We start from the raw sequence: 54,932 nt of genomic DNA, 5'->3' as shown, positions 1-54,932 counted from the left end.
CCCGACGCTGATCATCCGGTCGTCGGCCCTGCAGGCCCTGGCGATGCAGCGGCAGCGGACGACCAGCCGCTGACGCTGGACCGGCGCCTTTACCGTTCGGGTCCCGGGCGGCACACTCCCGGCATGGAGATTGTGCTGGCCGACGCCGCGCCGGAGCCGGGGTTCCTCGCCGGGACCGCGGTCGTCGTCGCCCTCGTGTGCATCGCGGTCATCGCCGCCGTCGTCGTGCTGGTCGTCTGGCTGCTGCGCCGGACGAAGAACAGCAAGTACTAGAGCAGCAGCAGCCCCGTGAGCACCGAGCAGGCGTTCGCCCCGACGCTGACGACGAGCAGCAGCAGCCGGTCGCGCCGGATGGCGACGGCCAGCACCGCGGCCTCGACCAGGGCCACCGCCGCCTCGGCCGCCCAGAACCGGACGGCTGACGGCCGCGGCGCGAGGAACCACCACAGCACCGGGTGGGTCAGCAGGTTGACGACCAGGCCGAGCGCGGCCGCCCGGCGCCACCCGGCGAGCCGCGTGCCGGCCAGCGCCACCGTGTACAGCGGCACCTCGACCGCCAGGGTCAGCAGCAGCGCGGTGAGCACCGCATGAAGGCTAGCCTCCTGTTCGTGGCGGCGGCGGGCGCCGCGCTCGCCGTCGCGCTGCGGGCCCCGCTGGCGACCGTGGTCCTCGGGCTGATCGCGTTCGGCGTGCTGCACAACGTGCTGGAGCTGCGCTACGTCACCGGCCGGTTCGCGCCGGTGCTCAACGGCCGGTTCCTGGCCGTGCTCCTCGGGCTGATCAGCGCGATCGTGCTGTGCCGGATCGCCGCGATGTTCATCGGGCAGCCGGCCCGCTACGCCGAGATCCTGGTCGGGTACGCCGTGCTGGCCGCGGGCTGCGCCTACGCGCTGCGCGGCTGGCGGCTGGGTGTCGCCGGCGCGGTGCTGACGCTCGCCACCGCGGTGTCGCTGGCCTGGCCGGGGTACCACTTCGTCGTGCTCGCCCACCTGCACAACGTGGTGCCGCTGTTCTTCCTGTGGGAGTGGGCTTCCTCGATGGGCCCGTCCGCCCGCCGATGGTTCCGCTGGACCCAGGTGGCGTGGGTGCTGGTCGTTCCCTTGCTGATCATGCTGGGCTTCGCCGATCCCCTGCTCGGCGACGTGCGGGAGACCACCGTCGCCGCGTTCGCCGGCTCGCCTGAGCGCATCATGGCGGTCAGCTCGCCACCGGAGGCCGGTCTGGCGGTCGGTGCGCGGTTCCTGGTGGTTTTCGCCTTCTTGCAGACTATGCACTACTTCGTCTGGGTGTGGTTCCTGCCGAGGCACGCGCCGGACGCCGCCCGGGCCTTCGAGGCCCGGGCGCCGTGGCTGCGCGGCTGGCGGGCCTGGGCGCTGGGCGGGCTGCTCGGCGGCGCACTGTCCGTGCTGTTCGTGATCGACTACGCCTCGGGTCGGGCGCTGTACAGCGCGTTCGCGTCGTACCACGCATATCTGGAGTTTCCGGTACTCCTGGCGATGCTCGTCGCAGTCGGTTCACAGCCGGTTTTCAGGAAAACCGCACCCAGAGGTCAGCAACCGGCGGCAGTCTCGACATGACAAGGGAACTCTGACGCTATCTGGAGCGAATCATGACGCGGCTGCTTGTGGTCGACGACGAGCCCGACATCGTCGAGCTGCTCTCCGCGAGCCTGAAGTACCACGGCTACGACGTCGCGAGCGCGACGAGCGGCCGGCAGGCGATGGAGGAGGCGCGCCGCTTCCGACCGGACATGATCCTGCTCGACGTCATGATGCCCGAGCTCGACGGGTTCGAGGTGCTCCGCAAGCTGCGCGGCGAGGGCACCCGCGTCCCGGTGCTGTTCCTGACCGCGCGCGACGCGACCGAGGACAAGATCAAGGGCCTCACGCTCGGCGGCGACGACTACGTCACCAAGCCGTTCAGCCTGTCCGAGATCCTCGCCCGCATCCAGGCCGTGCTGCGCCGGGCCGCCGACCCCGCCGGCGGCGCGCAGACGCAGTCGGCGCGGCTGTCCTTCGCCGACATCGAGCTGGACGAGGACACGCACGAGGTGTTCAAGGCGGGACAGGAGGTCCAGCTGTCCCCGACCGAGTTCAAGCTCCTGCGGTACTTCATGACCAACCCGGGTCGCGTGCTCTCCAAGGCCCAGATCCTGGACCACGTCTGGCAGTACGACTTCGGCGGCGACGCGGGCGTCGTCGAGTCCTACGTCTCCTACCTGCGCAAGAAGATCGACACCACCGAGCCGCGCCTCCTGCAGACGCTGCGCGGGGTGGGCTACTCCCTGCGCATGCCCCGGACATGAAAGCCCTGCCCCTACGCATCAAGCTCGTCGGGCTGATGCTCGTCCTGCTCGCCCTCGCGCTGGTGATGACCAGCGCGGTCGGCGTCTACAACACCCAGCACTACCTCAGCGACCGCCTCGACGAGCAGCTCAAGAACAACGCCGACCGGGCCGCCGAGCTCTGCAACGATCCCGTGCGGCAGTACATGCGCGGCCCCAAGCTGCCGCAGGGCTACTACGTCGGCTGCGTCGACCTCTCGACCGGCGCCATCACGCCGCGCGACTTCCAGCAGGGCTACAGCGCCACGTCCGGCCCGAAGGTGCCGGACAACGTCGTCGACCTCATCGGTGGGACGACGATCTCCACGTACTACACGACGGTGCCGTCCTCCAAGGCCGGCGGTCCCGATTGGCGACTCCTGGTCACCGTCGTTCCGCCGCAGGGCCCGAACCACGACCCGACCGTCGTGGTCGTCGGGTTCAGCCTCGACGAGGTGGACAAAACGGTCAACCAGCAGGTCTGGGTCAGCGCCACCGTCGGGGCCGGCGTCCTGCTCCTGCTCGCCGTGGTCGCATACCTGCTGGTCCGCTCCAGCCTCCGCCCGCTGGTCGAGGTCGAGGAGACCGCGGAGGCGATCGCGGCCGGCGACCTGACCCGCCGGGTGCCGTACGCCGACCCGCGCACCGAGGTCGGCGGCCTGTCCACGGCCCTGAACACGATGCTCGGCCAGATCGAGACGGCCTTCGACGAGCGCCGCGCCTCGGAGGAGGCCGCGCTGGCCTCGGAGGAGCGCATGCGCCGCTTCGTCGCCGACGCGTCGCACGAGCTGCGCACGCCACTCACGTCGATCCGCGGCTTCGCCGAGCTCCACCGCCAGTCGGGCCACGCGGACGAGACGATCGGCCGGATCGAGCACCACGCCACCCGCATGGGACTGCTCGTCGACGACCTGCTGCTGCTGGCCCGCATGGACCAGCAACGCCCCCTGGAGAAGAAACCGGTCGACCTGCTGTCCCTGGCCACGGACGCGATGATCGACGCCCGCGTGACGGCCTCCGACCACCGCCTGCGCCTGCGCACCGCGAGCAGCGACGACGACGACGCGGACGTGGAGCCGGCGGTCGTCCTGGGCGACGAGGCCCGCCTGCGGCAGGTGTTGCAAAACCTGCTGTCGAACGCCCTGAACCACACGCCCCTCGGCACGGAGGTCACGGTCTTCGTGGGCACCGACGGAAGGAACGCGGTGCTGGAGGTCTCGGACAACGGCCCGGGCATGACGCCGGAGGACGCGTCCCGCGTCTTCGAACGCTTCTACCGCACCGACCCGTCCCGCACCCGCGCGCTGGGCGGCTCGGGCCTGGGCCTGTCGATCGTGGCCGCCCTGGTGCACGCGCACGGCGGCGAGGTCACCCTCCGAACGGCCCCGGGCGAGGGCGCCACCTTCCGGGTGACCCTCCCGCTGGCGAAGCTGTGACCTGGGGCAGGCGCTCGACCGGCTCCGTTTGCTCGCCCCCTGACCTGCCCTCACGCTCCTTGCTCGCCGCTCTGATCTGCCCTGACGCTTCTTGCTCGCCGCTCTGACCTGCTGATTCGTTGCTCGACCCTTGACCTGCGGCGGCGCCCTTCGACCACCGTGCCCCCACCGGGATCACCCTCGCTCGGCCTCGGCGCCCGGCGCGCCCACGTCCACTTCACCGCCTGACGTGTTGAAGTTAAGGAATGGCGTGCGGCGTGCACGGCAGTTGGGTATGGAGTGCGCGTGTTCGATGGCTTCCAGCAAGGCCGGGTCGACCTGTGGGAGATCACGCTGTGCTTCCAGCGGGCCGGCCACGGCCCCGCGGTACTCCTCCTGCAAGACCACACCCGCACCCAAGCCACCTGGCACCACGTCGCCCCCCTCCTCGCCGCCGACTTCGCGGTCGTCTGCCCCGACCCGCCCACCCCGGACCGCACCGACCACGAGGCAGCCCTCGACTGCGTGGCCCTGATGAAGTCCCTGGGCCACGACGAGTTCTCGGTAGCCGGCCAAGGCACCGGCGCCCACGTCGCTCTCCGGCTGGCCCTCAACCACCCCACGCTGGTCGAACGGCTGGCCCTCCTCGACACCGACCCACCCACGCCCGACGTACCACCCACGCAAGCAACGGCGCCTATACCCGCCCCACCAACTGAGGCAACGGCGCCCGTACCCGCCGCCCGACCGACTCCAGCAACGGCACCCATACCCGGCGCCGCACCAACTCCAGCGACGGCGCCCGTCCCAACTGCGCTACCCACGACAGCCACGCGGCCCACCGTCGCCACGGCGCCCCACCCGACACCGCCACCGCCCACCACGACGGCCCCGCCGATCCCGGCCGGGCCGCGCGCCCCTGGCATGCCGGTCGGGCGGCGGTTCTTCCGGCCGACGCTCGTCCTCTGGAGCACCGCGGGCGGGCGGATGGATCCCGCGGCGGGCTGGCGGGTCTGGTGTGAGGATCTCCGATCTGTCGGTATCGACGGCGGCCACCGCCTTGCGGAGGAGGCGCCCGACGAGGTGGCGGCCGCGCTCGGGGAGTTTCTCGGTCAGGGCACCAACCCCGTCTCGTAGGCGACGATCACGAGCTGGGCACGATCGCGGGCGTCCAGCTTGGCCAGGAGCCGGCCCACGTGGGTCTTCACGGTGGCCAGGCTGAGGTGCAGGTGGTCGGCGATCTCGCCGTTGGACAGGCCGCGGCCGACCAGCGTCAGCACCTCCCGCTCCCGTTCGGTCACGCCGTCGAGGCGGCGGGTCACCGGCCGGGACGGCTGCCCCCGGTGCGCGAACTCCGCGATCAAGCGCCCGGTCACCGACGGCGCCAGCAGGCCGTCGCCGCCCGCGACGACGCGGATACCGTTGAGCAGCTCGGCCGGCGGGGTGTCCTTCAGCAGGAAGCCGCTGGCCCCGGCGCGCAACGCCCCGAAGACGTACTCGTCCAGATCGAACGTCGTCAAGATCAAAACATGCGTGCCGGCCATCGCGGAATCGGCGCAGATCTGCCGGGTGGCCTCGATCCCGTCCATGCCGGGCATCCGCACATCCATCAGGACGACGTCGGGACGGTGCTCGGCGGCCAGCGCGACCGCCTCGGCGCCGGTGCCGGCCTCGCCGACCGTGACGCAGTCGCCGCTCAGATCCACCAGCACCCGGAAACTGCCCCGCAGCAGCGCCTGATCGTCGGCGATGAGCACACGGATCACCGTCCACCGCCGTACGGAAGCCTGGCAAACACCGCGAACCCGCCCCCGGGTCGAGGACCGGCCCGGAACTCACCGCCGTGCAGGGCGGCCCGCTCCCGCATGCCGATCAGGCCGTGGCCTGCGAGGCTGACCGTGGGCGGACGGGTGCCCTCGTCGGTGACCTCGATTCGGACGTCGTCCGGCCCCACGAGGACGTCGACCCGGCACACGGTCGGCGCCGCATGCTTGACCACGTTGGTGACCGCCTCCTGCACAATCCGGTACACCGCCAGCGCCACGTCGGCGGGCACGTCACCGGGCGTCTTGCCCGACACCTCGCTCTGCGCCTTGCCCAATGCCTCGCCCGGAAGCTTGCCCGATACCCCGCCCGGCGCCTTGCCCAATGCCCCAGCCGACGCCTTGCCCGATACCCCGCCCGGCGCCTCTCCCGGCAGCTTGCCCAATGCCTCGCCTGGCGCCTTGCCCAACGCCTCGGCCGGCGGCCGGCCCGGCGCCTCGCCCGGCGGCTTGCCCAACGCCTCGGCCGGCGGCTTGCCCGGTCTCTTGCCGGACGTCTTGCCCGATGACTTGCCCGGTCCGCCGTCGCGGCGCACGTCGAGGTGGACGTCGACGCCGCCGACCGCGGCCCGCTCGGCGAGGTCCGCCAGATCGTCGAGGCCGTGCGTCTGGCTGCCGACGGCCCCGGGGCCGTCCTCGCGCAGCACGTCAAGCACCCGCCGGACCTCGGCCATCGCCGTCCGCCCGGTCTGCTCGATCGCCTGCAGCGCGCGCCGAGCCTCTTGCGGGCTCACGTCGGCGACGTGGTTGCCGACCGACGCCTGCACCACGATGAGCGTCATCGTGTGGGCGATGACGTCGTGCAGCTCGCGGGCCACCCGCAGCCGCTCGTCGGTCGCGGCCTGCCGGACCGCCTGCTGCCCGGCCCGCTCGTTCTGCTGCCGCGCGACCCGCACGATGTAGCCGATCCCGTAGGACGGCCCGATGATGAGCACCGCATAGCCGACCGAGCTGGCCATCGACCATAGCCACTGTCCCCCGCCCAGCTCCGTGGCCGGCCACAGCACGTCACCGCCGGCCAGGGACACCAGCACCAGGGCGATGCAGCCCGCGGCGACCGGCCACGACTGGCGGCCCGGCACGTCGGCACCGAGCGTATACAGAACCATGATCACGGCATAGGCCGGCGCCACCGCGGCGAACGACGGGATGATCCCCGTGGCGAGCGCCGCTGCGGCAGCCACGCTGACAGCTCCGGCCATGGCCCGCGGCGACCATCGCCGAAACGCCACGGGCACGCCGACGGCCATCGCGACCAGCACCGACAGCCAGATCGGCTCCAGCGGGTTGCCGGCCTCCGGCTCGGCCCGGGCCGCATAGAGGCAGAGCAGCACCGCGACCGCCGCCAGCAGGGCGTCGAGCGCGTATCGCTCGGCCGGCCGGGGCTTGCGAAGCAGCAGTGCATGGACCACGCGTCGACGGTAGCCGCCGGGACAGGCCGGCGCGTCGGCTCCTGATCCGTCAGACCCAGGTATGACTTCGGCCGCCGCAGGCCTGCGTCGTCAGACCCTGGGTGGATCGGAAAGTGTCCATGCCGGTCCGACGCGGACCGACCCCCGATCGCGGGACAGTGGCCGCCATGACGACACAGACGGTGGTGCTGCGGGACGTCCGGGCCGTGTTCGGCACCGGCACCCGGCAGGTGACCGCGCTCGACGGCGTCTCCGTGACGTTCGAGCGCGGGCGGTTCGCCGCGGTGATGGGGCCGTCCGGCTCCGGCAAGTCGACGCTGCTGCATTGCGCCGCCGGTCTCGACCGCCCGGCCGGCGGGACGGTGACCATCGACGGCACCCGGCTCGACGGGCTCAGCGAGGACGCCCTGACCAGGCTTCGGCGCGACCGGATCGGCTTCGTGTTCCAGGCGTTCAACCTGGTGTCCGCGCTCACCGCCGAGCAGAACGTCGCGCTCCCGATGCGGCTCGCCGGGCGCCGCCCACCGGCGACCGAGGTGACCGCGGCGCTGGACGCGGTCGGCCTGACCGGTCGGGCCGGGCACCGTCCGAGCGAGCTGTCGGGCGGTGAGCAGCAGCGCGTGGCCCTCGCCCGGGCGCTCATCAGCCGGCCGGCGGTCGTCTTCGCCGACGAGCCGACCGGGGCACTCGACAGCGTGACCTCGAAGCAGGTGCTGCAGTTGCTCCGGGCCCTCGTGGACGAGCACGGCCTGACGGTCGTGATGGTCACCCACGATCAAGAGGCGGCCGGATACGCCGACCGGATCGTGACCCTCGCCGACGGACGGGTCGTCTCATGCTGAGGCGGATCACCGGCGCCTTCGTCGCCGTCGCGATCGGCGTGGCCCTCGTGGCGGCCGCGACGCTGCTGCTGGCATCCGGCCGGGCCAAGGTGCCGGACCGGTTCGCCGCGGCCCCGGTCGTCGTGGCCGGGCCGGAGGCCAGCACCCCTGGCATGCCGTTCCCGCCGGCCCGGCCCTGGTCCTCCGCCGACGCCCAGACGCTCGGCGCCCGGCTGGCCAGCCTGCCCGGGGTCGCGGAGGCCGTGCCCGACCGCACCTTCTACGCGCAGGTGTCCGGCCACGAGCGGGACCGGCCCGAGGGCCACGGATGGTCGAGCGCCCGCCTCGGCGGGCTGGAGCTCACCGCGGGCGCCCCGCCGGCCCGGCCCGGTGAGGTCGTCGTCGGCGAGCAGGTGGGCGCCGCACCCGGCACGGCGGTCACGCTGCTGACGGCGGCCGGACCGCAGCGGTACCTCGTGACGGGCGTCGTCGCCGCACCGCTGATCTTCGTCGCGGACGACGTCGCCGCCGGTCTGGCGCCGGGCGTCAGCACGATCGGGCTCCGGCTCGAGCCCGGCGCCGACGCGGGCCGGGTCGCCGCCGACGCGCGGGACGTCGTGGGCACCGGCGGCCGAGTGCTCACCGGCGACGGGCGCGGCGCGCTGGAGCCGCGGGCGGACGCCCGATTGCGGTGGATCGGCATGCAAGCGCTCACCGGGACCGCCGCGCTCGGCGGGTTCGTGACGGTGTTCGTCGTGGCCTCGACGTTCGCGTTCACGGTCGCGCAGCGCCGTCGCGAGCTCGGCCTGCTGCGGGCGATCGGCGCGACGCCCGGACAGGTCCGGCGGATGGTGCTGGGCGAGGCGCTCGCCGTCGGGGCGGCCGGGTCCGTCGCCGGGCTGCTGGTGGGGGCCGTGCTCGCGCCCGGCGTGGGCCGGATTCTTGTCTGGGCGCGGTTGGAGCCGACGACGTTCGAGGTCCGGTTCACGGTCTGGCCGGTGCTGGTCTCGCTCGCTGTCGGGCCGGTGGTGGCGGTGCTCGGCGCCTGGTCGGCGGCCCGGCGGGCGGCCCGGGTGGGGCCGCTGGAGGCGCTGCGCGAGGCCGCCGTCGAGCAGCGGCCGATGGGGTGGGCCCGCTGGGTGCTCGGCGCTGTCCTGCTCGCGGTGGGGGTGGCGCTGGCCATTGGCACCGCCGCGTCGGATGACGCACAGGACGGCGCGACATTCGCGCTGTACAGCGCAATGGCCCTGGTCACCGGGGTGACGGCGCTGGCGCCGGCTGCGGTGCCGCCGATCGTGCGGCTGTGCCGGCTGCCGGTGCGCACCAAGGGCGGCGCCGTCGGGCTGCTGGTGCGGGAGAGCGCGCTGACGGCGGCTCGGCGGACCGCCTCCACGGCGGCGCCCGTGCTGCTCACCGTCGCGTTCGCGGTGCTGGTGTCGGGCATGGTGCACACGTCCACGGAGGCGTACGCGGCGGGTCGCGCGGCCGACGCCGATGCCGGTTGGACGCTGGTTCCGCAGGACGGCGTGCCCGGCCTGAGCGAGGCGGTCGTCGCCGCTGTGCCCGGTCGGGCGTTGTTGCCGACGACGGGGTACGTCGATGTGGGGAACAAGACCGAGGCGCGCTCGGTGGTTGGCGTCGCCAGGCCGGATCTGACCGGCGACGGCGTGGTGGTGCCGGCCGGGTCGGGGCGCCGGGTCGGTGAGGCGTTAGCGGTCGTCTTCGCCGATGGCGAGCGGGTGACGTTGCGGGTCACGGCGCTGGAGCCGGACGGTTCGTTGCCGGCCGAGCTGGTGGTGTCGCGGGATACGGTGCGCAGGCATGATCCGTCGGCGCTGACGCCCGCGATCCAGCTCGGCGAGCGGATCGAGCTGCCCGCCGATTCGGGGGCACGGGTCGTCGACGTGCGGACGTGGGCGGCCGAGGCGGACGCCGAGGAGGACCGGCTGGTCTGGGTGTTCACGATGCTGCTGATCGCGGTGTCGGCTGGGTACGGGGCGATCGCGGTGGCGAACACGCTGCTCATGGCGGCGGCCGGGCGGGCACCCGACCTGCGGGTGCTGCGGCTGACGGGAGCGACCCGGCGCCAGGTGACGCGGTTCGTGCTGGCTGAGTCGTCGCTGATGGTGCTGATCGGGGCGGTGCTGGGCGGCGCGGTCGCGTTCGGTGCGCTGCTGAGCATCCGGGCGGGGTTGAGCGAGCAGGTCGGCGCCCCGGTCGACCTGGTCGTGCCGTGGCCGGTGGTCGGTGGTGTGGTCGGCCTGTGCCTGCTGCTCGCGGTGCTGGCCGGGGTGGCAACCAGCCGCCGGGCCTGGGTCGACACGAGCCGTCAGGCGGAGTGAGAGTCGACCACTCAGTGTCCGCTCGCCGCGGTCCACAGTGGCTCGGGCTGGGGGTCCCAGGGTGCTGGGGGCCCCGGCGCGGGCGGTGGCGCCGCCTGGCGACCGCCGCCTGGCAACCCGCGGCCGTGGGGTCCAGCGGCGGAAGCCCGGCGTGGTACAGCCGAGCGCCCGGGCTTCTGTCCGACGTGGACGGTGCCCGGGCGCTCGACCCTCTGTGGGAGTCAGGCCTTCTTGATGGCGTCGCCGTCGACCTTGATGGCCACCGCGGCCAGGGACCTGGTGGCCGGGCCGCGCGCCACCGAGCCGTCGGCGACCTTGAACTTGCTGCCGTGGCAGGGGCAGTTGATGGTGCCGCCGGAGACGTCTCCCACCACGCAGCCGGCGTGGGTGCAGATGGCGGTGAAGCACTTGAAGGTGCCGGCCGTTGGTTGGGTTACGACGATCTTCTGGTCCTCGAAGACCTTGCCGCCGCCCACCGGGATGTCGCCCGTCTTGGCGAAACCGGCGCCGCCACCGCCGCCCGCCGTCGAGCCACCGCCCGCGCCGTCGGCGCCGCCGCCAGTGCCAGCGCCGCCTGCGGAGCCGTCGCCGGCCGCGGCGCCGTTGGTGCCTGTGTCGCCGTAGGCGGCGCAGGCCGTCAGGGCCGCCGTTACGCCGGCCGCGCCGGCGCTCGCCAGGAGGGTTCGGCGGGTCGTCTGGTTGGTCATTGCAGGAGTCCCTTTCAGAACTTGACGCCGAAGGTGGTGAAGAACCACAGCGCGGAGGTGACGAACAGGCCCGACAAGGCCGTGAAGACCAGGCCGCCGAGGAAGGGCAGGGCCCAGTTCGGGACGCCCTTCTTGGCCAGGAGGAGCATCTTCGTGGCGAACGTGCCGTAGAAGAAGCAGCCCAGCAGCGAGTGGGCGAGGACGCGGGTGTCGTACTCGGCGAAGCCCAGCGCGTAGAGGCAGTGCAGCGCCACCGGGATCGACGTGATGAAGGCCACGCGGCCGGACCAGCGGTGGACCGCGCCCAGCCAGGAGGCGCCGCCGAAGAGCTTGATTTTGCCGTACATCACCAGGGCGGTGAACAGCTGCACCAGCGCCAGGAAGCCGGCCAGGGTCGCCAGCCAGACCTTGACCGTCTGCGGGCTGGAGAAGCCGGCCACGTTCACCGCGATGCCCGTCGGCTCGTGCAGCTTGCCGTACACGCCCAGGGCGGCGGCCACCAGGCAGCCGACCAGCACGGGGACGATGAGCGTCGCGGCGGACTTCGGGGACGGCGGCGGCACGACCGGGGCGGGCGCAGGCGCCGGCCAGGACTCCGTCACGGGAATCGGCCGCTCCATGGGGGTAGACATCGCAGGCGCTCCCTTACGCGGCCGGGGTCGAGGATTCGATGGTGATCACGGTGCCGTCGACGGTGACGGTCCTGGCGTTGATGTCGAACGCGGGCGCGGGCTTCGCGGTGCCGCCGGTGCTGTCCACGCCTACCTGAGTGCCGTCGGGGAGGACGACCCAGCTCGCGTCGAGCCGGCTGCGCAGGGCCGTGGCCGAGCGGTAGAGGCCCGACGGCGGAGCGGCCGGCTTGATCGCGAACTCCCACGTCTTGCCGCCGGCGGTGACGCTGCCCGAGGCCACGCCGTTGCCGTAGCTGCCCTTGAGGCTGCCCTTCGGGCCCTTCAGGTCGATCTGCCCGTTCGCCATCGTGCCTTCCAGCCAGGCCTCGGCGGACTTGCCGTCGCAGACGTAGGCGATCGCCTTGCCCTTGTTGACCACGATCGCGAGCGACGCGACGCCGGACTTCACCGAGCCCGCGTACGTCTGCGTGCCCTGCTGGCCGGCCGGCCCGCTCCCGTCGCCGACGACCGCCGGCGACGACGGCGCGGACGGCGAAGCGGAAGACAAAGCGGAAGGCGAGTCGGAAGCCGCCCCGGAAGCCGCCGCAGAAGCCGCGGTGTTGTTGCGCGCGACGTCATTGCTGAGGTCGACATTGAGCGTGTAGATGACGCCGGCCATGACCAGTCCGACGCCGAGCGTGATGATCGGTCCCTTGAGCTTCATCGAGTACTCCCACAGATCGGGTCCAGAGCCGATAGGCCGCGACCCAAACCAGCTAGAACGTGCTGTCGGTGAATATGAGACCGAGGTTGGCGTAGCGTGTCTGCGTCCAAAGACGCACAACGCAACTGCTGCAATGTCGCCAACGTGACCAGTGAAGGGTGGGTGCGTCGATGCCACGCGTCGCCGTCTGGGCCGTGCACCTCGCGCTGCCGATCGCCGGACTCTGGCTCCTGCTGACCACCCCCGGCGCCGACGTCATCTGGCAGCACCATCAGACGCACTTCTGGCTGGTCGTCACGGTGGCGGCGGTCAACGTCGCGATCGGCGCGGCGATGAGCGTCGCCGCGCAGCACCGGTCGGACGGACGGCTGTTCCTGGTCTCGCTGGTGTTCCTGTCCGCGGCCGGGTTCCTGTTCGCGCACGCGCTGGCGACGCCGGGCGTGCTCATCGGCCACCCGAACGCCGGTTTCGACTCGGCGATGGCGGTCGGCCTGATCTTCGGCTCCATGCTCGCCGTGCTGTCGTCGTTGCGACTGCCGACCGGCATCACGCGCTGGCAGCTGACGCTGCGCGCGGCGCTGGGTCTGGTCCTGTTCGCGTGGATGATCGTGTCGGTGCTCGACCTGCCGCCGCTGAACCGGCAGACGCAGGTCCGTGACGTCGAGGGCGCGCTGGTGTGGGCGTCGTGGGTGGCCGTCGCGCTGTACGCGATCGCCGCGATTCGCTTCTACTCGCAGTACCGCCGGAGCCCCAGCGCCGTCCTGATCTCCATCGTGACCGCGTTCGTGCTGCTCGCGGAGTCGATGGTCAACGTGACGCTGGCGGACAAGTGGCGGCTCTCCTGGTGGGAGTGGCACATCGTCCTGACGCTCGCGTTCCTGTTCGTCGGATATTCGGCATATATCCAGTACCGCCGCGAAGGCACCACTGCGGGGCTCTTCGACGGCATCGCGGTCGCGGAGACCAAGCGGCGCATCCGCGCGCAGTACGCGGAGGCGCTGGAGGAGCTGGTCGACGCGCTGCAGGGCTCCGAGCGCGGCGCGCCGCCCGAGCAGCTCGCGGCCCGGATGGCCGAGCGCTTCGGGCTGACCGAGATGCAGGCAGCGGTGCTCGACCGGGCGGCCGCCGCGCTGCTGGCCGAGCGGGAGCTGTCCGAGCAGCTCAACGCCCTGGTGACGGTCGGCGAGCAGGCGCGGGTGGGGCAGGGCGAGGCCGAGTTCCTGCGGGCCGCGACCGGCGCCGTCCGCGACTCGTTCGGCCCGGTCGAGGTGGGGCTGGTGTCGAACAACCGGCTCGACCTGCAGGGCGACGACGTGCTGCCGCTGACGGTCAAGGGGCAGGTCGCCGGCGCGGTGCGGATCCCGGCCGGTGGCCGGCCCGAGCTGCGGGCGACCCTCGCCAACCAGCTGTCGATCGGTCTCGAGAACGCGCGACTGTACGGCGAGCTCTCCACCCTGTTCCGCCAGTACATGTCGCCGGACGTGGCGGCGGCGCTGCTCGCCGACCCGGACCAGGCGGCCCTGGGCGGGCAGCTCGTCGACGTCACCGCCCTGTTCGCGGACCTGCGCGGCTTCACCACGTTCTCCGAGGCGGTGGAGCCGGGCGACATCGTGGAGATGCTCAACCGGTACCACGGGGTCGCCGTTCCCTGCATCCTCGACAACGGCGGCACGATCGTGCAGTTCGTCGGCGACGCGCTGCTCGCGCTGTTCAACGCGCCCGCCCGCCAGGCCGACCACGAGGCGCGGGCGGTCCGGGCCGCGCTGCAGATGCAGGCGGCGGTCCGCGGGATCGCCGAGGGCCGGCCGGACTGGCCGCGGTTCCGGGTCGGCGCCAACACCGGCCCGGCGCTGGTCGGCAACATCGGCAGCGAGCTGCTGCGCGGCTTCAACGCGATGGGCGACGCGGTCAACGTCGCCGCCCGCCTGCAGACGATCGCCGAGCCGGGCCAGGTGGTGATCGGCGGCGCCACCTTCGACGCGCTGCCGGCGGCCGACCAGGCCCGCGCGGCGTTCCTCGGCGACCTCGAAGTGAAAGGTCGCCGACAGACAGTCCGGGCGTATGTGGTCCATAGTGGGCCGTGATCGGTTCGGAGCGAGGCGGGGAGGCCGATCACCATGGGCACGGTCTGCTCGTCCGGCCGGAGCGAAGCGGAGTGCGGATGACCGAGTTCTTCGATCTCCTGCATGCCGATGAGCAGGCCGCGCTGGAGGCCGCCGGCCACCGCCGGCAGTGGAAGCGCGGCGCGGTCATCTACCGCGAGGGCAGCCGGTCCGAGTCGGTGATCGTGCTGCGGTCCGGCCGGGCCAAGGTCTCCTCCGACACCGCCTCCGGCACCGAGGTCCTGCTCGCCGTGCGCGGCCCAGGTGCCCTGCTCGGGGAGCTGTCGGCGATCGACGGCGGTCCCCGCTCGGCGACCGTGACCGCGCTCGAACCCGTCACCGCGCTGTCGGTGCCGTCGCCGGACTTCGAGCGGTACCTCCTGGGCCACGCCCGCGTGTCGTTCCTGCTCATGAAGGAGCTGACCCGGCGGCTGCGGGACGCCGACCGCAAGCGCATCGAGTTCGGCGCGTTCGACACCACGGGCCGGGTGGCGGCCCGGCTGGTCGAGCTGGCCGAGCGGTTCGGCGAGCAGACCCCGGAGGGCCTGCGGATCAGCCTGCCGCTGTCGCAGGACGAGCTGGCCGGCTGGACCGGGTCGTCGCGCGAGGCGGTGACCAAGGCCCTGCGCACGCTGCGCGAGGAGGGCTGGATCCAGACCGGACGCCTGCACGTCATCGTCCACGATCTCTCCGCCTTGAGAGACCGCGCTCAATAGCTAGGGTCACCCTTGCTTTGACCCTGCAACCCCGTTGTGGATCTTTACCAGAAACACAGAGCCCATAGTCTCTCGCGACAGGTGCATCGAGGCATCGACAGCTGCCTCGGTGCTTACATGCCCCACCAGGGAGGTACCTGTGCGTAAGTTGACCGTGGGACTGCTGAGTCTCACGCTTGCGTCGGGGATGGGGGTGTTCGCCGCCGGAGGCGCAGCAGTCGCGGTTCCGGCCAAACAGACACCATCCGTCGATGCCGCGACACCTTCCGACGAGCTGCCCAACCCGTTGGAGGAGCAGCGGCGCGAGACTCGTGAGGTCGCCCTCTCCAAGGTCCTGTCGGGCCAGGCCACGGCGGAGAAGCGCGGAGCGAGCACGGTCGTCAACGTCGGCAAGAAGGGCAAGGGCCACGTCGACAAGTACGTGGAGCTGAGCCGGGAGAAGACCGACAAGATCTTCGTGGTCCTCGCCGAGTTCGGCAACACCCGGCACCCGAGCTACCCGGACCAGGACACGAACCCGGCCATCGAGGGCCCGGCCCGGTTCGACGGGCCGCTGCACAACGAGATCCCGCAGCCCAACCGGGCGGTCGACAACTCGACCATCTGGACGCAGGACTTCAGCAAGCAGTACTTCGAGAACATGTACTTCGCGACCGGCAGCGGCACGGAGTCGCTCAAGACGTACTACGAGAAGCAGTCCTCGGGCCGGTACAGCGTCGAGGGTCTGGTCACGGACTGGGTGAAGGTCCCGTACAACGAGGCGCGGTACGGCCGCAGCAACGGCTACCCGTGCGGCAGCAACGTCTGCAGCAACACCTGGTACCTGATCCAGGACGCGATCAACGCGTGGGTCGACGGGCAGCACGCTCAGGGCAAGACCGACGCGCAGATCAAGGCGACGCTCGCGTCCTACGACCAGTGGGACCGGTTCGACTACGACGGCGACGGCGACTTCAACGAGCCCGACGGCTACATCGACCACTTCCAGATCGTCCACTCCGGCGGCGACCAGGCCGATGGCGACCCGTACCAGGGCGAGGACGCGATCTGGAGCCACCGCTGGGCGGCGTTCCAGAACTTCACGAGCGGCCCGGACTTCAACAAGCTCGGCGGTACCCAGATCGGGACCACCGGCCTGTGGGTGCGTGACTACACGATCCAGCCGGAGAACGGCGGCCTGAGCGTGTTCGCGCACGAGTACGGCCACGACCTCGGCCTGCCGGACCACTACGACACCTCGGGCGCCGGCGGCAACGCCGAGAACCCGGTGAACTGGTGGACCATCATGGCGCAGAGCCGGGTCAGCCTGCCCAGCGACAACGGCATCGCGGCCCGCGCCGCCGACCTCGGCGCGTGGGACAAGCTGCAGCTCGGCTGGCTGAACTACACGACGGTGCAGGCCGGCAAGACCAAGCTCGTCGACCTCGGCCCGCACGAGTACAACAGCAAGAAGCCGCAGGCTGTCGTGGTCGTCCTGCCGAAGAAGCAGGTCGTCACCCAGCTGCCCGTCCCGCCCCAGGGCACCAAGTCGTGGTGGAGCGGCTCCGGCGACAACCTGAACAACTCGCTGACCCGGTCCGTGTCGATCCCCGCCGGTACGACCACGCTGAGCTTCCAGGCGGCCTGGGACATCGAGGACTGCGGCCCGGACGCGTGTGACTACGCCTACGTCGAGGTGGACGACGGCTCCGGGTTCAAGGCGATCCCGGGCTCGATCACCAATGCGGCCGAGGGCAACGGCATCGACGGCACGAGCAACGGCTTCGTCCCGGCGACGTTCGACCTGTCCGCGTTCGCGAACAAGACGGTCGGCCTCCGGTTCCACTACTTCACCGACGGTGCCGCCGGCGGCCAGGGCTTCTTCGCCGACGACATCAAGGTGACCAACGGCTCGACCACCGTCTTCTCCGACGGCGCCGAGGCGGGGGCGAACGGCTGGACCGCGGCGGGCTTCACCGCCCAGGGCAGCACGATCACCACCGAGTACGACAACTACTACATCGCCTCGCACCGCACGTACGAGTCGTTCGACAAGTACATGAAGACCGGTCCGTACAACTTCGGCTTCGCCGACAAGCCGGACTGGGTCGAGCACTTCCCGTACCAGACCGGCCTGCTGGTCACGTACTGGGACACCTCGCAGTCGGACAACAACACCAGCCAGCACCACGGCCAGGGCCTGATCCTGCCGATCGACGCGCACCCCGACCTGGTCCTGAAGGGTGACGGCACGCCGTGGCGGCCGCGCATCCAGGGCTTCGACGCGCCGTTCTCGATGCAGCGGACGGACTCGTTCACCCTGCACTACGGGCCGAACAACGCGTCGAGCAAGCTCGGTGGCCAGTGGGGCAACCCGCTGTTCGACGACAGCAAGAGCTACTACCGTGAGCACCCCGCGACCAACACGTACTACGGCGTGAAGGTCCCGAACAACGGCGTGAAGATGTTCGCGCTGTTCGAGAACGGCACGTCGATGACCGTGCTGATCACCGGCTGATCCACCGGAACCGATGACGGCGGGAGGGGGTCCAAGTGGGTATGCGACACCTGGGCCTCCTCCTCGCCGTCTCCGTCCTGACCGCGTGCGCGGCGCAGCCGGCCGATGATGCGGCGGCGCCGTCGTCGGCCGCGGCCTCTTCTCCGGCGGCTTCGCCGCGTTCGGTTGCTCCAGAGCCCACGATCAGCCTTCCGTCGGGTGTACCGAAGACGAAGCGGCCCGATCATCCGACCGACGACTTCCCGCAGGTCACGGTCGAGGGACGGATCGCCGTCGATGGACAGTGCGTCAACCTGGTCACCGACTCGGTAACCTGGACGCTGATGCTCGCGCCCGACGCGGCCAGGCCGCGCGACGGCCAGAAGATGAAGGTCGTCGGCGTGCCCAACCCGAACGCATTCACCGCCTGCACCGGCAGCCCGCTCACCGTCCAGACAGCGACGCCGGCGTAAGGGCACCCGATCCGGGTGACCCGATCGTCGCACGCCCGGCGAACCGTTGAATCATGAGCGGTCCTCTTCCCCAGCCCGGCCAGCACGCACCCGACTTCGAGCTGCCCGCCGGCCCGGACGCCCAGACGGTCGGGACCACGCAGTTCCGCGGCAGGCCCACGGTCCTCGCCTTCTACCCCGCCGACTGGAGCCCGGTCTGCAGCGACCAGATGTCGCTGTACCAGGCCGTCCTCCCCGAGTTCGAGCGGTACAACGCCGGCCTCATGGGCATCTCGGTCGACAGCGTCTGGTGCCACCAGGCGTTCGCCGGCGACCGGGGGATCCGCTTCCCGCTGCTCGCCGACTTCGAGCCGAAGGGGGCGGTGGCCCGCTCCTACGGCGTCTACGACGAGTCGACCGGCATGTGCGAACGCGCCCTGTTCGTGCTCGACGCCGACGGCGTGGTGGCGTGGAACCACGTCGCACCACCCGGCGTGAACCCCGGCGCGGACGGCATCCTCAATGCCCTCGAAGGGCTCGGCAACGAACGGCGGCCCGTGCTATGAGCACGACACCCTTCCAGGTCACGGTCGCTCGCCTGGTCGTCCCGGTCGGGCCGGACGACCACACCACCGGCCCGGACAGCGCCCCCGTCTCGCTCGTCGAGTACGGCGACTACCAGTGCCCGTACTGCGGGATGGCCCACGCGATCCTCAACGACCTGCTGCGGCTGCGGCGCGAGACGATCCGGTTCACGTTCCGGCACTTCCCGCTGACGAACGTGCATCCGTACGCCGACCTTGCCGCCGAGGTCGCGGAGGCGGCCGGCGCGCGGGACCGCTTCTTCGAGATGCACGACTGGCTGTACGACCACCAGCGCAGCATCAACCCGCGGCAGCTCATGGTCGGCGTCGACCAGCTCGGCCTGCCGTCCGAGGAGATCGCCGACGAGGTGGGCGCCCACGTGTACCTCGACCGGGTCCGCCGGGACTTCGTCGGCGGCGTGCGCAGCGGGGTCAACGGCACCCCGACCTTCTACATCAACGGCGTACGCCATGACGGCGGCTACGGGCTCGACGAACTGCTGGAGGCGATCGACCGGGCGACCGAGACCGCGAGGTAACCCTCCGCGCACGATTCGTTCACCGTGAAAGTCCCGACCGGCCGCTCGGTATTACTGCCCGTCATCGCCGCGGACCTGCCACCTGGCTGTCCGTCCGCATTCCCACAGGTGGCCGAAAAGCGATCCGCGGAACCGTCTTTTTCAATTCCGCGACATCGTCACAGCCAGCGAAATTCCGTCCGTCACGCTCGGTAGCCCGGCTTTTCGGCGGTGCCCGTCAATGTTACTTTCCGTCCGAGTAGTTAACAGAACTCGGCATTTCCGCCGGTTGCGCGGACGCTTACACCCGGTGCATGCTTTCGCGTTGGGTCCCGAGGGTCATTCGGAACCGAAAACTTGATGCGTTCAAGCGACCCGGGCGGGGGCAAGATCCGGGCCGGCCCACCGGGCCGGATCGACGAGACGGAAGAAAGTGCGGTGACGGTGCGCGCCTGGCTGGACTCTGCGGCGCGGCATGCCGTGACCATCTTCCGGTACGGCGCGGGAGTGCGGTCGAATGCTGCTTGCCGATGACTTCTTCCTGATCGCCCACGACGACCGGGACGGCAAGTCCCGGCTGTCGCAGCGTGCGGTCGAGCTCGGCCTGGCGGGTGCGCTGCTCGGCGAGCTGGTGCTGGAGCAGCGCATCCTCTGCGAGGGTGCCCGCCTGCGGGTCATCAACCGCGAGCCGCCGTCGGACCCGCTGGCCCACACCAACCTGGCGACCATGGTCGCCGAGACGCAGCACCGCGAGATCCGCACGTGGCTGCTCTTCCTCGGGCAGACCGCCGTCGATGCGGTCGGCCAGCGGATGGCCCGCCACGGGCTGGTCGAGCAGACCACGGTGCGGCGGCTGCTGCGCAGCTCGACGCGGTGGGTCGCGACCGACATCAACCTCCCCACGGGCCGGGTGGTGCGCCTGCGCCGCCTGCTGACCGGATCGGAGCCGATGCGGGTCGCCGACGCCACCCTCGCCGGTCTGATCGAGGCGACCGGGCTCACCGGTCACGTCCTGTGGGACACCGACCAGTCCAGCTACCGGCGACTCCAACAGGCGATCACCACCCTGCCGCCACCGCTGCGCGACCTGATCCTGCAGGTCGAGTCGGCGGTCGGCGAGGCGGTCCTCTCACAGCGCGGGTGACGACTTCCCTCTTCCCCCCTTCCCCCCTCAAAACCCCCTGGAGGACCGATGTCCGCTACGGCGCCCCCGCGACCTAGCGTGGTATCACAGGCATTAGCCCGCGACCGGCTGGGCGTGCCGTCCGTCATCATGTTCGCCCTCACCGCGGCCGCCCCACTCATGGTGGTCGGCGCCCTGGTCTCCAGCGCGTGGGCCTGGGTCGGCACGACCGGCTTCCCCCTCGCGTTCGTGATCATCGCGGCCGTGCTCGCCGTGTTCAGCTTCGGCTACGTCGCCATGTCGCGGCACATCACCAACGCCGGCGCCTTCTACAGCTACATCTCGCAGGGCCTCGGCCGGCCGCTCGGCGTGGCCGGCGCGCTCGTCGCGCTGCTCGCCTACAACCTGCTGCAGATCGGCCTCTACGGCGCCTTCGGCTTCTTCGGGTCGCTGATCCTGGCCGACAAGGCCAAGGTCGATGTCGACTGGTGGATTCTCGCCCTCGCCCTGTGGCTGGTCGTGGCCGTGCTCGGCCTGCTGCGCGTCGACGTCAACAGCAAGGTCCTCATGGTACTGCTGGGCGCCGAGCTCATCGCGGTGACGATCTTCGACGTGATCTTCTTCAGCAACCCCGACGGCGGCTCGGTGAGCCTCCAGCCGTGGAGCTGGAGCGGGCTGCAGGACGCGGCCGGCCCGGCCTTCGCCGTGGCGGTCACCGCCTTCGTCGGCTTCGAGGCCGCACCGGTCTTCGCCGAGGAGGCGCGCAGCAAGAACCGCACCGTCGCCGCGGCCACCTTCCTCGGCCTCGCCGTGATGGTGGTGTCCTACGCGGTCACCAGCTGGGCCGCGGCGGCCAGCATCGGCGTGGACAAGACCGTGGGGCTGGCCCAGGAGATGGCCGAAGGCGGCGGTCCGTTCTTCCCGACCCTGGCCGAGAAGGGCGGCACGTGGGCCGCCGACGTGGGCCTGATCCTGCTGACCACGAGCGTCGCGGCCGCGGCCCTGAGCTACCACAACACGACCGCGCGCTACGCGTTCGCGCTCGGCCGCGAGCGGGTGCTCCCGTCGTTCTTCGGCCGCACCCGGGCCCGCTCCGGCGCCCCGGCCTCCGGCTCGCTGTTCCAGACGGTCATCGCCCTGGTCGTGCTCGTGGTCTTCGCGGTGCAGGGCTGGGACCCGATGCTCAACCTGTTCTTCTGGCTGGGCACCTCGGGCGGCGTCGGCGTGCTCTTCCTCGTCTTCGCCACGTCCCTGTCGGTGATCTTCTACTTCGCCAAGGACAACCGCGGCGAGGGCGCCTGGTCGCGGCTCATCGCGCCGATCCTGGCGACGATCGCCCTGGGGTACATCATCTGGCTCGTCGTCGACAACTTCGGCGGCCTGCTCGGCTTCGCCCCCGGCACCGAGAACGCCGCCGTCTGGGCCTTCCCGGCAGCCTACGGCGCGGTCGCGGTCATCGGCCTGATCTGGGCGTTCGCTCTCCGCGCGATCAGCCGGCAGGACTATGACGCGATCGGCCTGGGCGCGCGCGCGAACGCCGCCCGCGTCGACGCCGAGCTGGCGGACGCCCGCTCCTGACACCGCACAAAGAGGGAAGACAGACAGCGAGGGAGGCAGGCGGTGGCCTGCCTCCCTCGACTGTTTCAGGCACGCTTACCCGAGGGTGTTACCCGTAGGTCAGCGCCGGCGTGGGCTCGACTCGGTCGGCGGCCCGACGCAGCGTGCGAGCGGCGAGGCCGCGCACCTTCGTCATGGCGACCGACTCGCGCCGGCGGTCGTCGACGACGGGGGCGTTGGGGAGCGCCGAGTGCGCCTCGAGGCGTACGGCTTCCAGGGACATGATCAGTGCGACGGGGGTCATGACTGCTCCTTGGTCGAGTTGGGCCCGGTGGTCGCCCTGACCACCAGGGAGACGGGCAGCGTCAGGCGCCGGCCCGCCGGGTCTTCGGGCGGGTCGAGCAGCAGCTCGCCCGCGAGCCGCCCGCGCTCGACGCTGGGCTGGCGGATGGTGGTGAGGCCGTGCACCTCGGCGTCCGGGATGTCGTCGAACCCGGTCACCGAGACGTCCCGCCCCGGGGTCAGCCCCCGGACGCGCAGCGCGTCGAGCACGCCGAGCGCGAGGACGTCGGAGGTGCAGAGGATCGCGGTCGCCCGGTCGTGCCGGTCGAGCGCGTGGGCCGCGCCGGCGGCGCCCTCCTCGCGGTGGTTGGCCGCCGCGTTGATGAGCCGCACCCGGTCCCACGGCAGGCCGGCGCCGGTGAAGGCGTCGCGGAAGCCGCGGACGCGCTCGCCGGTGACGTAGTAGCGCAGGGCGTCGGGGTCGGCGCTGACCTCGCCGGTCACGCCGCCGTCGACGATCCAGTGCGCCACGATCGCGATGTCGCGGTGCCCGAGGTTGACGATGTGCTCGCCCAGCCGCCGGGCCGCCGCGCGCTCGTCGATGCCGACGTAGCTCGCGTCGGGCCCGAAGGCGTTCGGGTCCTCGCCGATCACGATCGGCACGCCTCGCTGGCGGACGAGCTCCAGCGCGCCGTGCCAGTCGGGCACGCAGTACAGGCAGAACGCGTCGACCGCGGCGTTGCTCACCACGCGCCGGCCGGCCGCTTCGTCGGTCGGCAGGTTGATGAGCAGCAGCGACGTCTCGCGGGCCGACGCCGCCTCGGCCAGGCCGCGCAGATACGCGACCGCATAGGGATCGGTGAACGCCATCGACAGGTTGTCGGTCAGCAGGACGCCGATCGCGTTGACCTTGCCGCGGCGCAGCGAGCGGGCCGTCGGGTTGGGCCCCGAGTAGCCCAGGCGCTCCGCCGTGGCGAGGATCCGGGCCCGCAGGTCGGGCGAGAGCTGGTCCGGCCGGCTGTACGCGTTGGAGACGGTGCTCCGCGACACGCCGAGCTCGTCGGCGATCGTCTGCAGCGTTGCCGCCATGACTGCCCCTCCCTTCTGCATCGATCCAGAGAACCTCTTGACCGATACAGTACGTCGGGCGCGGTACGCCTGCCAGGGTTTTGTCGCTTCTCGTCATGTGTGCCGAGACACGTGCCCTGACCTGCTCTTTTAACGGTTACGCAATAGCGCGCCACCAGTGTTCAACTGCCGGCAACGCGTCGATGTCGACCCGGTCACCCGGCCTCGGCACCACGAGCGTGATGTCCCGCGCCCGCGCCTCGTCGAGCAGCCGCTCGACCGGCTCCGACCACGCGTGCATGGCCAGGCTGAACGTGCACCAGTGCAGCGGGATCAGCACGCGGGCCTGGACGTCGAGGTGCGCGGAGGCGCCGTCCTCGGGCTTCATGTGGATGTCCGGCCAGGCCTCGTTGTAGGCGCCGACCTGGATGAGCGAGAGGTCGAACGGGCCGTGCTGCTCGCCGATCTCCTTGTAGCCCGCGAAGTACCCCGAGTCGCCGGTGTAGAAGACGCTGCGCCGCGCGCCCTTGACCACCCACGACGCCCAGAGCGTGCCGTCGCGCGTGAACTTGCGGCCGGAGAAGTGCCGGGCCGCGGTCGCGGTGAGCCGCACGCCCTTGATCGTCACGTCCTCGTCCCAGTCGAGCTCGACGAGCCGCTCGGCCGGCACGCCCCAGCGCTCGAGGTGGGCGCCGACGCCGAGCGGCACCAGGAACGGGGCCTGCTGGCTGCGGAGGAGCGCGCGGATGCTGGCCAGGTCGAGGTGGTCGTAGTGGTCGTGCGAGATGACGATCGCGTCGATGCGGGGCAGCTCGTCGATCTTCAGCGGCACCGGGTGCATGCGCTTCGGGCCGAAGAACGACGTCGGCGAGCAGCGGTCGCTCCACACCGGGTCGAACAGCACCCGCACGCCCTCGATCTCGACGAGCGCCGTCGAGTGGCCGAGCCAGGTCACGTGGAGGCCGTCGTCCGGGAGCCGGCCGCCGAGCTCGGGCCGCACCACCGGGATCGTGCCCGCGGGCCGCCGGGGCTGGTTGCCAGTCAGCAGCTCGACGAACGCCTTGCGCATCGCGTTGGACGGCACGACGTCGGCGGGGACGCTGTTGCGGAACTTGCCCTCGCCGTACTGCGGCGAGCGCCGCATCCGCTCGGCCCGCGCCCCGGACGGCGCGGCCCCCAGCTGCGCCGGCAGGTCACGCAGCGCCCACGCGACACCACCCGCCGCGGCTGCCACAGCCGCCAGCGCCAGCACTCGGGTCGTCTTCCCCATCGCTTCAGTCGCCTCCAGTCCTCGTGAGCTTCAGCACCAAGCGTTCCATCGGCATTTCGCCACTTCTCCGGTACCGCATGTGTCGTGGCCCCCAGCAGGGAAAACGTGTCCCAGCGCGGTTCATCTAATGAGAACCGGCAGGTGAACGTCGTCTCTGCGGCTCTGTTGCTCGGCAACCTTGTATGGAAGGCTGCCCGCGAACTCCCTCTTCACGCGTCGGTCACGTTCCCCCGGAGGCCCGTCGTGGTCTGGTTCACCAACCAGTCACTCTTGCTCATCGCGCTGGCGTTCCTGCTCGGCTTGCTGGTCGGATACCTGTGGTGGGGCCTGCGGCTCCGCCGGGTCCGCTCCGCCGAATCCTCTCTCGACGCCGCTCCCCTCGCGGCCACCGCTCCCGCTGCCACCGCTCCCGCTGCCGAGGAGCCCCCTGCCACGACGTCGGCGTCCACCGCGTCCGACCCTACGCCGACCGACACCGGGTCGACCCCCGAGCCGGCTACTGAGCCGGTTCCCGCGGCGTTTGCCGCCGAGCCGGCCGCCGCTGAGGCGCCGGCCGCCGCTGCGGCTGAGCCGGTTGTTGCTGAAGAGCCGCCTTCGGACTCGCCGGCTGCGGCCGAGCCCGTCACGGGCGAGCCCGTCACCGCCGAGCCCGTCGCGGCCGAGGCGGTGGTCGTTCCGGAGGCCGAGCCGATCTCCGCCGCTTCCGCCGAGTCGATCGACGCTGCCGAACCGGTGGCAGCCGGCACCGTTGTGGACGAAGCGCTGGTGGCCGAGGTCGAGTCGGCGTTCGCTACCGAGGCCCCCGCGCCCCAGGACGACCTGGAGCGCATCGAAGGCATCGGTCCGAAGATCGCGGCGGCGCTGCGGGCGGCGGGCATCACCACGTACGCGGCCCTGGCCGACGCCGAGCGCTCCACTGTGGAGGACGCGCTGGCCGACGCCAACCTCCGGTTCGCGCCGAGCCTGGGGACCTGGGCCCGCCAGGCCCGCCTCCTGGCGGACGGTGACGAGGCCGGCTTCAAGGAGCTGACCGACCGCCTGATCGCCGGGCGCGAGGTGACCGAGAAGCCGTCCGCGGACGGCGCCGCCCCTGAGGACGCTCCCGAGGCCGAGGCCCCGGCCGATCTCGAACCAGAGTCGATCGACGATGCCTCGACAGAGCCGCCGGTCGATGACGAGGCGACGAATGCGGCCGATGCCCCCGTCGAGACCTCGGCCGAGGTCTCGGTAGATGCCTCGGTCGAGGCCCCGGTCGAGGCCCCGGCAGAGACCGCCGTCAACGAGCCGGCGGAGAGCACCGTCGACGAGCCGGCGGAGGCGCCGGTCGATGACGAGGCACCCACCGCGGAGAATGTCTCGGGCGGTGCTCCCGCCGCCGTGATCGTCCCTGCGCAGCCGGTCGGCGGGGAGGAGCTTCCCGTCGACGATCTCAAGCGGATCGAAGGGATCGGGCCGAAGATGTCCGCGGCGCTCGTCGCGGCCGGCATTCGGACGTTCTCGCAGCTGGCGGCCTCCGATGTGGACACGCTCCGGGCCGCCATCGAGGCCGCCGGGCTGCGGTTCGCGCCCTCCATCGTCACCTGGGCGCGGCAGGCGCAGCTGCTCGCCGACGGGGACGAGGAAGGGTTCGCCGACCTCACTCGGCGGCTGGTCGCCGGGCGTGACACCGGGCGGAGCTGATGGCTACCACTACCAAGGCCGTGCGGTGGGAGGTCCGGCGGCGGCACCCGCTCATCCCGATCGGGGCGGCGGTCCTCGGGCTGGCCGCGCTGGTGTACGCGTTCGAGGTGCCGCACCGGCACCGCATCGAGGACAACCTGACCGACCGGACCAAGGTCGCGCTGGCCGAGGCCGGGATCGACGCCGACGTGAAGTTCGTCGGGCGCGACGGGTCGGTGACGGTCGAGTCGCAGGACCAGGTTGACCAGGCGCGGTCGATCGCGCTCGGGCTCGACGGGGTCCGGGTCGTGCGGATCGACGCGCCGCCCAAGGTCGAGGTGCCGCCGCAGCCGGTGTCGGTCAAGCTGCTGGTCGACGCGGGCAAGGTCGTGCTCACCGGGGCCGTGCCGGACGAGGCCGCCCACGCGGCGCTGCTCGACGCGGCCAAGGGTGCGTTCGGGGCGGAGAACGTCCAGGACGAGGTGACCGTCGACGCGAAGCGCACCGCGGGCTCGGCCAACCTGGCCGCGCTCGGTGGCATCGTCGCGGCGCTCGGCAAGGACACCAAGGCCGGCGTGGTCGACCTGACGGACGGGGCGATCACGCTCACCGGCACCGTCACGTCGCAGGAGATCAAGGACAAGGCCGAGACCGCCGCGAAGGCGGTGGCGTCGACGGTGCGCAACCAGCTGCTCGTCGGGGCGGCCGTCGCGCCCGAGCAGGTGCAGACCCAGCTCGGGGCGCTGCCGACGGTCGAGTTCGAGAACAACAGCGCGACGCTCACGGCGCAGGGCCAGGCCGTGGTCGCGAACGTGGCCTCGATCCTGAAGACCAACCCGGCGGTGCGGGTGAGCATCGAGGGGCACACGGACAGCCGGGGTACCCCGGAGCGCAACCAGGTCCTCAGCGAGGCCCGCGCGAAGACGGTGCTCGACACGCTGATCGCACTGGGGATCGCGCCCGAGCGGCTGACGTCGAGGGGCTTCGGCGAGAGCCAGCCCAAGGTCCCCGGCACGGACGACGCCTCGAACGCGATCAACCGCCGCGTGGAGTTCATCGTCCAGAAGTAGCGGAACCCGCGAGTTGACCTTGGTGGGAAACCGTCGCCCAGGCGACCGAGAACCACCACGGTCAACTCGCCAGGCCACACGACCACGGAAAAGGGCGCCCCGGAGGGGCGCCCTTTTTCTTGTGCGGTGGGTCAGTGGTGGACGGGGTACAGCGGCTCGCGGAGCGGGCTGCTGTCCGTGCTGAAGGCCTTGGCCTGCGCCGATGCCGCGGTCGGGTCCGGCTGCGGCAGGGCGTCGCACGTCTTGTCGGCGCGGTCGCCGCGCTTACGGTCGGGGAGTTTGCCCGTGGCGAGGTACTCGGCGATGGTGTCGTCGATGCACGCGTTGCCGTTGAGGGAGTTGGCGTGGGTCGTCTGGCCCACCTCGGCCAGGAGGGCACCGTGCGGGAAGCGGCGGCGGGCCTCCAGGCTGCCCTCGAACGGCGTCGCCGCGTCGAGGGTCGTGCCGACGAAGAGGACGCTCTTGACCTTCGAGCCGTCGACCTTGACCGGCTTCGACGCCTTGGCCGGCCAGAAGAGGCACGGCGCGTTGTACCAGGCGTTGTCCCAGGTCATGTACGGGGCCTTCAGGAAGGTGCGCCAGTTGTCGCGCTCCCACTGGTTCCAGCTCTGCGGCCACTGGACGTCGGTGCACTGGACCGCGTTGTAGACCGCGAAGCCGTTGTCGTCGCCCGGGCCGATGTAGCCCTCGTACGCGGCGACGATGATGTCCGTGTCGCGGTTGTTGGCCCAGCCGGCGAAGGCATCCGCCAGCTCGAGCCAGGTCGACTGGTAGTAGCCCGAGTAGAGGAAGATGTCCGTCCACTCGTCCGGGCCGACCACGCCGCCCGCCGGGTTGGCGCGCAGCTTCTCCTTCTCGGCGTACCAGCGGGCCGAGACCTGCTGGGCCGTCTTGCCGAGGTGGTAAACGCTGTCGTACTTGGCCAGCCAGCCGAACCAGATGTTGATGTTGCGCTCGAAGTTCACGTCCTGGTCGAGGTTCGCCTGGTACCACACCTTGCGCACGTCGACGTTGCCGTCGAGCACCATGCGGCGGACCTTGTCCGGGTGCAGGGTGCCGTACACCTGGCCGAGGTAGGTGCCGTAGGAGAAGCCGTAGAAGTTGATCTGCTTGGCGCCGAGCGCCTTGCGGATCGACTCCATATCGTTGACCGAGTCGACCGTGGTCATGTGCTTGAGCAGCTCACCGCCGGCCCGGCCGCAGTCCTTGGCGTAGCCCTTCGAGAGGCCGAGCCACGTGCTCTCGATGTTCTGGTTCCACGGGATGTACTCGGGGCGCGGCCCGTTGAAGTAGTCCGGGTCGCAGGACAGCGCCGGCACGCTGGAGCCGACGCCACGGGGGTCGAAGCCGATCCAGTCGTAGGCCAGGCCCGCGTCGTTCGGGACGTACTCGCCGAGCACCGACAGGGTCAGGCCGGAGCCGCCGGGGCCGCCCGGGTTGACCAGCATGATGCCCTGGTAGTCCTTGGCAACGACCTTCGCCTTGATCCGCGAGACCGCGATCTGGATCTTCTTGCCGTTGGGCTTGCTGTAGTCCAGTGGGACGCTCAGCAGGCCGCACTCGGCGCCGCGCCGCTGCAGGCCCGGGCTCTCGCACTGGCCCCACGGGATGCCGGCGGCGCCCGCTTCGGCCGGCGCGGCGAGCGCGCTCGACGCCGGCGCCACGGCCAGCGCCACCGCCGTGGCGGTGAAGAGGACGAGCCCCTTCACGGTTGGTCTGTTCACACAACCCTCCATATTTGCCGAGGGGTTACATTGTCATGCCGATCGTTTCGGCCGCTCGTGACGCGCGGAAGCCGCAACACCCTTTCCCTCACCCGAGAAAAACCCGTGTCGGCAAAGGATTTGTGTCCGGTACAACGTGAGGATGCTGCGCAAGTACCCCCGGACGCCCCACCTGCAGGGTTCGCGGCTGCAGCCGGGCGACCACGATCTGGCGCAGGTGCCGTTCGCCGAGCTCGCCGGGCTTCCGCTGGTCGTGGAGGAGAAGCTCGACGGTGCCAACGCGGCGATCAGCTTCTCCCCGGACGGGTCGTTGCTGCTGCAGTCGCGGGGGCATTACCTGACCGGCGGGCCGCGGGAGAAGCAGTTCGCGCTGTTCAAGGCCTGGGCCGCGGGGATTCGCTACGAGCTGTTCCCGGTGCTGCGGGATCGGTTCATCGTGTACGGCGAGTGGCTGTACGCGAAGCACACGTGCTTCTACGACGCGTTGCCGCAGTACTTCTGCGAGTTCGACGTATTTGACCGAGCCGCTGAGAGCTTTTTGTCCACTTCGCGGCGGCGCTCGCTGCTCGATGGACTGCCCATCGCTTCCGTGCCCGTGCTGCATGAAGGGACGGTGGCCGATCTCGCGGCGCTGAAGAAGTTCGTTGGCCCCTCGCTGTGCCGGACGCCTTCGTGGCGGGAGGCATTGACGGATGCCGCTGGATCGTCCGTTGCTGACGTGCTGCGCGAGACGGACATGTCGGACGAGATGGAGGGGCTGTACATCAAGGTCGAATCCCCCGATGCCGTGCTCGGGCGCTACAAGTGGGTCCGCCCGAGCTTCCACACCGCGATCCTCGACTCCGGCAGCCACTGGCAGGACCGGCCGATCATCCCCAACCGGGTGCGTCCGTGAACCCCGTGTCCACCGCGTTGACGCTGCTCGACGACCCCAGCCCGCGCCGCACGATGTGGGAGCGCGGCGTGCCGGTCGCCGAGCGCGAGCACGTCGCCGCGCTGCTGCACCACCGCTGGCTGCCGGGCGAGGCGTTCACGGTCCGCGACCTCGACCGGCTCGTGTTCCGCGTCAGCCTGGTCGCCCGCAACGACGATCTCGCGCGGCTGGCCAGCGCGACCGGCACCGATGCGACACTGTTCGCGGAGTACGCGGCCGAGCTGGGCTGCCTCGACCGCCCGCGGGAGTTCCCGTCGGACCATGCGCGCTTCATGTACTTCAGGACGCCCGGCCGCGACCCGTCGTACGCCGCCTACGACGACACGCGGTTCACGGTGACCGTCATGTCCGGGCTGCCGGGCGCCGGCAAGGACCACTGGATCGCCGCGCATCGCCCGGACGTGCCGGTCGTCAGCCTCGACGCGCTTCGCGAGGAGCTCGGCGTCGCCCCGACCGGCGACCAGGGACCGGTGGTCGCCGCTGCCAACGCGCGGGCCAAGGAGCTGCTGCGGGCCGGCACGCCGTTCGTCTGGAACGCGACGAACGTGTCGCGGCAGATCCGGTCCCGCTGCTTGGGGATGATCGGCGACTACGGCGCGCGGGTGGAGATCGTCGCCATGGAGGCGCCGCCGGAGCTGCTCCGGCGGCGCAACCGGGCCCGGCCGTCACCGGTGCCCGACGGGGTGATCACCCGGCTGGCCGGGCGGTGGGAGCCGCCCGACCTGACCGAGGCTCACTCCGTGTCGTTCGTGGTCAACTCCTGATCCGGCGCCTCGGCGGGCCGCACCTTCTGCCAGAGCAGGAAGAGCAGGCCGAGGACCAGCATGCCGATGCCGATCCAGAGGTTGATGCGGACGCCGGCGGCCTTGTCGATCTCCGCCTGCGAGTCGAAGATGCCGACGATGGTGACGATCACGCCGTACACCGTGAAGAGGCCGCCGATGACTCTTCTGACGTCGAAGAGCCTTGCCGCGTGGGTCGTATCGATTTTTTCCGACATATCGTATTCACCCCTTACAGGAACGGCAGGTAGAAGGCGAAGGCCAGGACCACGGCGACGACACCCAGCAGGACCGGCGAGCGGTACCAGGCCTTGTCGCCGGCGATCGCGTCGGCGGTCAGGTCGTGGCTGCCGATGCCGTAGACGAGGCCGCTGAGCTCGTCGTCGGTCTTGCGGGTCGTCACCAGCGTGACCAGCACGGCGACGATCGCGACCGTCACGAACGCGATGCCCGCGCCCCAGAACGACTCGTCCAGGTCCGAGCCGAACGCGAACCAGCCGAACCACTTGTAGCCCGCGTACACGACCAGCGCGGCGACCGTGCCGGCGAGCAGCCCCCAGAAGCCGGCCCAGGCGGTCATCCGCTTCCAGAACATGCCGATGATGAACGTCGCGAACAGCGGGGCGTTGAACAGCGAGAACAGCGCCTGGATGTAGTCCATGATGTTGCTGTAGCCGGCCGCGATGAAGGCGGTGCCGATGCCGATGATCACGCCGACCACGGTGATGATCCGGCCGACGCTGAGGTAGTGCTCGTCGGGCTCGTCCTTCTTCACGTACTCCTGCCAGATGTCGTACGTGAATACCGTGTTGAAGCCCGACACGTTGGCGGCCATGCCGGCCATGAACGAGGCGAGCAGGCCGGTGACGGCGATGCCGAGCACGCCGTTGGGCAGGAAGTCGCGCATCAGCAGCGGGATGGCGTTGTTGTACTGCAGGTCGCCCGTGCCGGCACCCAGCCCCTTGACGGTCACCAGCGCGACGAGACCGGGGATCACGGTGACGAACGGGATGACCAGCTTGGGGTACGCGGCGATGATCGGCGTGCGCCGCGCCGCGCTCATGTTCCGGGCCGACAGGCCGCGCTGCACCTCGGCGAAGTTGGTCGTCCAGTAGCCGAAGGACAGCACGAAGCCGAGGCCGAAGACGATGCCGAACCAGGAAGCGCCCAGCGGGTTGTCGCTGCCGCCGGTGTTCGACCAGGTGTGCAGTCCGGCGTCGCCGAGCGTCGTCTGCCGTACCGCGTCGAAGAGCCCGTCGATCCCGCCGAGCTTGACGAGGCCGATGATCGCGACGGGCAGCAGGCCAGCGATGATCACGAAGAACTGGAGGACCTCGTTGTAGATCGCGCTGGAGAGACCGCCGAGCGTGATGTACACGAGCACGATGGCGGCGCCGAGGACGATCGCCGTCCACAGCGGCCAGCCGAGCAGGGCCTGCATGATGAGCGCGAGCGCGTAGAGGTTCACGCCCGCGATGAGCACCTGCGCGAGCGCGAACGACAGCGCGTTGAGCAGGTGGGCGGGGCGGTTGAAGCGCCGGCGCATGTACTCCGGGACGCTGCGGACCTTCGACCCGTAGTAGAAGGGCATCATGACGATGCCGAGGAACACCATCGCCGGGACGGCGCCGATCCAGTAGTAGTGGACGGTCATCAGGCCGTACTTGGCGCCGTTGGCCGCCATGCCCAGGATCTCCAGCGCGCCGAGGTTGGCCGAGATGAAGGCGAGGCCGGTCACCCAGGCCGGCAGGGACCGCCCGGAGAGGAAGAAGTCGACGCTGTTGTGGATCGAGCGGCGGGCGGCGAGCCCCACCCCGAGGACCGTGATGAAGTAGAGCGCGAGCAGGACGTAGTCCAGCGCGTTCATCTGGAGGCGGAGACCTTCGGCGAGAGTCTGCACCCGTTCCTCCCCGTTTGCCGTCGGGAGTGAGCGTCCACCCACCTACCCACGCGCGGGTTCCCCCCAAACCAAGGTGGGTCACCGACCGGGTGAGGGGTGACGAGCCTGTGAGGGGTTCCGCGGCGCGGGGCAGCAGCGCGGGGCGGGCAGCAGCGCGGAGCGCGGGGCGGGGCGGGGTAGCAGCGCGGGGCCCGAGGTGCGGGTCGGCGCGGGCCGGCCGCGCGGGGCGCGGGGGTAGCGGCGCGGGGGCGGCGAGCCCCGTCAGGGGCGGGGTAGGTGGGCGGCCAGGAGGTCGAGCAAGGCCTGGGCCGCGTACGGCTTGTCCAGGAAAGCGTCGCAACCCGCGGACATCGCGGCCGCGCGCTCGTGCGGCAGGACGCTCGCCGTCAACGCGATCACCTGCGGGCGGTCCTCGCGGGTGCTCAGGTCGGCGGCCAGCGTGAGGCCGTTGCCGTCCGGGAGGTTGACGTCCAGCAGGATCACGTCGACCGCCGTCTCCGAGAGGGCCGTCCTCGCCCGCTCCAGCGTGCCGGCCTCCACCAGCTCCACCGAGCGGACCGACTCGTCCGCGGCCCGGGACAGGATGGCGCGGACCAGGACGCGGTTCAGTTCCTCGTCCTCGACCAGCAGGATTCGGCTCATGTCGGGGCGCCTTCCTGAGGAGCGGGTGCGGTTGCGCGGGCGTCGGAGAGCGTGCTGGCCACCGCGGCCAGGTCGATCCACTCGCGCAGGCCGTCGGAGGCGGCGGCGCTGCGGGGCACCGTGCCGATGACCTTGCCCGTCAGGCGGCGGCGGTCGGCGTCGGACAGGTCGGGCTCGGTCAGGGCCAGCACCGGGATGCCGCGGGTGGCCGGGTCGACCTCCAGGCCCGACAGGAGCGCGAAGCCGTCGACGTCCGGCATCTCCAGGTCGCAGATGATCAGGTCGAACCGGCGGTCGCGGGACAGCCGCAGGCCCTCGGGGCCGTCGTTGCACGTCACGACCTCGATGCCGCCGGCGCGGAGCTGCTGCTCGACCACCGCCCGGGTGTGGTCGTCGCGGTCCACGACCAGGACCGTCGCCGAGTCCGTCGGGGCGATGTGCCGGGCCAGCTGGGCCAGCAGCGCGCCGTGGTCGACGGGCTTGACGAAGAAGTCGGCGGCGCCCAGGGACAGGCCCGCGCGGCGGTCGTCGATGATCGTGGCGAAGAAGACCGGGATGTCGCGCAGCGGCGAGCTCTTCAGCGACCGGATCACGTCCCAGCCGTCCAGGCCGGGCATGATCACGTCCAGGAGGATCGCGTCGGGGCGCCACTCCTGGGCCGCGGCCAGGCCGTCCTCGCCGCTGGGTGCGACGCGGACGTGGTAGCCGGCCGTCGCGAGGTACGTGAGCAGCAGCTCGGCGGCGCGCGGGTCGTCGTCGACGATGAGCACGCGGCCGCGGGCCGGGCCGGGCGGCTCGACCGACCGGACCGGCGACGGTGCCGGTACCGCCGCCGGAAGACGCACGGTGAAGCGGCTTCCCTCGCCCAGGGCCGAGGCCAGCGCGATCGTGCCGCCGTGGGCCTCGACCAGGCGGCGGGTCAGGGCCAGCCCCAGCCCGGTGCCGGCGTGGCGCTGGGCGGCCGGGCCGACCTGCTGGAACTCCTCGAAGACCCGCTCCTGGTCGGCGAGGGCGATGCCGATGCCGCTGTCGGCGACCGTGACCGCGACCTCGTCGCCCGCCGCGGTGGCGGTGACGGCGACCAGGCCGCCCTCGGGCGTGAACTTGATCGCGTTGGAGAGCAGGTTGTCGAGGATCTGGCGGAACCGCAGCGGGTCGGCGCGCACCGCGATCGCGGGCACGTCGAGGTACACCTGGAGCCCCTTGTTGTCGGTGAGGGGACGCAGCCCGTCGACCAGCTCGCCCACGGCGGTGTCCAGGGGCAGCGGCACCGGGTGCAGTTCGAGCCGCCCGGCCTCCACCTTGGCCAGGTCCAGGATGTCGTTGATCAGCCCGAGCAGGTGCCGCCCGCTGCTGTGCACGTGGTCGACCCACTCGGCGGGCACGCTGCGCCGGTCGCCGTCGGGCTGCTCGGCGCGCATGAGGTCGCTGAAGCCGATGATCGCGTTGAGCGGCGTGCGCAGCTCGTGGCTCATGCCGGCGAGGAAGTCGCTCTTGGCCTGGCTGGCGTCGGTGAGCGCGGTGACCGACTCGGCCAGCTGCTCGGCGAGGCGCCGCTGCTCGGCCATGACCTCGCTGCGCTCGGCGAGCAGCCGGGCCTGGCCGCCGAGCACGCCGGCGAGGCGCAGGTCGTCGGCGGTGAAGAGCGCGCGGTACCGGTCGACGAGGAGCAGGGCGCGGTTGTCCCGCAGCCGCAGGACGGTCGCCACCCGGGCACCCGTGGCCTCGGCCAGCGGATGGTCGCCCGGCAGGTCCACCGGCCGGCCGGCCATGGTGAGCTCGTCGAGCGTGAACCCGGTCAGCCGGTCGTGCGGCAGGGCGGTGCCGGATCGGCAGACCCCGGCGATCCGGTCGAGCGACGCGTCGAGGAGCAGCACCACGTCGGTGCCGGTGGTCTCGTGGACGACCTGCACGTACCGGCGCCACACCTGGCCGGTGCTGACCTCGGCCGGGAGGCGCTGCAGGTCCTCGGTCGCCTCGTACCAGACGGTGGCGGACATGACCCGGCGCAGCCAGGCCGGCGGCGCGAAGGCGAGCAGGTACAGCGCCGCGGAGACCAGGCCGACGATCCGGCCGCCCGTCGACAGCCAGTTGCTCACCCCCGGGTGCTGCACCGCGCCGACGAACAGGGCCAGCATCATGACCGCGAAGAGGTACGTGGCGAACGCCGCGAGCCGCAGCCGCACCCGGGCCGCGCCGCAGCGCCGCCGGGCACCGCTGAGCAGGAAGGTGCCGGCGAGGACCTCGGTGACGGTGAATGTCGAGGTGACGATGATGAGGTACCCCAGGCCGAGCGGCCGCGGCGCCGCCGACACGACGACGACGCTGACCAGCAGGAGCACCAGCAGCGTGCGGGTGACCCAGCGCGGCACGCGGCGCAGGCGGGCCGTCAGCCGCAGCGTGAAGTAGGGCTGGAGGAGGAGCAGCGCCGTGGAGACCACCCCGACGAGGGTCGGCACGGGCCGGCCCGCCAGGTCGCGGAACACCCCGTTGCCGCACAACAACAGGGTGGGCAGGAAGATCAGCGTGATGTCCCGCTGGACCGGATCGCGCTCGCGGAGATAACTGGCGAGAGCTCGCGCAAAGATCGCCGCGACCAGCAATGCTGTGACTAGAGTTATCATCCGATTACGCCCCGTTACTTTCGACGGGACTCACTCTAGTCACCCTTGGACAGCCAGGAGGGCCGGATGGGCGACGAGGCGCTCGCCGAGCTCCGCGCCGAGGTGGCCGCGTGTGCGCACGACCTGTCCAACGCGCTCGGCGCGGTCATGAACTACACGACGTTTCTCGCCGAAGACCTCGCCGGCACCCCGGCCGCCGCCGACTACCTCCCCCACCTGCAGAGCGCGGCCCAGCGCGCCCTCGACCTGGTCGAGCGGCTGAACGCTACCGGCGCTCGCTGACGGACTTGCACGCCACGCACAGCGTGACCGCCGGGAACGCGGCCAGGCGGGCGACGGGGATCTCCTGCGAGCAGGTCTCGCAGGTGCCGTACCGGCCGCTGGCGAGCCGGTCCAGCGCGCGGTCCACCTGGTCCAGGCGCTCGCGGATGGACAGCGCGAGGGCGAACTCCTGCTCCCGGTTGAACGCCTTGGTCCCGAGGTCGGCGACGTCGTCCCCGGCGTCGACCACCCCCGCGAGCGTCATCTCGGCGACGGCCTCGGCGTACTCGGTCTCGAGCTCCTGCCGGCGGGCCGTCAGCGCCTCGTGCAGGTCCTGCGTCCGGACATCGCCGGAGCCCGGGGCACTGGTGGCGACGACGGTCTCAGGATGGACGAGCATGTGGGCCCCCGGCTTGGTTGTGGTGCGGAAATGATTGGCTTCCGGAGTGCCCACGGGAGGAGTGCCGCAAACCTGTTCTCCCCCGCTTCGTGAGGGCTCCCCCACCGACCCCTACCAGCCGGACTTGCGGGCCCGCGCCTCGTACAGCAGGACCGAGGCCGACACCGAGACGTTCAGCGAGTCGCCCGAGCCGAGCATGGGCACGGCGACGCGCTGGAAGCCGTGGTCGTACCAGGCGTTGCCGATGCCGTACCGCTCGCTGCCGACCACCAGGGCGGTCCGTCCGGAGAAGTCCGCCTTGCGGTAGTTGATGGCCTCGTCGGTGTCGGCCAGGAACACCGTGAAGCGGTGCCGCCGCAGCCAGGCCACCGCCTCGGCGACCTCCGGGAACTCCAGCGTCGGGACGGTCAGGATCGTGCCCTGGCTGGCCCGGATCACCTTCGGGTGGGTCAGCCGGGTCTTGCGGTTGGTCATCAGCAGCGCGTCGGCCGCGCACGCGTCCAGCGAGCGGATCAGCGTGCCCAGGTTGCCGGGGATCTCCACCCCGTCGGCCACGAGGACCAGCGCTTGGCGGCCGAGGCGGAGGTCCTCCGGCGCCCACTGCGGCAGCGCGGCCAAGGACAACAGCCCGTCCGGCTTGTCCCGCTCCGAGATCTTCTCGAGTGTGCGCAGGGAGATGCGGTACGAGCGCTCGGCGCGGGCGGCGATCTCCTCGGCGCGGCGGTGGGCCTCGTCGGCGTAGATCGCCTCCGGGCACCAGAAGAACGTGTCGATCGGCGCGTTGTGCTCCAGCAACATGTTGTGCGCCCACAGGCCCTCGGCGACGAACAGCCGGTACCGATTCGGCGCGGTGTTGTTCTGGATGTGCTGCACCTGCCGAACCGCGGGGTGCTGAACCCCGATGGCCTGGAGTTCCATCACAACGTGACGGTAACCGACAGCTCCGCCGCGTCGGTGACGGACCAGTCCCGCACGTTGCCGGCGGCCACCAGGTCGCCGCGGACGGTCGACAGCACGTCGGCCGGGCCGGCGATCTCCAGCAGCGACACCGGGGCGCGCATCGACTGCCGCGCGCCGGACTTGGCCCGGCGGATCTCGCCGAGCACCGACGCGGCCACCGTCAACGGCAGCACGTCACCGGGCAGCGGGGAAGTGGGCCAGGGCGCGCGGTGCACCGAGCCGGTCTGCCACCACGACCACACCTCCTCGGTCACGTACGGCAGGAACGGCGCGAACAGGCGCAGCAGCGTCGACAGGGCCACGGCCAGCGCGGCCCGGGCCGACGCCACCTCGTCCGGCCCGGCCTCGCCGTAGGCGCGGGCCTTCACCAGCTCCAGGTAGTCGTCGCAGAACGACCAGAAGAACTGCTCGGTGCGCTCCAGCGCCCGCGCGTAGTCGTAGGCGTCGAAGGCCGCGGTCGCCTCGGCGACCACGGTGGACAGCGCGCCGAGCAGGGCCCGGTCGACCGGGGCGGTCACCAGCGCGGGGTCGGGCGAGCCGCCGAACGACAGCACGAAGCGCGAAGCGTTGAGCAGCTTGGTGGCCAGGCGCCGGCCCACCCGCAGCTGGTTGGTGTCGAACGCCGTGTCCACGCCGGGCCGGGCGTTGGCCGACCAGTACCGCACCGCGTCGGCGCCGAACTGTTCGAGCAGCTCCTCCGGGGAGTCCTTGGCGTTGTCCTTGGACTTGGAGAGCTTCTTCCGGTCGGGGTCCATGATCCAGCCGGCGATGGTGGCGTGCTTCCACGGCAGCACGTCGTGCTCGGTGTGGGCGCGCAGCACCGTGGTGAACAGCCAGGTGCGGATGATCTCGTGGGCCTGCGGACGCAGGTCCATCGGGAACACCCGACCGAACAGGTCGGGGTCGTCCAGCCAGTGGCCGATGATCTGCGGCGTCAGCGACGACGTCGCCCAGGTGTCCATCACGTCCGGGTCGCCGACGAAGCCGCCCGGCCGGCCGCGGTCGACCTCCTCGAACCCGGGCGGGGTGTCGCTGCTCGGGTCCATCGGGAGACGCTCCGGCACGATCGGGTCGTCGTAGCTCGGTCTGGCGTCGGCGTCCAGGCGGTACCACAGGGGAATCGGCACGCCGAAGAACCGCTGCCGGCTGATCACCCAGTCCCCGGTCAGGCCCTCCACCCAGTGCTCATAGCGGGACCGCATGTGCTCCGGCGTCCAGGTCAGCTCGCTCCCCCGGGCCAGCAGTGCGGCCCGCAGCTCCGGCGACCGCCCGCCGTTGCGGATGTACCACTGCCGGGTGCCCACGATCTCGAGCGGCTTGTCGCCCTTCTCGTAGAACTTCACGGCGTGCGTGACCGGCCGCGGCTCGCCGTCGAGCTCCCCGGAGGCGCGCAGCAGCGCCACCACCTTCTCCCGCGCCTGGTGCACGGTCAGGCCGGCGAGCGGCGCGAAGTCGTCCTCGCCGACGCCGGCCGGCGCCTGCAGGGTCAGCCGGCCGTTGCGCTCGATCACCGTGCGGGTCGGCAGGTCGAGCTCGCGCCACCAGGTCACGTCGGTCAGGTCGCCGAACGTGCACACCATCACCAGGCCGGTGCCCTTCTCCGGGTCGGCCAGGTGGTGGGCCAGCAGCGGGACCTCCACATTGAACAGTGGGGTGCGGACGGTCGAGCCGAAGTGCGGCTGGAACCGCTCGTCGCCCGGGTGCGCCACCAGCGCCACGCAGGCGGGCAGCAGCTCGGGGCGGGTGGTGTCGACCAGGAACTCGCCGAACTTGAGCCGGTGGTAGGCGCCCGGCCGCTCCCGGTCCTCCAGCTCGGCCTGCGCCACCGCGGTCCCGAACGTCACGTCCCACAGCGTCGGGCCGTCCACCGCGTAGGCCTCGCCGCGGGCGAGCGCGTTGAGGAAGCCGCGCTGGGCGGTGGCCCGCGCCCGGTCGCCGATGGTGGTGTAGAGGTGGGTCCAGTCCACCGACAGGCCCACCCGCCGCCAGAGCGCCTCGTAGGCGCGCTCGTCGTGCTCGGTCTGGCGGTGGCAGAGCTCCACGAAGTTGCGGCGGCTCACCTTCACCGGCGTCCTGCCGGGCGCGGCGGGCGGCTCGAACCCGGGGTCGTAGGGCAGCGTCGGGTCGCACTGCACGCCGTAGTTCAGCTGCACGCGACGCTCGGTCGGCAGGCCGTTGTCGTCCCACCCGATCGGGTAGAACACCGTCTTGCCGCGCATCCGCTGGTAGCGCGCGATGAGGTCGGTCTGCGTGTAGGAGAACACGTGTCCGATGTGGAGCGCGCCGGACACCGTCGGCGGCGGGGTGTCGATCGAGAACACGTCGGCGCGGTCGGCGGTGCGGTCGAAGCGGTAGATGCCCTCGGCGTCCCATACCTTGCCCCAGCGTTCCTCGAGTCCGTCGAGGCTGGGACGGTCCGGGATACGCGTCGAATCGGGCATGTGCCCCATGCTAGAGCGGTGACGACTGGCAGACCTCTCAATAACCGGGTGGCCGCCGGCCTGGTGTTCCTCACGAGCGGCGCGGTCCTCGTGCTGGAGATCGCCGGGCTACGCCTCGTGGGGCCGTACGTCGGGGTGACCCTGGAGACGAGCACCGCCATCATCGGCGTGGCGCTCGGCGCGATCGCCTACGGCGCGTGGACCGGCGGCTGGCTGGCCGACCGCCGGCTGGACCCGGCGAAGCTGCTCTCGCCCCTGCTCCTGCTCGGCGCGGCGACGACCGCGGCGACCCTGCCCCTCGTCCGCGCCGCCGGGCAGTGGCTGCGCGGCACCGACCCGGGCAGCGTGATGCTCCTGGCGATGATGACGCTGTTCGTGCCGGCGGCGCTGCTGTCGGCCGTCACCCCGCTGATCGTGAAGCTCCAGCTCGGCGACCTCGGGCACACCGGGCGGGTGGTCGGGAAGCTGTCCAGCGTCGGCACGCTCGGCGGGATCACCGCCACGTTCGGGACGGGTTTCGTGCTGGTGGCGGCGGTGCCGACGAGCGGCATCCTCTACGGACTGGCGGGGATCCTGGCCCTCGCCGGCTTTCTGCTCATGGGGTACTGGCGGAAGCGCGCGCCGGTGACCGTGGCGCTCGCCGTCGTGGCGTGCGGCGTGCCCGTCGCCATCGTCGCGCCGGACCCGTGCGAGGTCGAGACGGCGTACCACTGCGCCACCGTCACGGCCGACCCGGCCCGCCCGTCGGGGCGCACCCTGCTGCTCAACGGCGCTCAGCATTCCTATGTGGACCTGGACGATCCACGGCACCTCGAGTTCGCGTACACCCGCTGGATCGCGTCCTATGTGGACACCCTGCCCCCGGGGCGGCTCGACGCGCTGCACCTCGGCGGGGGCGGGTTCACGATGCCCGGCTACCTCGCCACCACCCGGCCCGGCACCGACAGCCTGGTGCTGGAGCTCGACGCGAAGCTGGTCGAGCTGGACCGGCGCCGGCTCGGCCTGCGGACCGGGCCGTCGCTGCGGGTCGTGACCGGGGACGCTCGGGCGAATCTCTCGTTCGTTGCCGGCGCCTCGAAGGATCTTGTGATCGGCGATGCGTTCGGGCATCTGGCGGTACCCTGGCATCTGACCACGCGTGAGCTGGTCGAGGACGTCCGGCGCGTCCTGCGGCCGGGTGGCGTCTACGCGCTCAACGTCATCGACGGCACCGCCCGCCGGTTTGTGCGGGCCGAGCTGGCCACGATCGCGGCGGTGTTCCCGCACGTGGCGCTGGTCGCGCCGCCCGAGGCGGTCGCGGGCCGGGTGAGCAGCAACTTCGTCGTCCTGGCCTCGACGGCGCCGCTGCACGCGTTCTCGCCGCCGGACGGCGCGGAGGTGGTCGCGGGCGCCTCGTTGCGAGACTTCGTCGGCGCTGCCGAAGTGCTGACCGACGACCACGCGCCGGTCGACCAGCTGCTCACGTTCTCGTAGGGAGACCTCGCGGCTTCCGGCCGGTGAGCTGCTCGACGTGGTCGGTCACGCCGGCCAGCTCGCCGGCGGCGATCGCCGTATACGACGTGACCCAGCCCTCGACCTCGAACGGGGCGCCCTGACGCCAGGCGTGGGCTTCTTCGATCGTTTCCGGGTGGTAGCGCAGGCCGAACGCCTCGGCCGCCTCGTGGAGGGTGAACGCCTCCGGGCCGGTGAGGCTGTAGGTGGCGTTGTCGTGGTCGGCGATCAGCACGCTCTTGACCGACTCCGCCACGTCCTCGTAGCTCACGGCCGCCACCCGCCCGTCGCCGGCGGGGCCGCGGATCACGCCGTCGGCCCCGGCGAACCGCGGGATCATCTCCAGGTAGAGGTTGTCGCGGACGAAGGTCCAGCGCAGGCCGGAGCGCTTGATGTGCTCCTCGGTGTGCCAGTGGTCGCGCGCGAAGGTGAACGTGCAGTCGGGCGCGGCGCCGTAGAACGACAGGTAGACGATCCTCTGCACGTTCGCCCTGACGGCACCGTCGACGGCGCTCTTGTGCTCGGCGACCCGGTCCTTCGACTCGCGCCCGGACACCAGCAGCAGCGTCGTGACCCCGCGGAGGGCCCTCGCCATGGCGTCGGTGTCCCGATACTCGGCGTCCTGGCGGGTCAGGCCCCTGGCCTCGGGAAGCCGCTCGAGCACCCGGCGGCCGACCGCCCCGTTCGCCCCGGTCACCGCGATCATGTACGCCAGTATGGACGGTGTAATACGGGCGTCGTACATTGGGGGTATGCCCTACCGCTGGTGGCCGGCGACCCTGGCGGCACTCATCGGGATTGAGCCGTGGGAGGCGCTCGAAGCGCTGAACGCGGATCGCAGGCTCCCGAGATCGGGTGTCGCGCTCGGCCTCCCGGTCCTCAGCGTTTGGGCCCGCACCGCGGCCGGACGACCGCTGATCGTCGTCCTGCGGCATGAGGGCGGCCTGGACTGGCTCATCGTCGGCGCACTCGACATGACCCCGGCCCAGCTCGCCGAGTTCGAGGGGTGGGAGGCATCATGCAGGACGGACGCCTGACCGACGACCAGCTGGACGCGCTGGCCGGCGCCGTGGCGGCGGGGCAGATCGCCTATACCGACGCCCCGGCCCAGCTCCCGCCCAAGCCCGACGGCGAGACGATGGCCGTGTACTCGGTTCGCTTACCGGCCACGCTCGCCGAGCAGCTGGCCACGGTGGCGGAGCGGCGCGGCCTGAAGCCGTCGACGCTGATGCGCCAGATGGTCGAGCAGTGCCTGGCGACCGAGGCGGACGACCGCCCGATCTCGCTGGCCGACGCGCTGCGCGCGCTGACCACCCTCCGCAAGGCCGCTTAGCCGGTCTCGGCCTTCGTGTAGAGGACGTCGCGGGCCTGCTCCGCGGCGCGGGCGATGCTCTCGGCGACGAAGTCCATGAAGCGGGCGATGCCTTCGAGGCGGACGCCGGCCGGGGTGCCGTGGCCGAGGATGTTCACGCCTTGGCGTGCCGTCTCGGCGAGCTGGGCGTTGGAGCGGGCGGCGGCGACCATGGACTGATACCAGACGTTGTTGTCGACGGCGTAGCGTTCCCGCCGGCGGTCGTCGCGTTCACGCCGGATGAGGCCTTGGCTTTCGAGGAAGGCCATGGCCTTGGAGATGGACGCCGGGCTGACCTGGAGGCGCTGGACCAGCTCGGCGGCGGTGAGGCTGCCGGCGTCGCTGGTGAAGAGGCAGGTCAGGGCGCGGGCCATCATCTTGGGCAGCCCCTGCTGCATGAGCAGGGTGGTGAACACCTCCTCGTACTCTCGCACGGCGTCCGGGTCACGCCCGTCTGATTGCGGGGCCGCGCTCGCCGCGCGCGGGGTGGGTTGGCGGCGGCGATGGGCGCGGTGTTCGGTGGCGCGGTGGGCCAGGTCGGCCCGGTAGCCGGTGGGGCCGCCGTTGCGCAGCACCTCGCGGGTGATGGTGGAGGTGGGGCGGTCGAGGCCCCGGGCGATCTCGGCGTAGGCGAGCCCGTCGGCCAGCCCGGCCGCGATCTGGTGACGGTCCTGCTGGGTGAGCCTGCCGCCCGGCATCGTGATCTCCCTTCGCCGACGCCGCCAGCATAGCGTTCACCCTTCTTCCGTTGCAACGACCGCCGTGGCTTTCGTTGCGTTAAATTCACAGCCGTTGCAACAATATTCCGCCTCTGAGCTGGAACTTTGCTAGTCTTGTGCAACGGTGATGTTGCCTGATTCTTGAACGCAACGTAGCGTTTCCGGTGTCAGAAACACGCCGAACGCCACGGAGGCGAGCACGATGCAGCAGTTCGAGACCCCCGCCCCGGTCGCCGCGGTCCTGGACGTCCCCGCCGGCCGGCTCACCGGCACCGCCGACCTGAGCATCCACGCCACCACCGCCTACGGCGACATCACCGCCCGCAGCCTGGCCATCGCGGCGAACGGGCTGCGCAAGTCGTACGGCGACAAGGTCGTCCTCGACGGCGTCGACCTGGCCGTTCCCGAAGGAACGATCTTCTCTCTGCTCGGCCCGAACGGCGCCGGCAAGACCACCACCGTCCAGATCCTGTCCACCCTGATCCCGGCCGACGGCGGCGCGGTCGAGGTCGCCGGTCACGACCTGGCCCGCCGGCCGGACGACGTGCGCGGCGCGATCGGCGTCACCGGCCAGTACTCGGCCGTCGACAAGCTGCTCACCGGCGAGGAGAACCTGCTCCTCATGGCCGACCTCAAGCACCTGTCCCGGCGGGACGGCAAGCGCCGGGCGGCCGAGCTGCTCGACCGTTTCGACCTGGTCGACGCGGCACGCAAGCCGGCCGGAACGTACTCCGGCGGCATGCAGCGCCGGCTCGACCTGGCGATGACCCTGGTCGGCGACCCGCGGCTGATCTTCCTGGACGAGCCCACCACCGGCCTCGACCCGCGCAGCCGGCGCTCCATGTGGCAGATCGTGCGTGAGCTCGTCGCGAGCGGGGTCACGATCTTCCTCACCACGCAGTACCTGGAGGAGGCCGACCAGCTCGCCGACCGCATCGCGCTGCTCGACCACGGGCGGCTGATCGCCGAGGGCACCGCCGAGGAGCTCAAGCGACGCATCCCCGGCGGCCACATCGAGCTGACCTTCGCCGACGCGCACGTGCTCGACGCCGCTCAGCGGCTCCTCGGCGCCCGGATCGCCGACCCCGAGGCGCTCACCCTGCAGGTGCCGAGCGACGGCGGCGTCCACGCGATCCGCGAGCTGCTCGCGCTCCTCGACGAAAGCTCGATCGACATCGACAACCTGAGCGTTCACACCCCCGACCTCGACGACGTGTTCCTCACCCTCACCGGCCAGCAGAAGGAGACCATCCGATGAGCACCATCGCCCTCGCCGCCCGCGACTCGTCCACCATGGTCCGGCGCCAGCTCAAGCGCCTGCTCCGCTACCCGTCGATGACCGTGCAGCTGGTCATCACGCCCGTGATCATCCTGCTGCTGTTCGTCTACGTCCTGGGCGGCACGCTCGGCAACGGACTCGGCGGCGGCCGCGACGTCTACGTCAACTACGTCGTGCCCGGCATCCTGCTCATGGCGGCCGCCACGGCCGCGACGGGAACCGCGGTCATGGTCGCCAGCGACATGACCGAAGGCATCGTCGCCCGCTTCCGCACCATGCGGATCTCCCGGGCCTCGGTCCTCACCGGCCACGTCGTCGGCAGCGTGATCCAGCAGCTCCTCGGCATGGCCGTCCTGATCGGCATCGCGCTGGCGATCGGCTTCCGCCCGAACGCCACCGCCGTCGAGTGGCTGGCCGCCACCGGGATGCTCACGATGTTCGTCGTGGCCGTCACGTGGCTGTCGGTCGCCCTCGGCCTGAAGTCCCCGACCCCCGAGGCGGCCAGCAACGCCCCGATGCCGCTGATCCTGCTGCCCTTCCTCGGCAGCGGCTTCGTCCCCACCGACTCCATGCCCACGGCCCTGCGCTGGTTCGCCGAGTACCAGCCCTTCACCCCGATCATGGAGACCGTCCGCGGCCTCCTCCTCGGCACCCCGATCGGCAACAGCGCGGCCATCGCGCTGGCCTGGTGCGCCGGCATCGGCGCCGGCTCGTACCTCTGGGCCAAGAGGACCTACAACAAGGCCTGACCACACAAAAACCGGCAGGGGCCGTCAGACCGTCTGGTCTGGCGGCCCCGAGGCCGTAGGGTCCACCCGGCGAGCCTCCCGGACGGGATTCCCGCGGCCGAGATCGACCGGGCGGCGGCTTGGTGCTGCCCGTGGCACGCCGCGACGCGGGCGGAGCAGATCACCGGAGTGACCGGCGACGCTCGGGCCCGACCGATTCGAACCGGTGGTGGATCCCGACCGGCGTTTCCGCTGGTCGGGGTCTGGCAACGCCCGGCGAAGAGCTTTGTGGGCAGGGACGGGGTCGAACCGCCGACCTTCCGCTTTTCAGGTCTCGGGGAAACCGGCCTCGAGGAGCCCCTGACCTCGCCGAAGCGTCCGGCCCTGGCTGCCGATGGTCGCCGCTGTACGGCGCCGTTGCTACACGCACTGCTACACAAGCAAGGAGTGGGTGTCCAGCCGGAACGGGAACGGATGGACGGCGGCCAGGGTCTCGCCCGACTTGGCCACCGAATCCTCGACGTAGTGCGTGCCGTCCAGCCGGTTGAGTCTGAGGGTGAGCGAGTCTGGTGACTCCTGCTCGACAAGGAGGTACCACTCGATTCGTGCGGCGGCATACAGGTGCATCTTCATGACGCGGTCTGCCGCTGCGTTGCCAGGCGACACGATCTCGCCGACAAGGGCGACCCGTGCCGCGTCGATGACGACGAAATCGTCCTCCAGGTCCACCACAGCCAAATCGGGGATGACGAGGCGGTCAGTGTGCAGCCGAACGTTCACCGCCTCGTACACGTGCAGACCTGAGCCCGACGCGGGGGCGTCCAACTGGTTGGCGATGCGGCGGGAGATTCGCTGGTGGCGCGAGTTCGGCGCGGGACTCACCAGCAGGCTCCCATCAATCAGTTCGATCCGATTCGGCGTTTCACCCAACGCCAGGTAATCGTCCTCGTTCCAGGGTCCGGCGTGCTCGATCGTCGCCACGCTCATGTTTGACCACCTCCGAGGGACAGCCGTCGGCCACACACCCACAGTAAGTGTCTCATGGCGACGGACCTGGCTCCGCGGCCAAGCCGCCGCTGCCGTCCTCTCCGAAGGTGCGGAATCGGGATCCGGTGGCCCAGTCCAGGGCCGCGTAACTACGCCGACGGGCATACTGTGTGCGCCGTGGCGGGTAGATGGCACCCGGAGACCGGGCCGGAGGACTTCCTCGCAGCGGGTCGTCGTCGAAGTGGACGGCCTGGTGGAGTTGGCCGCGCCAGGACGTTCTGGCCGGAGACATCGCCCTGCTTGATCTGGGTCACACGTCTTCGGTGTCGTCCATGCGGCCAGCGACCTGCCGCAGGTCAGGCTGCGGCATGCCTCGGTGACCGTCCGCTGTCCTGAAGTCCGGCGTTGCTACATAACGATCTTCGCGGCAGGTGGCGAACAACAAAGACCCCGACCGGCGCTTCCGCTGGTCGGGGTCTTGCAAAGCCCGGCGAAGAGCTTTGTGGGCAGGGGCGGGGTCGAACCGCCGACCTTCCGCTTTTCAGGGAGACCCATAACCGCTGGTCAGACCCCATCCCCCACTCACACGTGCGTTTCACGTGCAACAACTGACGCCGCCCGTGCGTGCCCTTCTAGAAGAGGCCCTCATCGTCGTCCGCCGGCAGAACATACCTAGTTCCACGCCGTGATCCAGTTTGCAGGAGACGACCGTCGCGCACGAGTTGCTGAAGCAGTGTCAAGGATTGCTGCCTGTTAAGTCCTGTAAGCTCCCGGACGCGCTCATTCGAGAGTTCCTCGATCTCCGCTGCATCCAGCACCATGCCAATAAGCTGATGGAGCGAGAACCGATAAGCCGCCGGAGGAGCGATCGACTCAGCAAGGTAATACGTCGAACTGCCCCTCTCGCCAACTTGCTCGAGCAGTTCCGCATCACGGAGTCGCTGAAGCGCACGACGAGCTACGCCACTGTCTTCCGTCTTAAGAATTCCTCGTGCGACTCCGTTCGTTAGCTCGTTGCCGCGCGCAGCATGTACGAGAAGCAGTTTATCCGAACCAGAAATTCGTCCCTGCCGCTCCAAGTCCGAGACCCATGCTCGCTCCCGTGGAGTAATCGGACCTTGCAGCGGGAGACGCACCGTTACCGATATGCCATCGTCGATGAATTCGGGCGGATCGAGAAGGGCTTCCTCCATCTCGTCCTCCATGACGTCGATGCCTCGGCCTGCGTCCTCAGCGAGGCTGAATCGTCGTAGAACGTCGATGATGTCCGGGTTTCGGGCCGCTTGTGCTTGCCGGATTGTTTCGACTGTGACCGGCTCGGGCAAGCCGCCTGGAGACCGTACTACAACGATATCCGGACGGATCTCGACCAGAATTGCGGTGCGGTTGATCTCATAGCTTCGGTGCGCTACCGCGTTGGCGATAGCCTCCCTAACGACCACCTCTGGAAGCTTTGGAATTTCGTACCGGTAGAGCCCGGTCACCACTAGATCACTCCCGAGCTCATCTGTTATGAACTTGGTCGCTCCACGAACCTGCGCAGGAAGCGGGCCGTCGAAGACCTCCCGGCGGTCATAGTCGGTTCCGTCGTCCGGATATCTTCTGACCTCCACGATTGCTTTGTTCAGCTGTAGCGAATCCGACGGCTTTGTGAGGAACAACGCCCCAGCGATGGTGAGATTCTCGCCAACCGCCAGCCCGCGTTCGCCAAGACGATCCCAAAGGTCGGGCGACGACAGTGACCATCCATATACCTCGGATAGCTCAAGCAAGGCGTCCGAGTCGCAGTCATCCAGAGAGATTTCGGCGTTTGCCCGCTCGAATCTCCGAAGCTTGCGACTGCTCATGAATTCCCAGGCGTCAGCGCCGAACAACGCGACGTTACGCGCTCCCTTGCGTACCAGGATCCGACCATCACTGGTTTGGGCGAATCCTTCCTCACGCCTCTTAACCACAATTGCAACCACGGCCTTGCCGTCGACATCAATTTCCTTGACCGCGTAGCGGCCAACATCATGAGCGGCCAGCGCTGCCTCATGGATCTGATCGTCGGTACCTTGATCCAGTTTGCGTCCGACGACCTCTCGTTTGTCCGTCACGCCTATGAAGATCACGCCGCCATCACCATTGCTGAACGCCACCATGGCCTCTTGGAGCTTGCTCGGGCTCGCACCGGTCTTCAGTTCGACCTGGTGCGTCTCCCGTTCGATGAGGGCGGCGAACTGCTGCACCGTGTACTTGGCACCGACTCGGATCGTCACAACGGCAGTATGACAGGTTATGAAGCCTTTGTAAGCAGCCAGCCCGGCCGTAACAAGGGCTTCATAACTTGCCATAACGGCACCCAGCCAACTCAGCAGAGACTTCTGCGGCTCGCCGTGCCACTCCAGAGCCGGGTTAGTGCTTCATCACGATCGCCCTTGGCAGCTTTGCCGCGTTGCCGTGGGCTGCCAGCTCGGACAGTGCCGAGGCGATCTCGGCGTCCCGCCCGTCGACGGCGTGGAGGTAGCGGTACGACGCCACCGGGGAGGCGTGACCGAGGCGGCGCATCAGATCCTTCACCGTAGCGCCGGTCGACGCGGCGAGCGTCTGGCCGGTGTGGCGCAGATCGTGGAACCGGAACCCCGGCATGTCGACCTTGGCGCGAGCGCGAACGAACGCTTGCCGAACGGAGTCGCCGCGCATCGGTGAGCCGGTCCGGCCGACGAACACCCGCTCCTTGCCCGCCCGGCCGCTACACCGAGGCCCTGCGCTACGCCGAGCAGGGGACGACGTACGTCGCGAACGTCGGCGGCACCACGGCGGTCTGGCTTCCGCTCAACGCCGCCCGTGCGCACGCCGCGTTGGGGAACACCGAGCAGGCGATGCAGGCGATCCATGCTGCGGAGGACGCGTGGGACCGCGTGACGACCGATGAGGTCGACGAGCTGGGCGGCATCTGCGTCTTCAACCGCCCGCGAAACCCTCTACTACGCCGCCGACGCCCTCGCGTGGCTGCCCGCCCAGGCGACGGACGCCATCAGCTACTCCACACGCGCCGTGGACGCCTTCAGCAACCGCAACGACCCGGCATGGGCCTTCGGCGACCAGGCCGGCGCGCACACCAACCTCGCCATCGCCCGTCTCGCCGACCGCGACATCGAGGGCGCCGAAGAAGCGCTCGCGCCAGTGCTCGACCTCCCACCCGAGCAGCGCATCAACGGCGTGGTGCAGTCCGCGCAGCGTGTTCAGGCCGCGATCGTCCGCGCCGGCCTGGCCCAGGACGCAGCCGAGCTCATCGAAGCCATCGAGGACTTCACCCGCACCCCGCTGAAGGCGATCACGCGCTGAGCGATGATCGGGGCATGTACCCCGTGACCCTCACCGGCCGCACCGTCGTCCTGCGCGAGTTCCGCCCCGACAATGCGGCCGGCGCGTTTCAGATCTTCGGCGACGACGCCGTGACCGCCTGGCTCTCCTTCGACAGCCGCAGCCGCGCCGAGGTCACCGCCCTGATCAACGCCGCCATCGAGCGCGCAAAGCAGGAACCGCGAACGGAGTACTACCTCGCCGTCACACTGCCGGACGCCGACGAGTTGATCGGATTCGCTCGACTCGGCTTCAACGGCGTCCAGGCCGCGAAGCTCGGCTACGCCATCCGCGCCGACCACTGGGGCCACGGCTACGCCACCGACGCCACACGGACGCTCATCAGCTTCGGGTTCGAGACGCTCGGACTGCATCGCATCTCGGCCGCCATCGGCCCCGACAACCACTCCTCGGTCGCAGTCGCGAAGAACCTTGGAATGCAGTACGAGGGCCGCATACGCCACCACGTCTACACCTCGGGCGGCTGGCGCGACTCCCTGCTCTTCGCAGTGCTCGCCGACGAGGGATAGGTGGGGCGTGACGGATGCCGACGAGCGCGCCGCAGGACCACGATCCCGGAAGCCAGATACACAAGCCGCCTCGTCGGTGCGCAAGTTGAGTCGGCGCACTCGGTTCAACGTGCGGTCAAAGCAGGAAAGAGCCCATAGCGTCCGCTGCCTGGCCTCTTCGTAAAGTGAACGAGGACCGCATCCTCGGACAGATTCTCGGGCGGATCGGTATTCTCCACGATGATCGACTGTCCTAGAAACTGACCGTCGAGATATCTGTAGAACGAGGACGCCACGGTCTCGAACTCTTCTTCAGTTGGTTGGTCAGCCGAACCAGGGTCAGGCTCGCGGTAGGTGACTAGCGGAGAGTCCAAGACAATGAATCCAGGATGCTCCAAATCCCTGGAGAAACAGTACTGCGCCAAAGCTGACGTGAACGCAGCGTGGAGGATGGCACGCATCCCTTTTCCGCGGGATGCGCGAGGCTGGTCGTCGACTAGAAGGTCGTTCTCCGACTTGCCGAAACGGATGCTGTCTCCTACTGGTACGCCCCATTCACTCAAGACCACCTTTACAGTCTCCGAAAATTCGCGGAGCGCACGGTCGTTCAGACCTGGAGCGACTGGAGTTTCTTCAGCCGGACCTGGCTGAAGACTTAATCTTAGGGTCTCAATCCGTTCAATCTGCGCAAAGGCAGCAAGCTTACGCTCGATTTCAGAGCGCTTCGTCAGCAAGCTATTAATTTCGCTCTGGCGCGGGCGCAACTCATTATCGAGCGCTTCTATCGAGCTTCGGAAACCATTCATACGCCCATAGAAATCTCGGATCTCAGTTTCCAGCAGGCTTCGCTGATCGCCTAGGTCTGCAATCGTTGAAACGAGGTCGCCGCGAAGTGCAATGGTCTTCTGGATCTCAGCAGAGACTGACTCGCCGAACGCCGTCACCTCTTCGGCCATATGCGCACCTGCGTTCTGGTGCTCAACCTCGGCGCCGCAGAACACACATACACCCGGCTTGAAGAATCCCAGAAGGCCGCCAGCCTCTCGGACCATCTCCAAGCGCTCCAGGTCGGAGTCGTACTTTTCTCGCAACAATTCGAAACGAGCAGTGAGCTCGTTTACCTCACGCAGCCGTGTCTCGAGCACGTCACCTTGGTGTGCGACCGCCGCATGTTCCCGAAGGAGATCGTTACGCGACTCCAGCACTGAGTTGATCGCCGCCGCCTGCTCTTCGACCGATCGAACCAGTCGAGCGAGTTGACCTGACAGGCCAATCGGGGTATCCGACTCCTCCATCGAGTTCTCGAGATCCCGGAGCAGTCTCTCAAGAACCTCGATCTGCCCTTTGCCTATCTTCCGTCTTTCCAGGGCGTCAGCCTCTTGTGCGACCGCCGAATCGTCCTCGCCTTGAAGAAGGAGTTTGAATGTCGAAACTTCAGCAGTCGCTGTGACATGCTGCCCGGACAAAGGCGGGGGGACTGGAGATTGCATCTTCGTCTCATCGATGATGCACAGGGCGCAAAGGTTCCGGAAGCTGAGGGGGACAGTTACATTCATCCTGTTCTTGCGCAGCTTCCGACCCCCCATTCCTAATTGCTCAAGGAAAAAGCGCGACACGCTTTGGCGCTTTGCGGATGCCTGATTGTTGGCAGGAGCAAGGACGAAATCCGCCGGACCCTTGGGGAAGTCCGTAAGATCGGAGAGGTAAACGCTGAACTGCCCTCCCGACATTCGGCGAACGAGGGTTATACGACTCTCGTCAGGCAGCTCGACGCCGAGCATTACCGTCGAAAACAGTTCGGCCTCGGGAATCGACTTCAGCCTCTTCCCGCCGAGCATGAAGTCGATTGCATCAACGATGTACGACTTCCCCGCGTCTGACGCACCATAAATTACAGTGAGTGCGGGTCCGAAAGTAACAGTCGCTGGCGAAACTTCTTTGCCGAGGAAGACAAGGCGAATCAGTCGTAGGGCGCTCATGAGGTAGCCTCCTCGCCCGCTGCCACATCTCTGTGGGTGAGTGCCGAAGTGTGCCGACCGAGTCGAAACATCTGACCGCGAAGCTCTGCGCTATCCAGTCCACCGAAATGCTCGTTGACCCAATCGGCGCGGTCGCGTAACTCGTGCATATAGCTAGATTCGAGTAGTTCTATAAACCCTGCCGCGGCATCGCTGGCAGCGTATCCGATGCCGTCTGGAGTTATCCGAAGGGTGGCTAGCCTTGCTCTTACCATTACCTGCAAGCCAAGTTCCAAGAGCTCTTGCTTGACCGCAATCTCGCTCTCATGATTTGGCACTGCAGGATGCAGACTTTCGGGCCCGCCAAACTCCTGCGAATGCACCACACAGTAATCAAGGAAAGCCAGAGTAGCCAGATCAAACGAACGAGGAAAAGCGCTATCCAGAATTGCAAGCGCTCGTAGACCGGTCTCCAGTGGGCCGTTAAGGGGTTCGTTCAGCATTGAACATCACACCATTTTAGGCGATCCACATTTGCAAGTTGATGGCAAATTCCCCGTTTGTCCAGTGGATCGGACACGGAAATCAGCGCACTTGAGGTTAGGGTCAGGCCCGCCGCCTTCTCCAAGACGGACGTCAGGCGCTCCATCCCATCCGAGAAGTTCCGCTCATGAGTCTCAACCACTGCGTGGTAGACCTCATCCTGCAATCTTTCGAACGTGCCTGGACGCACACTATCCCTAGCAAACGCACGAAGTGATTCGGCGCTAAAGAACGCTTCTCGCTGCCGGCTGAGGTGCCTGAACGCCTGTGGATGGGTCAGAATCTCGGCAATGCCGGCCGATCCAACGCCGTACCGTTCTGTGTACACGCTCATTAGGTGTTCGATATAACGAGCCTCATCGGCAGTCAATTCCACCGGAGGCTTGATCACTGGCGGCCGTTCCGGCAGAGGGCCACCAAACCGGTGCCAATAGTATGGGGTCCGTTTGTGAATCTCCAATATTTCATGGATCTCCACATTCTGAAACATGCTGTAATCCAAGGTCTCTGCTACAGCCCGGATTTTTGCAAGCAGAGTTGGATCGAGCCCCTCGCCTAGGGGTTTGGAGCCACTGAACTTATTGAGGAAGCCTGTGCGCAGCTGTGACGGAGCACTCAACAGTCTCTTGAGAGACTTACCGCATCCTTGAGGAGCCAAGAAGAGGTAGCGTCGAGGCATCGTGTAGTAGCCCTCAACAACCGACCTGATCATCTTGAACATTTCTTCATAAGCTTCAGCCGGCTGAAGGCCTTGCTCATAATGCTTGCACTGCATGCAGTCCCACTCGCCCTCGAAACGATGGCGCGTGAGAAATCCGGCGACGTCAGCCCCTTTGTCGTTCGAACCCCCGATGCGCACCAGCTGGAAATAATCTTCCTCCAGCCCGGTCGCCCACTCCAAAATGAACTCTTCCCACTCGTCTGGGGAGTAAAAGTGAATGCGCTGACGAGGAGTGGGCGGCGGTCCACCGGCTAGGTTCGCCATGGTGGTCACGCCAGAACCGCTCGGGGGCGGCAACTCCGAAACGTTCGACCGTTGAGTGCTGGCCGAATGCCGAGCCGCCATTCCGCCCCCTCATGGACGCTGACCGCGTGTCCTGATTGTGCCATCAGACTTGGCGAATTTGAAGAGTATTAGGTCTGCCGCTGCTGAACCTTTGTTGCGCATGTGCAGGCCGATCGGGTCACCAGGTATGGCGCACAGTATTGCCGAATCCGGCTGTACTAGATCAAGGCGCCTTCGGCGCAGCCCGCGTGCGGTCACCAGCTCGGCGGGCAAGCGGCGCCCGCGCTCCGCGCCGGCGCCGGAAACCCGCCGGCCGGGAACCCGCCCACAGGCCCGCAGCACGCCTTCGAGAAGTCAAGCCAGCTCCCGCCCGACGATGGTGGCTCTACGGACTTGACGGACGTCGAGGTGTCCGCGACCTCGGCGGGTGGTCGCGGCCCGGGTGCGTAACCGTTGGTTGACGGGTTGCGGAAGCCGTAGGCGTCGCGGGCCACGGTCTGCATGGTGACCCAGCGGCGGGCCTCGGTCACCGTCGCGTTGCCGGCAAGGTACGGGATCGAGGGCAGGGAGTACACGATGGCTGACGGCGATGTAGCGGAACTCCGCTTCAACGTCTGAGCGACGTCATGGGTTGAGGGTGCACGATCAGAGGTGCTGCTTGAGCCAGTCGGGAATGCTCGGATCGTCAACCCCCCACGAGTCCACGACCGTCTCGTCCTCGTGCCAGCTGTTTTCCTTGCCATCGAAGAACTTCTGCCTGTGGCACTTGTACTTGACGATGGTGTCACCTTCGAGCCGGTACTCGTGCCGGTAGTAGTTCTGCTTCCCGTGGCCGCTCCACTCTTGGGTGGTGTAGATCGTCGTCATGGAGGCCGAGTGTACTAAGACGGTAGTGAGACGCCGCTGCACCTTGGCCACGGTGTTGGATAACCACGGCCCACCGGTCGGCATCCAGGTCGGTGGCTAGGCGTGGCCGCAAGGGCAATGATGAGTTGGAGCTGCGAAGCAGGCTGACCTGCCGCGCCGACGGCCTGTCTGACCAGCAGCTGGCCGACTGCAGACAGCCGCCCATGACTCCGGTCCGTCGGGCGCACGACCGTCGCTCCCGTCAGACACCGGTCGCTGCGCTCCCTGCCGCCTGATCCGATAGTCACGCTCTTTGCCTCCGGCGGGGCCTCCAGCCGGGGGCCTCAGGGTTCCGGTGGGCCGCCCTCCGCACCCCCGCCGTCCAGGCAAGCCAACGAGCCGCCAGCGGGGGCTGCCAAGCGTCCGCGCGCCCCTCGCGGTCCG

General features: G+C 69.7%; 55 protein-coding genes (1 of these 55 only partly in view). 28 read left to right on the top strand and 27 right to left on the bottom strand.

Annotated features, from left to right (window positions below):
* Together IEZ31_RS05430 and IEZ31_RS05425 are read left to right on the top strand one after the other, a co-directional pair.
* A protein-coding gene (locus IEZ31_RS05430; protein WP_190248597.1) for a hypothetical protein crosses the window boundary here: on the top strand, positions 1-73 show its 3' portion. Its footprint begins 647 nt before the window's first position; only the last 73 of its 720 coding nucleotides appear in the window; the start codon falls outside the window, past its left edge; its stop codon occupies positions 71-73.
* Positions 74-123: 50 nt separating this feature from the next.
* Entirely contained in the window at positions 124-273 is a 150-nt protein-coding gene (locus IEZ31_RS05425) for a hypothetical protein (RefSeq protein ID WP_190248596.1), read from the top strand.
* Here the strand turns inward: IEZ31_RS05425 and IEZ31_RS05420 are convergent.
* Entirely contained in the window at positions 270-584 is a 315-nt protein-coding gene (locus IEZ31_RS05420; RefSeq protein ID WP_190248595.1) for a hypothetical protein, read from the bottom strand. The genes IEZ31_RS05425 and IEZ31_RS05420 overlap by 4 nt on opposite strands.
* A gap of 3 nt (positions 585-587) precedes the next feature.
* On the opposite strand from IEZ31_RS05420, the gene IEZ31_RS05415 reads away from it, so the two are divergent.
* The 4 genes from IEZ31_RS05415 to IEZ31_RS05400 all read left to right on the top strand — a co-directional run bounded on the left by IEZ31_RS05415 (position 588) and on the right by IEZ31_RS05400 (position 4,875).
* Positions 588-1,577 carry a hypothetical protein gene (locus IEZ31_RS05415; protein WP_190248594.1) on the top strand — a complete coding sequence of 330 codons (990 nt, stop codon included), beginning with the start codon at positions 588-590 and terminating at the stop codon, positions 1,575-1,577.
* A gap of 32 nt (positions 1,578-1,609) precedes the next feature.
* Positions 1,610-2,305 (top strand): response regulator transcription factor, encoded by a 696-nt coding sequence (locus IEZ31_RS05410; RefSeq protein WP_190248593.1) that lies wholly within the window; start codon positions 1,610-1,612, stop codon positions 2,303-2,305.
* A complete protein-coding gene (locus IEZ31_RS05405) occupies positions 2,302-3,759 on the top strand; it encodes a sensor histidine kinase (RefSeq protein ID WP_190248592.1) in 1,458 nt (485 codons plus the stop codon). Before IEZ31_RS05410 ends, IEZ31_RS05405 begins: the two co-directional genes overlap by 4 nt.
* Positions 3,760-4,044: 285 nt before the next feature.
* Positions 4,045-4,875: an alpha/beta fold hydrolase gene (locus IEZ31_RS05400; RefSeq protein ID WP_190248591.1), complete on the top strand. Its 831-nt coding sequence runs from the start codon at positions 4,045-4,047 to the stop codon at positions 4,873-4,875.
* On the opposite strand, the gene IEZ31_RS05395 is transcribed toward IEZ31_RS05400, so the two are convergent.
* Positions 4,851-5,504, bottom strand: coding sequence for a response regulator (locus IEZ31_RS05395; protein WP_190248590.1), 654 nt, complete (start codon positions 5,502-5,504; stop codon positions 4,851-4,853). The two genes, IEZ31_RS05400 and IEZ31_RS05395, sit on opposite strands and share 25 nt — an antisense overlap.
* On the bottom strand, positions 5,501-6,973 hold the full coding sequence (locus IEZ31_RS05390) for a sensor histidine kinase (protein ID WP_190248589.1): 1,473 nt from the start codon (positions 6,971-6,973) through the stop codon (positions 5,501-5,503). Before IEZ31_RS05390 ends, IEZ31_RS05395 begins: the two co-directional genes overlap by 4 nt.
* Before the next feature lie 167 nt (positions 6,974-7,140).
* Between IEZ31_RS05390 and IEZ31_RS05385 the strand changes: the two genes are divergently transcribed.
* Entirely contained in the window at positions 7,141-7,815 is a 675-nt protein-coding gene (locus IEZ31_RS05385; RefSeq protein ID WP_190248588.1) for an ABC transporter ATP-binding protein, read from the top strand.
* Positions 7,809-10,136 (top strand): FtsX-like permease family protein, encoded by a 2,328-nt coding sequence (locus IEZ31_RS05380; RefSeq protein ID WP_190248587.1) that lies wholly within the window; start codon positions 7,809-7,811, stop codon positions 10,134-10,136. Before IEZ31_RS05385 ends, IEZ31_RS05380 begins: the two co-directional genes overlap by 7 nt.
* Positions 10,137-10,357: 221 nt before the next feature.
* On the opposite strand, the gene IEZ31_RS05375 is transcribed toward IEZ31_RS05380, so the two are convergent.
* From IEZ31_RS05375 to IEZ31_RS05365, 3 genes are read right to left on the bottom strand one after another with little or no spacing between them, the layout of a single operon-like run.
* Positions 10,358-10,843: a Rieske (2Fe-2S) protein gene (locus IEZ31_RS05375; protein WP_190248586.1), complete on the bottom strand. Its 486-nt coding sequence runs from the start codon at positions 10,841-10,843 to the stop codon at positions 10,358-10,360.
* A 14-nt stretch (positions 10,844-10,857) separates the two neighbouring features.
* Complete coding sequence (locus IEZ31_RS05370; RefSeq protein WP_229834241.1) at positions 10,858-11,475, bottom strand: DUF6529 family protein; 618 nt, start codon at positions 11,473-11,475, stop codon at positions 10,858-10,860.
* A gap of 13 nt (positions 11,476-11,488) precedes the next feature.
* Positions 11,489-12,178, bottom strand: a complete 690-nt coding sequence (locus IEZ31_RS05365) for a hypothetical protein (protein ID WP_190248585.1) — start codon at positions 12,176-12,178, stop codon at positions 11,489-11,491.
* Between the two features lie 170 nt (positions 12,179-12,348).
* Here IEZ31_RS05365 and IEZ31_RS58820 point away from each other — a divergent pair, with 170 nt between their 5' ends.
* The 8 genes from IEZ31_RS58820 (at position 12,349) to IEZ31_RS05325 (ending at position 21,727) form a co-directional block, all read left to right on the top strand.
* Positions 12,349-14,262 (top strand): adenylate/guanylate cyclase domain-containing protein, encoded by a 1,914-nt coding sequence (locus IEZ31_RS58820; protein WP_308429349.1) that lies wholly within the window; start codon positions 12,349-12,351, stop codon positions 14,260-14,262.
* 77 nt (positions 14,263-14,339) lie between these two features.
* Positions 14,340-14,996, top strand: a complete 657-nt coding sequence (locus IEZ31_RS05355) for a Crp/Fnr family transcriptional regulator (protein WP_190248584.1) — start codon at positions 14,340-14,342, stop codon at positions 14,994-14,996.
* A 139-nt stretch (positions 14,997-15,135) separates the two neighbouring features.
* Positions 15,136-17,493, top strand: a complete 2,358-nt coding sequence (locus IEZ31_RS05350) for an immune inhibitor A domain-containing protein (RefSeq protein ID WP_190248583.1) — start codon at positions 15,136-15,138, stop codon at positions 17,491-17,493.
* A gap of 35 nt (positions 17,494-17,528) precedes the next feature.
* Positions 17,529-17,945 carry a hypothetical protein gene (locus IEZ31_RS05345; protein ID WP_190248582.1) on the top strand — a complete coding sequence of 139 codons (417 nt, stop codon included), beginning with the start codon at positions 17,529-17,531 and terminating at the stop codon, positions 17,943-17,945.
* A gap of 53 nt (positions 17,946-17,998) precedes the next feature.
* Positions 17,999-18,490: a redoxin domain-containing protein gene (locus IEZ31_RS05340; RefSeq protein ID WP_190248581.1), complete on the top strand. Its 492-nt coding sequence runs from the start codon at positions 17,999-18,001 to the stop codon at positions 18,488-18,490.
* Positions 18,487-19,047, top strand: a complete 561-nt coding sequence (locus IEZ31_RS05335; protein WP_190248580.1) for a DsbA family protein — start codon at positions 18,487-18,489, stop codon at positions 19,045-19,047. The genes IEZ31_RS05340 and IEZ31_RS05335 overlap by 4 nt, the downstream gene beginning before the upstream one ends.
* Before the next feature lie 496 nt (positions 19,048-19,543).
* Entirely contained in the window at positions 19,544-20,170 is a 627-nt protein-coding gene (locus IEZ31_RS05330; protein WP_190248579.1) for a GOLPH3/VPS74 family protein, read from the top strand.
* Between the two features lie 114 nt (positions 20,171-20,284).
* Positions 20,285-21,727 carry an APC family permease gene (locus IEZ31_RS05325; RefSeq protein ID WP_229834240.1) on the top strand — a complete coding sequence of 481 codons (1,443 nt, stop codon included), beginning with the start codon at positions 20,285-20,287 and terminating at the stop codon, positions 21,725-21,727.
* Between the two features lie 88 nt (positions 21,728-21,815).
* Here IEZ31_RS05325 and IEZ31_RS05320 read toward each other — a convergent pair whose 3' ends face one another.
* From IEZ31_RS05320 to IEZ31_RS05310, 3 genes are all read right to left on the bottom strand, one after another.
* Positions 21,816-22,010 carry a hypothetical protein gene (locus IEZ31_RS05320; RefSeq protein ID WP_190248577.1) on the bottom strand — a complete coding sequence of 65 codons (195 nt, stop codon included), beginning with the start codon at positions 22,008-22,010 and terminating at the stop codon, positions 21,816-21,818.
* A complete protein-coding gene (locus IEZ31_RS05315) occupies positions 22,007-23,077 on the bottom strand; it encodes a LacI family DNA-binding transcriptional regulator (RefSeq protein ID WP_190248576.1) in 1,071 nt (356 codons plus the stop codon). Before IEZ31_RS05315 ends, IEZ31_RS05320 begins: the two co-directional genes overlap by 4 nt.
* 136 nt (positions 23,078-23,213) lie before the next feature.
* Positions 23,214-24,326 carry an MBL fold metallo-hydrolase gene (locus IEZ31_RS05310; RefSeq protein ID WP_190248575.1) on the bottom strand — a complete coding sequence of 371 codons (1,113 nt, stop codon included), beginning with the start codon at positions 24,324-24,326 and terminating at the stop codon, positions 23,214-23,216.
* Between the two features lie 243 nt (positions 24,327-24,569).
* Here IEZ31_RS05310 and IEZ31_RS05305 point away from each other — a divergent pair, with 243 nt between their 5' ends.
* Both IEZ31_RS05305 and IEZ31_RS05300 read left to right on the top strand, forming a co-directional pair.
* Positions 24,570-26,006, top strand: a complete 1,437-nt coding sequence (locus IEZ31_RS05305) for a helix-hairpin-helix domain-containing protein (protein WP_190248574.1) — start codon at positions 24,570-24,572, stop codon at positions 26,004-26,006.
* Positions 26,006-27,055: an OmpA family protein gene (locus tag IEZ31_RS05300; RefSeq protein WP_190248573.1), complete on the top strand. Its 1,050-nt coding sequence runs from the start codon at positions 26,006-26,008 to the stop codon at positions 27,053-27,055. Before IEZ31_RS05305 ends, IEZ31_RS05300 begins: the two co-directional genes overlap by 1 nt.
* 131 nt (positions 27,056-27,186) lie before the next feature.
* Here the strand turns inward: IEZ31_RS05300 and IEZ31_RS05295 are convergent, their stop codons facing one another.
* The gene (locus IEZ31_RS05295) at positions 27,187-28,779 is read right to left on the bottom strand and encodes an alpha/beta hydrolase (RefSeq protein ID WP_229834239.1); all 1,593 of its coding nucleotides are present in this window, start codon (positions 28,777-28,779) and stop codon (positions 27,187-27,189) included.
* A 142-nt stretch (positions 28,780-28,921) separates the two neighbouring features.
* On the opposite strand from IEZ31_RS05295, the gene IEZ31_RS05290 reads away from it, so the two are divergent.
* Together IEZ31_RS05290 and IEZ31_RS05285 are read left to right on the top strand one after the other, a co-directional pair.
* Complete coding sequence (locus IEZ31_RS05290; RefSeq protein WP_190248571.1) at positions 28,922-29,674, top strand: RNA ligase family protein; 753 nt, start codon at positions 28,922-28,924, stop codon at positions 29,672-29,674.
* Positions 29,671-30,477, top strand: a complete 807-nt coding sequence (locus IEZ31_RS05285) for an ATP-binding protein (protein WP_229834238.1) — start codon at positions 29,671-29,673, stop codon at positions 30,475-30,477. Before IEZ31_RS05290 ends, IEZ31_RS05285 begins: the two co-directional genes overlap by 4 nt.
* Here the strand turns inward: IEZ31_RS05285 and IEZ31_RS05280 are convergent.
* The 4 genes from IEZ31_RS05280 to IEZ31_RS05265 all read right to left on the bottom strand — a co-directional run bounded on the left by IEZ31_RS05280 (position 30,447) and on the right by IEZ31_RS05265 (position 35,661).
* A complete protein-coding gene (locus IEZ31_RS05280; RefSeq protein ID WP_190248570.1) occupies positions 30,447-30,713 on the bottom strand; it encodes a hypothetical protein in 267 nt (88 codons plus the stop codon). The genes IEZ31_RS05285 and IEZ31_RS05280 overlap by 31 nt on opposite strands.
* Positions 30,714-30,727: 14 nt before the next feature.
* Positions 30,728-32,362 carry a sodium:solute symporter family protein gene (locus IEZ31_RS05275; RefSeq protein ID WP_190248669.1) on the bottom strand — a complete coding sequence of 545 codons (1,635 nt, stop codon included), beginning with the start codon at positions 32,360-32,362 and terminating at the stop codon, positions 30,728-30,730.
* A 294-nt stretch (positions 32,363-32,656) separates the two neighbouring features.
* Entirely contained in the window at positions 32,657-33,037 is a 381-nt protein-coding gene (locus IEZ31_RS05270; RefSeq protein ID WP_190248569.1) for a response regulator, read from the bottom strand.
* The gene (locus tag IEZ31_RS05265) at positions 33,034-35,661 is read right to left on the bottom strand and encodes an ATP-binding response regulator (RefSeq protein ID WP_229834237.1); all 2,628 of its coding nucleotides are present in this window, start codon (positions 35,659-35,661) and stop codon (positions 33,034-33,036) included. Before IEZ31_RS05265 ends, IEZ31_RS05270 begins: the two co-directional genes overlap by 4 nt.
* Positions 35,662-35,706: 45 nt before the next feature.
* On the opposite strand from IEZ31_RS05265, the gene IEZ31_RS05260 reads away from it, so the two are divergent.
* Positions 35,707-35,943 carry a histidine kinase gene (locus IEZ31_RS05260; RefSeq protein WP_229834235.1) on the top strand — a complete coding sequence of 79 codons (237 nt, stop codon included), beginning with the start codon at positions 35,707-35,709 and terminating at the stop codon, positions 35,941-35,943.
* Here the strand turns inward: IEZ31_RS05260 and IEZ31_RS05255 are convergent.
* The 3 genes from IEZ31_RS05255 to valS all read right to left on the bottom strand — a co-directional run bounded on the left by IEZ31_RS05255 (position 35,927) and on the right by valS (position 39,723).
* Positions 35,927-36,322: a TraR/DksA family transcriptional regulator gene (locus IEZ31_RS05255; protein ID WP_190248567.1), complete on the bottom strand. Its 396-nt coding sequence runs from the start codon at positions 36,320-36,322 to the stop codon at positions 35,927-35,929. The two genes, IEZ31_RS05260 and IEZ31_RS05255, sit on opposite strands and share 17 nt — an antisense overlap.
* A 111-nt stretch (positions 36,323-36,433) precedes the next feature.
* Entirely contained in the window at positions 36,434-37,240 is an 807-nt protein-coding gene (locus tag IEZ31_RS05250) for a TrmH family RNA methyltransferase (RefSeq protein ID WP_190248667.1), read from the bottom strand.
* Positions 37,240-39,723 (bottom strand): valine--tRNA ligase, encoded by a 2,484-nt coding sequence (valS, locus tag IEZ31_RS05245; protein WP_229834233.1) that lies wholly within the window; start codon positions 39,721-39,723, stop codon positions 37,240-37,242. Before valS ends, IEZ31_RS05250 begins: the two co-directional genes overlap by 1 nt.
* Positions 39,724-39,741: 18 nt before the next feature.
* On the opposite strand from valS, the gene IEZ31_RS05240 reads away from it, so the two are divergent.
* On the top strand, positions 39,742-41,196 hold the full coding sequence (locus IEZ31_RS05240; RefSeq protein ID WP_190248565.1) for a fused MFS/spermidine synthase: 1,455 nt from the start codon (positions 39,742-39,744) through the stop codon (positions 41,194-41,196).
* On the opposite strand, the gene IEZ31_RS05235 is transcribed toward IEZ31_RS05240, so the two are convergent.
* Complete coding sequence (locus IEZ31_RS05235) at positions 41,183-41,920, bottom strand: NAD(P)H-binding protein (protein WP_229834231.1); 738 nt, start codon at positions 41,918-41,920, stop codon at positions 41,183-41,185. The genes IEZ31_RS05240 and IEZ31_RS05235 overlap by 14 nt on opposite strands.
* A 46-nt stretch (positions 41,921-41,966) precedes the next feature.
* Here IEZ31_RS05235 and IEZ31_RS05230 point away from each other — a divergent pair, with 46 nt between their 5' ends.
* Entirely contained in the window at positions 41,967-42,251 is a 285-nt protein-coding gene (locus IEZ31_RS05230; RefSeq protein WP_190248563.1) for a hypothetical protein, read from the top strand.
* Positions 42,233-42,547 (top strand): ribbon-helix-helix domain-containing protein, encoded by a 315-nt coding sequence (locus tag IEZ31_RS05225; protein WP_190248562.1) that lies wholly within the window; start codon positions 42,233-42,235, stop codon positions 42,545-42,547. Before IEZ31_RS05230 ends, IEZ31_RS05225 begins: the two co-directional genes overlap by 19 nt.
* Here the strand turns inward: IEZ31_RS05225 and IEZ31_RS05220 are convergent.
* A complete protein-coding gene (locus IEZ31_RS05220; RefSeq protein WP_190248561.1) occupies positions 42,544-43,263 on the bottom strand; it encodes a helix-turn-helix domain-containing protein in 720 nt (239 codons plus the stop codon). The genes IEZ31_RS05225 and IEZ31_RS05220 overlap by 4 nt on opposite strands.
* Before the next feature lie 223 nt (positions 43,264-43,486).
* Here IEZ31_RS05220 and IEZ31_RS05215 point away from each other — a divergent pair, with 223 nt between their 5' ends.
* Both IEZ31_RS05215 and IEZ31_RS05210 read left to right on the top strand, forming a co-directional pair.
* Positions 43,487-44,542 carry an ATP-binding cassette domain-containing protein gene (locus IEZ31_RS05215; protein WP_229834229.1) on the top strand — a complete coding sequence of 352 codons (1,056 nt, stop codon included), beginning with the start codon at positions 43,487-43,489 and terminating at the stop codon, positions 44,540-44,542.
* On the top strand, positions 44,539-45,312 hold the full coding sequence (locus IEZ31_RS05210; RefSeq protein ID WP_190248560.1) for an ABC transporter permease: 774 nt from the start codon (positions 44,539-44,541) through the stop codon (positions 45,310-45,312). The genes IEZ31_RS05215 and IEZ31_RS05210 overlap by 4 nt, the downstream gene beginning before the upstream one ends.
* Positions 45,313-45,723: 411 nt before the next feature.
* On the opposite strand, the gene IEZ31_RS05205 is transcribed toward IEZ31_RS05210, so the two are convergent.
* The 3 genes from IEZ31_RS05205 to IEZ31_RS05195 all read right to left on the bottom strand — a co-directional run bounded on the left by IEZ31_RS05205 (position 45,724) and on the right by IEZ31_RS05195 (position 48,990).
* Entirely contained in the window at positions 45,724-46,278 is a 555-nt protein-coding gene (locus tag IEZ31_RS05205; protein WP_190248559.1) for a Uma2 family endonuclease, read from the bottom strand.
* 632 nt (positions 46,279-46,910) lie between these two features.
* The gene (locus IEZ31_RS05200) at positions 46,911-48,614 is read right to left on the bottom strand and encodes an ATP-binding protein (RefSeq protein WP_190248558.1); all 1,704 of its coding nucleotides are present in this window, start codon (positions 48,612-48,614) and stop codon (positions 46,911-46,913) included.
* A gap of 61 nt (positions 48,615-48,675) precedes the next feature.
* Positions 48,676-48,990 carry a tyrosine-type recombinase/integrase gene (locus tag IEZ31_RS05195; protein WP_190248557.1) on the bottom strand — a complete coding sequence of 105 codons (315 nt, stop codon included), beginning with the start codon at positions 48,988-48,990 and terminating at the stop codon, positions 48,676-48,678.
* A 201-nt stretch (positions 48,991-49,191) separates the two neighbouring features.
* Between IEZ31_RS05195 and IEZ31_RS05190 the strand changes: the two genes are divergently transcribed.
* Together IEZ31_RS05190 and IEZ31_RS05185 are read left to right on the top strand one after the other, a co-directional pair.
* Positions 49,192-49,608: a hypothetical protein gene (locus IEZ31_RS05190; RefSeq protein WP_190248556.1), complete on the top strand. Its 417-nt coding sequence runs from the start codon at positions 49,192-49,194 to the stop codon at positions 49,606-49,608.
* 14 nt (positions 49,609-49,622) lie between these two features.
* Positions 49,623-50,156, top strand: coding sequence for a GNAT family N-acetyltransferase (locus tag IEZ31_RS05185; RefSeq protein ID WP_190248555.1), 534 nt, complete (start codon positions 49,623-49,625; stop codon positions 50,154-50,156).
* A gap of 104 nt (positions 50,157-50,260) precedes the next feature.
* Here the strand turns inward: IEZ31_RS05185 and IEZ31_RS05180 are convergent, their stop codons facing one another.
* The 5 genes from IEZ31_RS05180 to IEZ31_RS05165 form a co-directional block, all read right to left on the bottom strand.
* The gene (locus IEZ31_RS05180; protein ID WP_190248554.1) at positions 50,261-52,114 is read right to left on the bottom strand and encodes an ATP-binding protein; all 1,854 of its coding nucleotides are present in this window, start codon (positions 52,112-52,114) and stop codon (positions 50,261-50,263) included.
* Positions 52,111-52,596, bottom strand: coding sequence for an ABC-three component system middle component 2 (locus IEZ31_RS05175; protein ID WP_190248553.1), 486 nt, complete (start codon positions 52,594-52,596; stop codon positions 52,111-52,113). The genes IEZ31_RS05180 and IEZ31_RS05175 overlap by 4 nt, the downstream gene beginning before the upstream one ends.
* Entirely contained in the window at positions 52,590-53,621 is a 1,032-nt protein-coding gene (locus IEZ31_RS05170; RefSeq protein ID WP_308429352.1) for an ABC-three component system protein, read from the bottom strand. The genes IEZ31_RS05175 and IEZ31_RS05170 overlap by 7 nt, the downstream gene beginning before the upstream one ends.
* Before the next feature lie 275 nt (positions 53,622-53,896).
* The gene (locus tag IEZ31_RS56085; protein WP_229834227.1) at positions 53,897-54,217 is read right to left on the bottom strand and encodes a hypothetical protein; all 321 of its coding nucleotides are present in this window, start codon (positions 54,215-54,217) and stop codon (positions 53,897-53,899) included.
* Positions 54,218-54,287: 70 nt separating this feature from the next.
* A complete protein-coding gene (locus tag IEZ31_RS05165) occupies positions 54,288-54,509 on the bottom strand; it encodes a hypothetical protein (protein ID WP_190248551.1) in 222 nt (73 codons plus the stop codon).
* Positions 54,510-54,932 lie beyond the last annotated feature (423 nt).

It is taken from the genome of Dactylosporangium sucinum, from assembly GCF_014647515.1.
In the GTDB taxonomy this organism is placed as follows: Bacteria; Actinomycetota; Actinomycetes; order Mycobacteriales; family Micromonosporaceae; genus Dactylosporangium; species Dactylosporangium sucinum.
This window is presented reverse-complemented; position numbering and strand designations above follow the sequence as displayed.

What these genes read in the sequence shown, in the direction of transcription:
- IEZ31_RS05425 (WP_190248596.1), top strand. Translation starts at nt 124, where the DNA reads ATGGAGATTGTGCTGGCCGACGCCGCGCCGGAGCCGGGGTTCCTCGCC.
- IEZ31_RS05415 (WP_190248594.1), top strand. Translation starts at nt 588, where the DNA reads ATGAAGGCTAGCCTCCTGTTCGTGGCGGCGGCGGGCGCCGCGCTCGCC.
- IEZ31_RS05410 (WP_190248593.1), top strand. Translation starts at nt 1,610, where the DNA reads ATGACGCGGCTGCTTGTGGTCGACGACGAGCCCGACATCGTCGAGCTG.
- IEZ31_RS05405 (WP_190248592.1), top strand. Translation starts at nt 2,302, where the DNA reads ATGAAAGCCCTGCCCCTACGCATCAAGCTCGTCGGGCTGATGCTCGTC.
- IEZ31_RS05385 (WP_190248588.1), top strand. Translation starts at nt 7,141, where the DNA reads ATGACGACACAGACGGTGGTGCTGCGGGACGTCCGGGCCGTGTTCGGC.
- IEZ31_RS05380 (WP_190248587.1), top strand. Translation starts at nt 7,809, where the DNA reads ATGCTGAGGCGGATCACCGGCGCCTTCGTCGCCGTCGCGATCGGCGTG.
- IEZ31_RS05375 (WP_190248586.1), bottom strand. Translation starts at nt 10,843, where the DNA reads ATGACCAACCAGACGACCCGCCGAACCCTCCTGGCGAGCGCCGGCGCG.
- IEZ31_RS05370 (WP_229834241.1), bottom strand. Translation starts at nt 11,475, where the DNA reads ATGTCTACCCCCATGGAGCGGCCGATTCCCGTGACGGAGTCCTGGCCG.
- IEZ31_RS05365 (WP_190248585.1), bottom strand. Translation starts at nt 12,178, where the DNA reads ATGAAGCTCAAGGGACCGATCATCACGCTCGGCGTCGGACTGGTCATG.
- IEZ31_RS58820 (WP_308429349.1), top strand. Translation starts at nt 12,349, where the DNA reads ATGCCACGCGTCGCCGTCTGGGCCGTGCACCTCGCGCTGCCGATCGCC.
- IEZ31_RS05355 (WP_190248584.1), top strand. Translation starts at nt 14,340, where the DNA reads ATGACCGAGTTCTTCGATCTCCTGCATGCCGATGAGCAGGCCGCGCTG.
- IEZ31_RS05340 (WP_190248581.1), top strand. Translation starts at nt 17,999, where the DNA reads ATGAGCGGTCCTCTTCCCCAGCCCGGCCAGCACGCACCCGACTTCGAG.
- IEZ31_RS05335 (WP_190248580.1), top strand. Translation starts at nt 18,487, where the DNA reads ATGAGCACGACACCCTTCCAGGTCACGGTCGCTCGCCTGGTCGTCCCG.
- IEZ31_RS05330 (WP_190248579.1), top strand. Translation starts at nt 19,544, where the DNA reads ATGCTGCTTGCCGATGACTTCTTCCTGATCGCCCACGACGACCGGGAC.
- IEZ31_RS05320 (WP_190248577.1), bottom strand. Translation starts at nt 22,010, where the DNA reads ATGACCCCCGTCGCACTGATCATGTCCCTGGAAGCCGTACGCCTCGAG.
- IEZ31_RS05315 (WP_190248576.1), bottom strand. Translation starts at nt 23,077, where the DNA reads ATGGCGGCAACGCTGCAGACGATCGCCGACGAGCTCGGCGTGTCGCGG.
- IEZ31_RS05310 (WP_190248575.1), bottom strand. Translation starts at nt 24,326, where the DNA reads ATGGGGAAGACGACCCGAGTGCTGGCGCTGGCGGCTGTGGCAGCCGCG.
- IEZ31_RS05300 (WP_190248573.1), top strand. Translation starts at nt 26,006, where the DNA reads ATGGCTACCACTACCAAGGCCGTGCGGTGGGAGGTCCGGCGGCGGCAC.
- IEZ31_RS05290 (WP_190248571.1), top strand. Translation starts at nt 28,922, where the DNA reads ATGCTGCGCAAGTACCCCCGGACGCCCCACCTGCAGGGTTCGCGGCTG.
- IEZ31_RS05280 (WP_190248570.1), bottom strand. Translation starts at nt 30,713, where the DNA reads ATGTCGGAAAAAATCGATACGACCCACGCGGCAAGGCTCTTCGACGTC.
- IEZ31_RS05275 (WP_190248669.1), bottom strand. Translation starts at nt 32,362, where the DNA reads ATGAACGCGCTGGACTACGTCCTGCTCGCGCTCTACTTCATCACGGTC.
- IEZ31_RS05270 (WP_190248569.1), bottom strand. Translation starts at nt 33,037, where the DNA reads ATGAGCCGAATCCTGCTGGTCGAGGACGAGGAACTGAACCGCGTCCTG.
- IEZ31_RS05265 (WP_229834237.1), bottom strand. Translation starts at nt 35,661, where the DNA reads ATGATAACTCTAGTCACAGCATTGCTGGTCGCGGCGATCTTTGCGCGA.
- IEZ31_RS05255 (WP_190248567.1), bottom strand. Translation starts at nt 36,322, where the DNA reads ATGCTCGTCCATCCTGAGACCGTCGTCGCCACCAGTGCCCCGGGCTCC.
- IEZ31_RS05250 (WP_190248667.1), bottom strand. Translation starts at nt 37,240, where the DNA reads ATGGAACTCCAGGCCATCGGGGTTCAGCACCCCGCGGTTCGGCAGGTG.
- valS (WP_229834233.1), bottom strand. Translation starts at nt 39,723, where the DNA reads ATGCCCGATTCGACGCGTATCCCGGACCGTCCCAGCCTCGACGGACTC.
- IEZ31_RS05235 (WP_229834231.1), bottom strand. Translation starts at nt 41,920, where the DNA reads ATGATCGCGGTGACCGGGGCGAACGGGGCGGTCGGCCGCCGGGTGCTC.
- IEZ31_RS05230 (WP_190248563.1), top strand. Translation starts at nt 41,967, where the DNA reads ATGCCCTACCGCTGGTGGCCGGCGACCCTGGCGGCACTCATCGGGATT.
- IEZ31_RS05225 (WP_190248562.1), top strand. Translation starts at nt 42,233, where the DNA reads ATGCAGGACGGACGCCTGACCGACGACCAGCTGGACGCGCTGGCCGGC.
- IEZ31_RS05220 (WP_190248561.1), bottom strand. Translation starts at nt 43,263, where the DNA reads ATGCCGGGCGGCAGGCTCACCCAGCAGGACCGTCACCAGATCGCGGCC.
- IEZ31_RS05215 (WP_229834229.1), top strand. Translation starts at nt 43,487, where the DNA reads ATGCAGCAGTTCGAGACCCCCGCCCCGGTCGCCGCGGTCCTGGACGTC.
- IEZ31_RS05210 (WP_190248560.1), top strand. Translation starts at nt 44,539, where the DNA reads ATGAGCACCATCGCCCTCGCCGCCCGCGACTCGTCCACCATGGTCCGG.
- IEZ31_RS05205 (WP_190248559.1), bottom strand. Translation starts at nt 46,278, where the DNA reads ATGAGCGTGGCGACGATCGAGCACGCCGGACCCTGGAACGAGGACGAT.
- IEZ31_RS05200 (WP_190248558.1), bottom strand. Translation starts at nt 48,614, where the DNA reads ATGGCAAGTTATGAAGCCCTTGTTACGGCCGGGCTGGCTGCTTACAAA.
- IEZ31_RS05190 (WP_190248556.1), top strand. Translation starts at nt 49,192, where the DNA reads ATGAGGTCGACGAGCTGGGCGGCATCTGCGTCTTCAACCGCCCGCGAA.
- IEZ31_RS05185 (WP_190248555.1), top strand. Translation starts at nt 49,623, where the DNA reads ATGTACCCCGTGACCCTCACCGGCCGCACCGTCGTCCTGCGCGAGTTC.
- IEZ31_RS05180 (WP_190248554.1), bottom strand. Translation starts at nt 52,114, where the DNA reads ATGAGCGCCCTACGACTGATTCGCCTTGTCTTCCTCGGCAAAGAAGTT.
- IEZ31_RS05175 (WP_190248553.1), bottom strand. Translation starts at nt 52,596, where the DNA reads ATGCTGAACGAACCCCTTAACGGCCCACTGGAGACCGGTCTACGAGCG.
- IEZ31_RS05170 (WP_308429352.1), bottom strand. Translation starts at nt 53,621, where the DNA reads ATGGCGAACCTAGCCGGTGGACCGCCGCCCACTCCTCGTCAGCGCATT.
- IEZ31_RS05165 (WP_190248551.1), bottom strand. Translation starts at nt 54,509, where the DNA reads ATGACGACGATCTACACCACCCAAGAGTGGAGCGGCCACGGGAAGCAG.